This window comes from Bradyrhizobium sp. P5_C12, assembly GCF_054049735.1.
Window position 1 is genome coordinate 1 of record NZ_JBFULU010000036.1, and the last position, 57,671, is coordinate 57,671.

The 57,671-nt window shown below is 65.9% G+C and carries 48 protein-coding genes (1 of these 48 running past the window's edge); 15 read left to right on the forward strand and 33 right to left on the reverse strand.

Translation table 11 applies throughout. From position 1 onward, the window contains the following. The first annotated feature begins 171 nt into the window (after positions 1 to 171). The gene (locus ACXJMY_RS26890; RefSeq protein WP_456622370.1) at positions 172 to 849 is read left to right on the forward strand and encodes a TetR/AcrR family transcriptional regulator; all 678 of its coding nucleotides are present in this window, start codon (positions 172 to 174) and stop codon (positions 847 to 849) included. Positions 850 to 897: 48 nt separating this feature from the next. Here the strand turns inward: ACXJMY_RS26890 and ACXJMY_RS26895 are convergent, their stop codons facing one another. Further along, positions 898 to 1,515, reverse strand: coding sequence for a CGNR zinc finger domain-containing protein (locus tag ACXJMY_RS26895; RefSeq protein WP_456622371.1), 618 nt, complete (start codon positions 1,513 to 1,515; stop codon positions 898 to 900). 121 nt (positions 1,516 to 1,636) lie between these two features. Between ACXJMY_RS26895 and ACXJMY_RS26900 the strand changes: the two genes are divergently transcribed. After that, positions 1,637 to 2,338 (forward strand): alpha/beta fold hydrolase, encoded by a 702-nt coding sequence (locus ACXJMY_RS26900; protein ID WP_456622372.1) that lies wholly within the window; start codon positions 1,637 to 1,639, stop codon positions 2,336 to 2,338. A gap of 44 nt (positions 2,339 to 2,382) precedes the next feature. Continuing rightward, a complete protein-coding gene (locus tag ACXJMY_RS26905; protein WP_456622373.1) occupies positions 2,383 to 3,243 on the forward strand; it encodes an alpha/beta fold hydrolase in 861 nt (286 codons plus the stop codon). 33 nt (positions 3,244 to 3,276) lie between these two features. On the opposite strand, the gene ACXJMY_RS26910 is transcribed toward ACXJMY_RS26905, so the two are convergent. Beyond that, positions 3,277 to 3,729, reverse strand: a complete 453-nt coding sequence (locus ACXJMY_RS26910; protein WP_456622374.1) for a MarR family winged helix-turn-helix transcriptional regulator — start codon at positions 3,727 to 3,729, stop codon at positions 3,277 to 3,279. Between the two features lie 128 nt (positions 3,730 to 3,857). Here ACXJMY_RS26910 and ACXJMY_RS26915 point away from each other — a divergent pair, with 128 nt between their 5' ends. Continuing rightward, the gene (locus ACXJMY_RS26915) at positions 3,858 to 5,066 is read left to right on the forward strand and encodes an ABC transporter substrate-binding protein (protein WP_456622375.1); all 1,209 of its coding nucleotides are present in this window, start codon (positions 3,858 to 3,860) and stop codon (positions 5,064 to 5,066) included. A gap of 19 nt (positions 5,067 to 5,085) precedes the next feature. Beyond that, positions 5,086 to 6,264: a cytochrome P450 gene (locus tag ACXJMY_RS26920; protein ID WP_456622376.1), complete on the forward strand. Its 1,179-nt coding sequence runs from the start codon at positions 5,086 to 5,088 to the stop codon at positions 6,262 to 6,264. 87 nt (positions 6,265 to 6,351) lie between these two features. Here the strand turns inward: ACXJMY_RS26920 and ACXJMY_RS26925 are convergent, their stop codons facing one another. After that, positions 6,352 to 7,068, reverse strand: a complete 717-nt coding sequence (locus ACXJMY_RS26925) for a hypothetical protein (protein ID WP_456622377.1) — start codon at positions 7,066 to 7,068, stop codon at positions 6,352 to 6,354. Between the two features lie 289 nt (positions 7,069 to 7,357). Between ACXJMY_RS26925 and ACXJMY_RS26930 the strand changes: the two genes are divergently transcribed. Further along, positions 7,358 to 8,281, forward strand: a complete 924-nt coding sequence (locus ACXJMY_RS26930; protein ID WP_456622378.1) for an ABC transporter ATP-binding protein — start codon at positions 7,358 to 7,360, stop codon at positions 8,279 to 8,281. Then, a complete protein-coding gene (locus tag ACXJMY_RS26935) occupies positions 8,278 to 9,039 on the forward strand; it encodes an ABC transporter permease (RefSeq protein ID WP_456622379.1) in 762 nt (253 codons plus the stop codon). The genes ACXJMY_RS26930 and ACXJMY_RS26935 overlap by 4 nt, the downstream gene beginning before the upstream one ends. A 118-nt stretch (positions 9,040 to 9,157) precedes the next feature. On the opposite strand, the gene ACXJMY_RS26940 is transcribed toward ACXJMY_RS26935, so the two are convergent. Then, positions 9,158 to 9,481, reverse strand: a complete 324-nt coding sequence (locus ACXJMY_RS26940) for a hypothetical protein (RefSeq protein ID WP_456622433.1) — start codon at positions 9,479 to 9,481, stop codon at positions 9,158 to 9,160. A gap of 342 nt (positions 9,482 to 9,823) precedes the next feature. Between ACXJMY_RS26940 and ACXJMY_RS26945 the strand changes: the two genes are divergently transcribed. Beyond that, positions 9,824 to 10,609 (forward strand): L,D-transpeptidase, encoded by a 786-nt coding sequence (locus ACXJMY_RS26945; RefSeq protein WP_456622380.1) that lies wholly within the window; start codon positions 9,824 to 9,826, stop codon positions 10,607 to 10,609. Positions 10,610 to 10,668: 59 nt separating this feature from the next. Here ACXJMY_RS26945 and ACXJMY_RS26950 read toward each other — a convergent pair whose 3' ends face one another. Beyond that, the gene (locus ACXJMY_RS26950; protein WP_456622381.1) at positions 10,669 to 11,931 is read right to left on the reverse strand and encodes a hypothetical protein; all 1,263 of its coding nucleotides are present in this window, start codon (positions 11,929 to 11,931) and stop codon (positions 10,669 to 10,671) included. Between the two features lie 60 nt (positions 11,932 to 11,991). After that, a complete protein-coding gene (locus tag ACXJMY_RS26955; protein WP_456622382.1) occupies positions 11,992 to 15,180 on the reverse strand; it encodes a tetratricopeptide repeat protein in 3,189 nt (1,062 codons plus the stop codon). Between the two features lie 219 nt (positions 15,181 to 15,399). Between ACXJMY_RS26955 and ACXJMY_RS26960 the strand changes: the two genes are divergently transcribed. After that, positions 15,400 to 15,654 carry an acyl carrier protein gene (locus ACXJMY_RS26960; RefSeq protein ID WP_456622383.1) on the forward strand — a complete coding sequence of 85 codons (255 nt, stop codon included), beginning with the start codon at positions 15,400 to 15,402 and terminating at the stop codon, positions 15,652 to 15,654. 26 nt (positions 15,655 to 15,680) lie between these two features. Next, the gene (locus tag ACXJMY_RS26965) at positions 15,681 to 17,381 is read left to right on the forward strand and encodes a fatty acyl-AMP ligase (RefSeq protein ID WP_456622384.1); all 1,701 of its coding nucleotides are present in this window, start codon (positions 15,681 to 15,683) and stop codon (positions 17,379 to 17,381) included. A gap of 12 nt (positions 17,382 to 17,393) precedes the next feature. On the opposite strand, the gene ACXJMY_RS26970 is transcribed toward ACXJMY_RS26965, so the two are convergent. From ACXJMY_RS26970 to ACXJMY_RS26980, 3 genes are read right to left on the reverse strand one after another with little or no spacing between them, the layout of a single operon-like run. After that, entirely contained in the window at positions 17,394 to 18,404 is a 1,011-nt protein-coding gene (locus ACXJMY_RS26970) for a hypothetical protein (RefSeq protein WP_456622385.1), read from the reverse strand. Continuing rightward, positions 18,379 to 19,761: an MBOAT family O-acyltransferase gene (locus tag ACXJMY_RS26975; protein ID WP_456622386.1), complete on the reverse strand. Its 1,383-nt coding sequence runs from the start codon at positions 19,759 to 19,761 to the stop codon at positions 18,379 to 18,381. Before ACXJMY_RS26975 ends, ACXJMY_RS26970 begins: the two co-directional genes overlap by 26 nt. Before the next feature lie 47 nt (positions 19,762 to 19,808). Then, a complete protein-coding gene (locus ACXJMY_RS26980; RefSeq protein ID WP_456622387.1) occupies positions 19,809 to 20,768 on the reverse strand; it encodes an acyl-CoA desaturase in 960 nt (319 codons plus the stop codon). Positions 20,769 to 20,928: 160 nt separating this feature from the next. On the opposite strand from ACXJMY_RS26980, the gene ACXJMY_RS26985 reads away from it, so the two are divergent. Then, entirely contained in the window at positions 20,929 to 21,912 is a 984-nt protein-coding gene (locus ACXJMY_RS26985) for a glycerophosphodiester phosphodiesterase (protein ID WP_456622388.1), read from the forward strand. Between the two features lie 157 nt (positions 21,913 to 22,069). Here ACXJMY_RS26985 and ACXJMY_RS26990 read toward each other — a convergent pair whose 3' ends face one another. Then, positions 22,070 to 24,349, reverse strand: coding sequence for a spermidine synthase (locus tag ACXJMY_RS26990; protein ID WP_456622389.1), 2,280 nt, complete (start codon positions 24,347 to 24,349; stop codon positions 22,070 to 22,072). Between the two features lie 285 nt (positions 24,350 to 24,634). On the opposite strand from ACXJMY_RS26990, the gene ACXJMY_RS26995 reads away from it, so the two are divergent. Then, on the forward strand, positions 24,635 to 26,245 hold the full coding sequence (locus ACXJMY_RS26995) for a phytoene desaturase family protein (protein WP_456622390.1): 1,611 nt from the start codon (positions 24,635 to 24,637) through the stop codon (positions 26,243 to 26,245). A 276-nt stretch (positions 26,246 to 26,521) separates the two neighbouring features. Here the strand turns inward: ACXJMY_RS26995 and ACXJMY_RS27000 are convergent, their stop codons facing one another. Next, positions 26,522 to 26,677: a Flp family type IVb pilin gene (locus ACXJMY_RS27000; RefSeq protein ID WP_456622434.1), complete on the reverse strand. Its 156-nt coding sequence runs from the start codon at positions 26,675 to 26,677 to the stop codon at positions 26,522 to 26,524. Between the two features lie 164 nt (positions 26,678 to 26,841). Here ACXJMY_RS27000 and ACXJMY_RS27005 point away from each other — a divergent pair, with 164 nt between their 5' ends. After that, on the forward strand, positions 26,842 to 27,729 hold the full coding sequence (locus tag ACXJMY_RS27005; RefSeq protein ID WP_456622391.1) for a 50S ribosomal protein L11 methyltransferase: 888 nt from the start codon (positions 26,842 to 26,844) through the stop codon (positions 27,727 to 27,729). A gap of 168 nt (positions 27,730 to 27,897) precedes the next feature. On the opposite strand, the gene ACXJMY_RS27010 is transcribed toward ACXJMY_RS27005, so the two are convergent. After that, positions 27,898 to 28,077 (reverse strand): hypothetical protein, encoded by a 180-nt coding sequence (locus tag ACXJMY_RS27010; protein ID WP_456622392.1) that lies wholly within the window; start codon positions 28,075 to 28,077, stop codon positions 27,898 to 27,900. A gap of 188 nt (positions 28,078 to 28,265) precedes the next feature. On the opposite strand from ACXJMY_RS27010, the gene ACXJMY_RS27015 reads away from it, so the two are divergent. After that, the gene (locus ACXJMY_RS27015; RefSeq protein ID WP_456622393.1) at positions 28,266 to 30,095 is read left to right on the forward strand and encodes an aminopeptidase P family protein; all 1,830 of its coding nucleotides are present in this window, start codon (positions 28,266 to 28,268) and stop codon (positions 30,093 to 30,095) included. 318 nt (positions 30,096 to 30,413) lie between these two features. Next, entirely contained in the window at positions 30,414 to 31,694 is a 1,281-nt protein-coding gene (locus ACXJMY_RS27020; RefSeq protein WP_456622394.1) for a multidrug effflux MFS transporter, read from the forward strand. A 98-nt stretch (positions 31,695 to 31,792) separates the two neighbouring features. On the opposite strand, the gene ligA is transcribed toward ACXJMY_RS27020, so the two are convergent. The 21 genes from ligA to rsmH form a co-directional block, all read right to left on the reverse strand. Beyond that, positions 31,793 to 33,946, reverse strand: coding sequence for an NAD-dependent DNA ligase LigA (gene ligA / locus ACXJMY_RS27025; RefSeq protein WP_456622395.1), 2,154 nt, complete (start codon positions 33,944 to 33,946; stop codon positions 31,793 to 31,795). A gap of 158 nt (positions 33,947 to 34,104) precedes the next feature. Beyond that, on the reverse strand, positions 34,105 to 35,793 hold the full coding sequence (gene recN, locus ACXJMY_RS27030; RefSeq protein ID WP_456622396.1) for a DNA repair protein RecN: 1,689 nt from the start codon (positions 35,791 to 35,793) through the stop codon (positions 34,105 to 34,107). Between the two features lie 13 nt (positions 35,794 to 35,806). Beyond that, entirely contained in the window at positions 35,807 to 36,709 is a 903-nt protein-coding gene (locus ACXJMY_RS27035) for an outer membrane protein assembly factor BamD (protein ID WP_456622397.1), read from the reverse strand. 243 nt (positions 36,710 to 36,952) lie between these two features. Next, the gene (gene lpxC / locus ACXJMY_RS27040; protein ID WP_456622398.1) at positions 36,953 to 37,915 is read right to left on the reverse strand and encodes a UDP-3-O-acyl-N-acetylglucosamine deacetylase; all 963 of its coding nucleotides are present in this window, start codon (positions 37,913 to 37,915) and stop codon (positions 36,953 to 36,955) included. Between the two features lie 361 nt (positions 37,916 to 38,276). Further along, positions 38,277 to 40,058: a cell division protein FtsZ gene (gene ftsZ, locus ACXJMY_RS27045; RefSeq protein WP_456622399.1), complete on the reverse strand. Its 1,782-nt coding sequence runs from the start codon at positions 40,056 to 40,058 to the stop codon at positions 38,277 to 38,279. Between the two features lie 90 nt (positions 40,059 to 40,148). Continuing rightward, positions 40,149 to 41,471 carry a cell division protein FtsA gene (gene ftsA, locus ACXJMY_RS27050; RefSeq protein ID WP_456622400.1) on the reverse strand — a complete coding sequence of 441 codons (1,323 nt, stop codon included), beginning with the start codon at positions 41,469 to 41,471 and terminating at the stop codon, positions 40,149 to 40,151. Next, entirely contained in the window at positions 41,468 to 42,502 is a 1,035-nt protein-coding gene (locus tag ACXJMY_RS27055; protein ID WP_456622401.1) for a cell division protein FtsQ/DivIB, read from the reverse strand. The genes ftsA and ACXJMY_RS27055 overlap by 4 nt, the downstream gene beginning before the upstream one ends. Positions 42,503 to 42,851: 349 nt before the next feature. Beyond that, complete coding sequence (locus tag ACXJMY_RS27060; RefSeq protein WP_456622402.1) at positions 42,852 to 43,838, reverse strand: D-alanine--D-alanine ligase family protein; 987 nt, start codon at positions 43,836 to 43,838, stop codon at positions 42,852 to 42,854. A gap of 116 nt (positions 43,839 to 43,954) precedes the next feature. Beyond that, positions 43,955 to 44,875, reverse strand: coding sequence for a UDP-N-acetylmuramate dehydrogenase (gene murB, locus ACXJMY_RS27065; protein ID WP_456622435.1), 921 nt, complete (start codon positions 44,873 to 44,875; stop codon positions 43,955 to 43,957). Between the two features lie 4 nt (positions 44,876 to 44,879). After that, positions 44,880 to 46,283 (reverse strand): UDP-N-acetylmuramate--L-alanine ligase, encoded by a 1,404-nt coding sequence (gene murC, locus ACXJMY_RS27070; RefSeq protein ID WP_456622403.1) that lies wholly within the window; start codon positions 46,281 to 46,283, stop codon positions 44,880 to 44,882. Between the two features lie 138 nt (positions 46,284 to 46,421). Then, on the reverse strand, positions 46,422 to 47,522 hold the full coding sequence (gene murG / locus ACXJMY_RS27075) for an undecaprenyldiphospho-muramoylpentapeptide beta-N-acetylglucosaminyltransferase (protein WP_456622404.1): 1,101 nt from the start codon (positions 47,520 to 47,522) through the stop codon (positions 46,422 to 46,424). A gap of 187 nt (positions 47,523 to 47,709) precedes the next feature. Further along, positions 47,710 to 48,861, reverse strand: a complete 1,152-nt coding sequence (gene ftsW / locus ACXJMY_RS27080) for a putative lipid II flippase FtsW (protein WP_456622405.1) — start codon at positions 48,859 to 48,861, stop codon at positions 47,710 to 47,712. Positions 48,862 to 49,118: 257 nt separating this feature from the next. Beyond that, positions 49,119 to 49,328, reverse strand: a complete 210-nt coding sequence (locus ACXJMY_RS27085; RefSeq protein WP_456622406.1) for a hypothetical protein — start codon at positions 49,326 to 49,328, stop codon at positions 49,119 to 49,121. A gap of 18 nt (positions 49,329 to 49,346) precedes the next feature. Then, positions 49,347 to 49,523 carry a hypothetical protein gene (locus ACXJMY_RS27090; protein WP_456622407.1) on the reverse strand — a complete coding sequence of 59 codons (177 nt, stop codon included), beginning with the start codon at positions 49,521 to 49,523 and terminating at the stop codon, positions 49,347 to 49,349. A 2-nt stretch (positions 49,524 to 49,525) separates the two neighbouring features. Then, positions 49,526 to 50,926: a UDP-N-acetylmuramoyl-L-alanine--D-glutamate ligase gene (gene murD / locus ACXJMY_RS27095; RefSeq protein ID WP_456622408.1), complete on the reverse strand. Its 1,401-nt coding sequence runs from the start codon at positions 50,924 to 50,926 to the stop codon at positions 49,526 to 49,528. A gap of 132 nt (positions 50,927 to 51,058) precedes the next feature. Beyond that, positions 51,059 to 52,162: a phospho-N-acetylmuramoyl-pentapeptide-transferase gene (mraY, locus tag ACXJMY_RS27100; RefSeq protein ID WP_456622409.1), complete on the reverse strand. Its 1,104-nt coding sequence runs from the start codon at positions 52,160 to 52,162 to the stop codon at positions 51,059 to 51,061. A 182-nt stretch (positions 52,163 to 52,344) separates the two neighbouring features. Beyond that, positions 52,345 to 53,724: a UDP-N-acetylmuramoyl-tripeptide--D-alanyl-D-alanine ligase gene (locus ACXJMY_RS27105; RefSeq protein ID WP_456622410.1), complete on the reverse strand. Its 1,380-nt coding sequence runs from the start codon at positions 53,722 to 53,724 to the stop codon at positions 52,345 to 52,347. After that, entirely contained in the window at positions 53,721 to 55,178 is a 1,458-nt protein-coding gene (locus ACXJMY_RS27110; RefSeq protein WP_456622411.1) for a UDP-N-acetylmuramoyl-L-alanyl-D-glutamate--2,6-diaminopimelate ligase, read from the reverse strand. The genes ACXJMY_RS27105 and ACXJMY_RS27110 overlap by 4 nt, the downstream gene beginning before the upstream one ends. Positions 55,179 to 55,261: 83 nt before the next feature. After that, positions 55,262 to 57,004 (reverse strand): peptidoglycan D,D-transpeptidase FtsI family protein, encoded by a 1,743-nt coding sequence (locus ACXJMY_RS27115; protein WP_456622412.1) that lies wholly within the window; start codon positions 57,002 to 57,004, stop codon positions 55,262 to 55,264. Then, positions 57,001 to 57,393 (reverse strand): cell division protein FtsL, encoded by a 393-nt coding sequence (gene ftsL, locus ACXJMY_RS27120; protein ID WP_456622413.1) that lies wholly within the window; start codon positions 57,391 to 57,393, stop codon positions 57,001 to 57,003. Before ftsL ends, ACXJMY_RS27115 begins: the two co-directional genes overlap by 4 nt. A gap of 3 nt (positions 57,394 to 57,396) precedes the next feature. Then, positions 57,397 to 57,671: the 3' portion of a 16S rRNA (cytosine(1402)-N(4))-methyltransferase RsmH gene (gene rsmH, locus ACXJMY_RS27125; RefSeq protein WP_456622414.1), read on the reverse strand. It continues 715 nt past the right edge of the window; only the last 275 of its 990 coding nucleotides appear in the window; its start codon lies off the right edge, out of view; it ends in the stop codon at positions 57,397 to 57,399.

Genomic DNA, 57,671 nt, shown 5'->3' on the forward strand with positions numbered 1-57,671 from the left:
CATCAGGGCCGCCCATCTGACGCGCATGGTCCCGCTCGCCGCCGCACGATTTATTAGAGAACCCACTCTAATTACCACTCCCACGCCCCCTGCCGCCCGTCAAGATAATAGATGGAACTCTCTAATTTTGATTTTCTCGTGACGAAACGTTGCTAGAATGTTGCTGGGAGGATGGGAGAGAGCACATTGAGGAAAGTCGACCCCGTCAAGCATGAGCAGAAGCGCGGCGAGATCCTCGGCGCGGCAATCCGCTGCTTCATCAAGGACGGCTTCCGTGGCGCCAGCACGACGGACATCTGCACCGAAGCCGGGATCAGTCCGGGGCACCTCTATCACTACTTTCCGAGCAAGATGGCGATCGTCGAGGCGATGATCGACCTCGGCCTCGCGCATGCGGCGGAGCGGTTTGAAAAGATTCTGGCCGCCCCCGACGTGATCGAGGCGCTGCTCGCCGACATCGAGGCAACCAGCCTGCGGTTTCGTCCCGCCCAGATCCTCAGCCTGGATGGCCTCGCGGAGGCCGCACGGAATCCGGAATTCGCCAAGATCATCGAACGGCACACCCGAGCGGTGCGCCGCATGTGGGTCGATTTCCTGCGCCACGCGCAGAGCCAGGGACGGGTCGATCCGGGACTGGACTCAGATGCCACGGCGAACATCCTGATCGCGATCATCGACGGATCGCGCGCGATGCCGATCCGCAATCCCAAGCTCGATATCAAGCAGAGCACGGCGCATCTGAAGACGATGCTCGTGCGTTTCCTGGGTCCGCCCGAAACGCAGGGCGCCGCGATCAAGCCGCGCAATCAGGCCACCGCCCGCCCTCTCAAGCTGGTCAAGAAGCGATAGGACGGCCCGCGGATCAACGCCCGCCGCCACCGCACCGAGCGGATCCCTTCATTGCCTGCTCTTGAGCCTGCTGCGATGCGCCGCTTGCTTGGCGCGGTTGCCGCAGACCGCCATGATGCACCACCGCCGCGCACGCCGGCGGGTGTGGTCGGCGAACAGCATCGTGCAGCTATGGCCCTCGCATGCCTTCACGTGCGAAAAGTCCTCTTCGCAGACGAATTGCGCCAGCGCTTCGCCGACCGGCAGCAGCAGCGATTCAGGCGACCGCCAGCGCCGCGTCATTCGCAGCGCGAGGCCGCCATCCTCATGCCGGGGTTCGATCCGGCTGAATGCCTCGTCGCGCTCCAGCAGGCTGTTCAACGGACCGAGCTCGCGCAACGCATCCGCCGTGAGTGGCCGGCCCGCATGCTTGCGAACGAAACTCCTGAACCACTCGCGCAACGCGCGGGCCTGATCGGCGACCTTGTCCAGCTCGCCCGGCAGCGCGCGCGCCTTCAGCGCATCCAGCTCCGCCGCCGGCACGAGCTTCGCCTGGGCCAGCCAGTCGACCAAGCCATCGCCGTCGTCGATCCAGTCGACCGGCGCATCGACCGGCGTCGCGATCGAATTCAGGAAATCGAGACCGATCGAGTCGGCAATGAACATGGCAGGCGGTCGATTTGTCATGCGCGGCTCCCCAGCCAGACGGAACGTCCCTCGACATAACCTGTTAAATAGCTATTGACAAGTTACCAGCGGCGAGCATAACCTGATTGAAGAGATTTAACAGGTTATGCGGGAGGCGAGCATGGCCAAAGGCGATGCGACTGTGGTTCTGGCCCATGGCGCCTGGGCGGATGGGTCGAGCTGGGCCCGTGTCATCGCGGCGCTCGAGGCCGAGGGGATCAAGACGCAGGCAGCGCCGCTGCCGCTAACTTCGCTGGCCGACGATGTCGCCGCCCTCAACCGCAGCCTGGATCGCACCGAAGGCCCGATCGTGCTTGCCGGGCACGCCTATGCCGGCGCGGTCATTGCGCTTGCGCGCCCTGCGCGCGTGAGGGCGCTGGTCTATGTGGCGGCGCTTGCGCCCGACGAAGGCGAGAAGGTCGCGGACGTGTTCTACCGTCTTCCGCCGCATCCGCAGGCGCCAAAACTCGCTCCCGACGACAATGGTCTGATCTGGCTGCCGGAAGACGCGTTTGCTGCGGCCTTCGCGCAGAACGCCACGGCGGAGGACCACGCGGTCCTCGCGGCCGTGCAGCGGCCGATCTCGCTGAACTGCATCACCGTCCCGGCCGGGCACCCGCTCTGGAAGGACGTCCCGAGCTGGTTCCTGGTCGCCGAGCAGGACCGCATGATCGTGCCGGACACGCAGCGCTTCATGGCGGAACGCATGAAGGCGAACATCCGCACCCTCGCCGTCGATCACACGCCCAGCGTCACCGCGCCCGCGGCCGTCGCCGGCATCATTCGCGACGCGATCCGCGCCGTGAGCGGCAACCCGATCTAACCTTCTTCAGGAAACCACATCACTTGCCAATGACGGAGAATGTCATGACCCCGACCAGATATCGCACGGCCGACGTCGACGGCTTCAAGGTGTTCTATCGCGAGGCCGGCCCCGCCAACGCGCCAAAGCTTCTGCTGCTGCACGGCTTTCCAAGCGCCGGCCACATGTTCCGCGATCTCATCCCATTGCTCGCCGACAAGTATCACATCGTGGCACCGGACCTTCCCGGCTTCGGCCAGTCCGACATGCCCTCGCGCGACAGCTTCCGCTACACCTTCGACAACGTCGCGCGCGTCATCGAGCGCTTCACCGAATTGATCGGCTTCGATCGTTTCGCGGTCTACATCTTCGACTATGGCGCGCCGACCGGCTTCCGGCTCGCACTGCGCCATCCCGAGCGGATCACGGCCATCATCTCGCAGAACGGCAACGCCTATGAGGATGGCCTCAGCGACGGCTGGACGCCGATCAAGGCCTATTGGCAGGACCCGTCACCGGCCAACCGCGACGCGCTGCGCGCCTTCCTCACGCCGGAGGCGACGCGCTGGCAGTACACGCATGGCGTTGGCGATGCGACCATGGTGTCGCCGGACGGACAGAACCTCGACAATTTCTACCTGGCGCGTCCGGGCTCGGACGACGTGCAGCTCGATCTGTTCGGCGACTACAAGAGCAACGTCGCGCTCTATCCGTCATTCCAGAACTACTTCCGTACGCACAAGCCGCCGTTCCTGGCGGTCTGGGGCAAGAACGATCCGTTCTTCATCCCGCCCGGCGCCGAGGCGTTCAAGCGCGACAATCCCAACGCGGTGGTGCAGTTCTTCGATACCGGCCATTTCGCACTGGAAACGCATGCAAACGAGATCGCAGAGAGCATTCGCGATTTCCTGGGCCGGCTGCGGTAAAGCGAAGAGATCGCCAGGGGCGGGCTACGCAGCCTAGAATGGCAGAATCCGGTTCAGCAGTTCGAGCAAGGTGCGCTGCTCGGGCCCGCTGAGCGGCGCGAGCATCTTTTCATTGTAGGGCTCCGTCAGCCTGGCCGCCTCGTGAATGAGCTTTGCACCCTTTGGCGTCAGCATGAGCTCGACGGCCCGGCGATCCGCCTTCGAGCGACTGCGCTTGATGAAGCCCGATGACTCGAGCTCATTCAGGATCTTGATCAGGTTGGGCAGGCGCAACCGGAGCAGGCTTGCGAGGCTGCTCGGGGGAACGCCGGGATTGTCGCGAATGACGACGAAGATCGCATAGGTCGCAGGCGTCACCCCCAACGCGGCGAATTCTTCGTAAAAGCCCTCGAAGAATTTGAGCTGCGCCAGCCGCAGCATGAAGCCCGGCGTCCGCTGGAGCGCCTGCAAATTCAACGATTTCTCCGGCTGCTGACTGGACTTCACTGGGGGTCTCACGTGCTCGGGATCCTCAAGCGGGGCGGCCAAACGTCCACCGAATTGACTCCGTCCAAAATAGATATAAAATATAACTATAATTGAGCGGCACCAAGACCGCGTACCGGAGGGAGACAATGAACAGCAAATTCCTGCATAAATTGTGCATTTCGGCCTTGATGCTGGCTGCGGCCCCGGCATTCGCCCAGGACGCGGTGAAGATCGGCATCCTGAACGACCAGTCGGGCCCGTTCGCGAGCTATCAAGGCATCGGTTCGGTCGTCGCCGCCAAGATGGCGGTCGAGGATTTTGGCGGAAAGGCCGGCGGCAAGCCGGTCGAGGTCGTCGCGGCCGATCACCAGAACAAGACCGACATCGGGATCGGCATCGCAAGGCGCTGGTACGAGAACGAGGGCATCGATGCGATCTTCGACATCCCAAACTCGTCGATCGCACTCGCCGTCGCCGGCATGAGCGCCGAGAAGAACAAGGTCTTCGTCGGATCGGGCGCAGGAACAGTGCTGCTGACCGGCGAAAAGTGCACGCCGAACACCGTGCACTGGACCTACGACACCTATGCCTACGGGCGCGGCCTCGGCAAGGCGATCGTCCAGCAGGGCGGCAAGAAGTGGTTCTTCATCACCGCCGACTATGCCTTCGGTCAGGATCTGGAGAAACAGGCGGCGGAGGCCGTGAAAGCCTCCGGCGGCGAGGTGCTCGGCAGCGTGCGGCATCCGCTGGGAACGGCCGATTACGCTTCATTCCTGCTCCAGGCCCAGGCTTCGGGCGCGAACGTCGTCGGCTTCGCCAATGCCGGTGACGACACCATCACGTCGATGAAGCAGGCCGCCGAGTTCGGGCTGACCAAGGACCACAAGCTCGTCGGATTGATCCTGGGCATGAACGGCCTTCCCGCGCTCGGGCTGAAGTTCGCGCAGGGCGCCCAGATCATGAACCCGTTCTACTGGGATCTGAACGACGGCACGCGTGCGTTCGCCAAGCGCTTCGCCGAGCGCATTCCGTCGAAGGCTTATCCCAACGACATGCAGGCCGGCGTCTATGCATCGGTCATTCATTATCTCAAGGCGGTGGACAAGGTCGGCGGCGCCAAGGACGGCAAGGCGGTCGTGGCGGCGATGAAGGAGATGCCGACAGACGATCCGCTGTTCGGCAAGGGCTACATCCGCAAGGACGGGCGCAAGATCCATCCGCTCTACCTGCTCCAGGTCAAGGCGCCGGAGGAATCGAAATCGGCCTGGGATCTGCTGAAGGTCGAAGGCACGATCAAGGGCGAGGATGCGTTCCGGCCGGAGAGTGAAGGCAAGTGCCCGCTCTCCAGTCAGTAAGCAGCTCCGGGAGGTCACGATGACCGGCATCGCGTGCAGCCAGGCCGACCCGTTTGCGCCTGACTTCCTGACAAATCCCTATCCCGCCTATGAAGCGCTGCGCGCGCTCGGGCCGGTGTTCAAGCTCGAGCGTTACGACGTGTGGGCCATGGCGGGCCATGCCGAGGTCGAGGCGGCGCTGAAAGACTGGAAGACCTTTATCAGCGGCGAGGGTGTCGGCCTCAACGGGATGAACCCCGCCCTGCCGCGACCGCTGACGCTTCAGATCGATCCACCCGACCACGACAAGGGTCGCCGAGTCCTCGGCCGCACCCTGTCGCCGGGCGTCGCAAGGCGGCTGCGCGAAACGTTTCAGCAGGAGGCGGAGAGGAAGGTCTCGGAGCTGATCGACAAAGGCACATTCGATGCCGTGACCGATCTCGCCGAAGCCTATCCGATGAAGGTGTTTCCGGATGCGATCGGCATCCGGCCGGATGGCCGCGACAAGCTGCTGGCCTGGAGCACATTCGTGTTCGACAGCTTTGGCCCCGAGAACGATCTGCTGGCGGCGTCACGACAAGAGGGTCTCGCGGCGCAGAGCTGGATCATGGAATGCTGCGCGCGAGATGCATTGCGGCCCGACGGGCTCGGCATGATGATCTACCAGGCGGCCGACGAAGGCGAGATCACCGAACACGAAGCAACCCATCTGGTGCGGCCGTTTCTGACCGCCGGGATCGACACCACCGTCAACGGCATCGGCAACACCGTTCTGGCGCTCGCAACGCATCCGGATGAATATCGCAAGCTCCATCACAGGCCGGAGCTGGCGCGCAACGCTTTCGAGGAAGGCCTGCGCTACGATTCACCGGTGCAGACGTTCTTTCGAACCACTTCGCGCGACGTCGAGACCGCCAGCGGCGTGATCCCGGCGCACCGCAAGGTATTGCTGTTCATGGCCTCGGCCAACCGGGACCCGGCTCGCTGGGACAATCCGGACCGTTTCGAGGTCGAACGCGTCGCGACCGGACATGTCGGCTTCGGCGCCGGCATTCACGCCTGCGTCGGCCAGATGATCGCACGTCTGGAAGGCGAGTTGATCTTTGGCGAGCTCGCCAGGCGCGTGAAGACCATCGAGCTCACCGCGGAGCCGAGGCGCAGGCTCAACAATTCCCTGCGCGGGCTGGAGAGCATGCCGGTCCGCGTGACGGCTGCCTAGGCGGGCGATGAGTAAAGTCCCGACGGGCGCCAGGTTCACCTCTCCCCAGCGGGGAGAGGTGAACTGAGGATGCGTCGAGCGCGCCCCTCAGTTCCGCGGAGCCGTTGCCGCCGCCGAGCGCGCCTGCCGCGGCGCGGCGGGTTCGGCGATCGGTGCCGCCGGCGCGCGCGAGCGCATGATGGCGGCGTCGATCTCGCCGATGACGCGGCGCTGGATCGCCTCGTTCTTGTCGATCGAGATGTGGCCGACACCGGTGCCGCGGACGTCGACATTGTCGAGCTTGCCGCGCAGGCCCGCTGCGGCTCGCACCGGCTCTCCGGGGCCATCGCCGATATAGATGTTGATGTAGCGCTCGGCGCCGGTCGAGAGCCTGGTCTTGAACACGGAATCGAGGCCGATCGCGAGCTTCACGGGAACGCCGAGCTGGTTGAGCTTGGCGATCATGTCCGGCAGCGCGGTCGCGCCCGAGGAATGGCCGACCAGGATGATGGTCTTGACGCGGCCGGCCCGGTAGTCGGCGGCGGCCTCATCGGCGAGCGAGGACCAGGACACGAAGTTGGCGACGGTCACCGGGATGCCCTGCGCCTGGAGGCGGTAGCCGATGGTGTCGAGTCCGAGCGAGAAGATGTTGAGCACACCGCGCAGCAGGTAGACATGCGTGGTCGCGGCCGCCGACTGGCTCGGCGCCGCCTTGGCGGTGGTCGGGCTCATGGCAACAGCTGACAGCAGGAGCAGGCCCATCGCCCAGACGCGGATAGTGGACAACTGGCTGGCGCCGGCGGTGTGACGGCCGTTCGGTCTCATCGGTCTTTTCCCTGGGGACAATACGCTTCGCGATTGGCCGGAATCGTAGCCACGGCCTGCCCGCAGACGCAACAAAGAGCCGCGTGAGCGGCAATCTTAGCAGCAAGCCGTGACCATCGCGCAACACTTGCTCGAAACCAGCCACCTAACGGCCTGTTTTGAGACCATTTTTCTCTCCCCAATTGCGGCCGGGCAAGGCCATTCCTATCTCAGGGCTCCGCTGACCCGCCCGCCCGGGCGAGTTCCAGCCCCCCTTCCCCAGCCATTGCTCCTCAGACTTGCGGCCATCATGTCCTCCATCATTTCCGTCGCCAATTTGTCGAAGACCTATGGGTCCGGCTTCAAGGCGCTCAAGAACGTCAATCTCGATATCAAGCGCGGCGAGATCTTTGCGCTGCTCGGCCCCAACGGCGCCGGCAAGACCACGCTGATCTCGATCATCTGCGGCATCGCCAATCCGAGCGAGGGCAAGGTCCTGGTCGGCGGCGAGAACATCCAGACCTCCTACCGCAAGGCGCGCTCGCTGATCGGGCTGGTGCCGCAGGAACTGCACACCGACGCCTTCGAGAGCGTGTGGGCGACCGTGAGCTTCTCCCGCGGCCTGTTCGGCAAGCCGAAGAACCCTGCCCATATCGAGAAGGTGCTGAAGGACCTCTCGCTGTGGGACAAGAAGGACAACAAGATCATCACGCTCTCGGGCGGCATGAAGCGCCGCGTGATGATCGCCAAGGCGCTGTCGCACGAGCCGCAGGTCCTGTTCCTGGACGAGCCCACCGCCGGCGTCGACGTCGAGCTGCGCAAGGGCATGTGGGAGGTGGTCCGCACGCTCCAGCAGTCCGGCGTCACCATCATCCTGACCACGCATTACATCGAGGAAGCCGAGGAGATGGCCGACCGCATCGGCGTCATCAACAAGGGCGAGATCGTGCTGATCGAGGACAAGGCGACCCTGATGCAGAAGCTCGGCAAGAAGCGGCTGACGCTGCATCTGCAGGGCAAGCTCGGCGCCCTGCCGGACAGCCTCAGCCAGTACAAGCTCGACCTCTGCGACAACGGCGCGACGCTGATCTACGACTACGACACCAAGGGCGAGCGCACCGGCATCACCAGCCTGCTCAGCGATTTGCGCAACGCCGGCATCCGCTTCAACGATCTCGACACGACGCAATCGTCGCTCGAGGACATCTTCGTCGACCTCGTGAGGACGTCATGAACCACCGCGCCATCCGCGCCATCTATCTGTTCGAAATGGCACGCACTTGGCGCACGCTGCTGCAAAGCATCGTCTCGCCGGTGGTGTCGACCTCGCTCTATTTCGTGGTGTTCGGCGCCGCGATCGGCTCGCGCATCAGCGAGGTCGAGGGCGTGAGCTACGGCACCTTCATCGTGCCGGGCCTGATCATGCTGTCGGTGCTGACGCAGAGCATCGCCAACGCCTCGTTCGGCATCTACTTCCCGAAATTCACCGGCACGGTCTACGAGATCCTGTCGGCGCCGATTTCCTATTTCGAGATCGTGCTCGGCTATGTCGGCGCGGCCGCGACCAAGTCGATCATTTTGGGCCTCATCATCCTGGCAACAGCCGGGCTTTTCGTTCCATTGCATATCCACCATCCGGTCTGGATGTTGACCTTCCTGGTGCTGACGGCGGTGACCTTCAGCCTGTTCGGTTTCATCATCGGGATCTGGGCCGACGGCTTCGAAAAGCTGCAGATGATCCCGATGCTGGTGGTGACGCCGCTGACCTTTCTCGGCGGCAGCTTCTATTCCATCGACATGCTGCCGCCCACCTGGCGCACGGTGGCGCTGCTCAACCCGGTCGTCTATCTGATCTCGGGCTTCCGCTGGAGCTTCTACGAGATTGCGGACGTGAGCGTATCCGTCAGCATCGGCATGACGACGGCGTTCCTGGTGATCTGCCTGGTCGTGATCTGGTGGATTTTCCGGACGGGGTACCGGCTGAAGAACTGACCCTCGCCGTCATTCCGGGGCGCGACGAAGTCGCGAGCCCGGAATCCATTCATCCACTTGCTCTGCCGTTCGATGGATTCCGGGCTCGCGCTACGCGCGCCCCGGAATGACCAGCAGCTCACCGATAGCAGTGGAAGCGGTGATAGCCGTCATAATAGCCGCGGCAGCGGTAATGGCGGTGATGTGGAATGCCGAACACGCCCTCCACCGCGCCCACGGCGCCGCCGACCCCGGCGCCGACCGCGCCTCCGACCACGCCGCCCACTGGGCCGGCAATGCGGTTGCCTTCATAAGAGCCTTCCTGGGCACCGCGCACGATGCCCTGGGCGTGGCTGGCTTGCGGGAGCGATAGCAGCGCGAGGAGGATGGCGACGGCGGCGAAAAGCAGGCGGACAGGTAAACCGGCCGGCAATTGAGCGGCAGCGATGCGAGCTTTGTTCATCTTCGATCCCAAGGAAAGTTTACGGGGTAAATGGCGGCGAAAGCCGCGCGTCAGGCAGGCCATGATCAACGCCAGGCGCGGCCAAATGGTTGCGTCTTTGTGACGAATTGTCGGCGTCGTGAACGCCCGGGATGCTCGCGAAAATGTCAGCACCGCCGCAGGCAGCGCGGCACAAAGCGGCCTTGCTTACGCCCGGCGTCGCGTTAACGATGGACGGGCGGGCCGCTGGAACGAAAGCCGGATTGCAGGCATAGTGCACACCGGGGGACGGAGAGCCGCGGCGCCTGCGTGAACAGGCCGGAGGCCAGGACTAAAATGGGTTTCCCTCAAATGCGTTTCGAGATGCGTTCGTTTTTCATTGCTTGTACTTCCCTGCTGCTTTTGAGCGCGGGCACAGCGCAGGCCAAGGTCGAGATCACCGTCGACAAGGACAATCAGCAGATGACCGTCGCCGTCGACGGCGTCGCGCGCTATCACTGGCCGGTGTCGACCGGCATCCCGTCGCGCGAGACGCCGAGCGGCGGGTTCCGGGCCTTCCGCATGGAAGAGGATCACTACTCCAAGGAATTCGACGACGCGCCGATGCCGCACGCGATCTTCTTCACCAAGGTCGGGCACGCCATCCACGGCACCGACTCGGTCGGCCGCCTCGGCTCGCCCGCCTCGCACGGCTGCGTGCGGCTGTCGCGCCAGAATGCATCGACGCTCTACGCGCTGGTGCAGCAGCAGGGCGTGCTCAACACCACGGTGACGCTGACCGGCTCGGCGCAGGTGGCGCTGGCGCGCAATCCGCGCGGCCGCAACCCCGCAGCGGTGGCCCGCGCCCCGCAGCCGGCCGAAGAGCAGTACGCCACATCAGGCGATCCCGTGAATCTGACGCCGCCGGCGCAGCCCGCCCGCCGCTACATGCCGCAGGACGACAACTACATCTATCCGGCCGACGGCAGCGACACCGGCGCGCGCTACCCGGCGCCGCGTCCGGCCAGCCGCCCGCTCTATGACGCGCAGGTCTATCAGCAGCAGCCGCAGCAATATTACAATCAGGGCTACGGCCAGCAGGGCTACTATCAGCCGCAGCCCCGCCAGTATTATCAGCCGCGCGGCGGCTACAATTACTACCAGAACTGACGCTATTGTTTGAGCATGATCCTTTCGGAAAACCGCTCCACACTTTTCCGGATCATGCTCTATCTGAACGCGGCGCTGCCGCGTTCGACGATTTTTCGCGCGGCGTCGACGAAGGCGCGCGCGACCGGCTCGAGGATCTCGGGCCCGGTGGCGCCGAGATCATCCGACGGCGTGTGGAAGCTGCGATGGCGGCCGGCCATGCCGAGGAAATTGGCGTAGCCCGCCGCATGCACGTCGCGCAGCTCGCCGACCGCCTGCTTCTCCGTCACCAGACGTTTGGCCGCGACATGGGCGAAAGCCTCGTCGGTGAGCGCAACAGCGGATTTGCTCAGCACGAGATAACGTTCTTGCTCGGGTCGCTCGATACGGCCCCCTTCCGCAAAGGCGTAGCACGCGTTCGAGGAGCCGAAATGAATCCAGGCCAGCGTATCCTTCGGCGCGGGCGCGCCCTGCTTCAGAAACAGCTCCATGCCGCCATGGCCGATCTCGTGGCCGGCGGTGGCGATGAAGACGAAATGCGCCGGCCATTTTTCCGCCGCGACGGTGCGCGCCAGCGCGAGGAAATTGGCGATGCCGGGGCCGCGCTCGCAGACGCAACTGTACCAGCCGGTCATCGGCGTGGAGACGACGATGGTCGGGTCGCGGCCAACGCCGGTCTCGGCGACGACATTGCGGCCCGCAACATCGCGCTGGTAGTGACCCTTGACGTCGAACGTCACCGATGCGCCTGACGCCAGCGCACGCTCGAATGTCGGCCGCGACCTGGCGCCGACCACGATCACCGGCACCGGCCAGGGCGCATCCTCCTGCGTGACGTTGTAGGCGAAGCGGTCGTCGGCGGGATTGCCGATCGTCAGCAGGATAGCCGCGGGCTTCTTCGCCGCGGCCTCGGTGATCGCGGCGCGATGGGCCGGACCAAGGTAAGCACCGCGGTCGAAGGGCAGGTCGAGCAAAAGGATCTTTCCGGCGACATCGCCGTCGCGCGCGAGCGACGCGGTGAGATGGAAGCTCGCCCTGTCCTGCGGAGGCCACCAGAACGGCGTCGCCTCGACAGACATGCCGGCCGTCTCGGCGCTGGCCTGCTCGACGACGTATTGCCGGCTGAGCACGACGGGCTGGAAGCTGACGTCGAACCCGGCCTGCTTCATCTCGCCGGCGATCCAGTCGGCGGTGGCGCGGTCGCCGGGCGAGCCGAAGCGATGCAGGCCGAAGGAGGCGTAGCGCTCGACGTCGGCATAGAGACTAGCGCCTGACAACACATCCCTGGCTGCTGCCTGCCCGATCATGAGAACGCCCATCGTCGCGATGAAGATAAGCCGCATGTGAACCACTCCCGGAACCGGTCCTTTTTGAGCACCAGTTTCGGCCTTCCGCGGCCGCCGTCAACCGCCCTCGCCGACCAGCACGAAGGGCGCCCACACGGCCGGATCGGCATTGCGCGGCGACGACCGGTCGGCGATCAGGGCCTTCATCGACCGGCGCAGCGCCTCGGCGCGACCGATGCCGGGATGCGCGGTAAGCTCGGAAAAGGCGCCCGTGGTCAGGCGCACGGCCGCATCGGAATCGACCGGCCAGTGCGACACCAGCAGGGCTCGCGCGCCGGCATAGAAGAACGCGCGCGCAAGACCCGACAGCCCCTCGGCGCCTGGCCTGTCACCGGCCGCCGTGTTGCAGGCCGAGAGCACCGCCCAATCGGCGTCGAGCTTGAGCTTGGCGATGCGGCTTGCGGTGAGCAGGCCGTCATCGTCGCTGGTCGGCCGGTCCGGCAGCGAGAGCACCAGCGCCGGCTCGCTGAGGCCGTTGACCTCGCCGGCGACGAGCCCGTGGGTGGCGAAATCGACGACGCGATATTGATCGAGCGGCAATGCGCTGACGCTGGTCACGGTCGCGGCCGGGCCGAGCTTGACGTCATCCTGCGGCGAGGCGCCGAGCGCGCGGGCCACGGCCTGGAGCTCGCTTGCGGTCTCCGGCAGCGCGGGAAGTCCTGTGCGCAGGCGGTCGAGATCGACGGTCGTGCCATCATAATAGCTCTGGTACGGCTGCACGCTGCGCCCTGCGCGCTTCTCCGCAGGCGTCCGCTGCAACACGGGATCGCCGAACCCGATGAACGGCTTTTGCGCGCGCGAGTCCTTGGCAAAGCTGCGCAGCGCGCGCAGGCTCGGCACCGACGGCAGCACCGTGATGGCGCGCTCGCCCAGCAGCCACGCCGCCTGCCGGTAGCGATCGGCGGACGCGGTGTCGGGCTTCCTGGTCACCAGCACATGAAACGGCAGGCTTGTGAGCGCACCGGCCGGGACGATCAGCAGTTTCGGCTTGCCACTGATGTCGACCGATATCGGCTCGAACAGCGCGGTGTAGAGTTCGAAGGATGCATCGAGATCGAATGACGATCGGGCGGCTTCTGGATCGGCGAGTCCAAGCCGCAGATGCGCGACGCGATCGCTGATCTCGCGGCTGCCGAGTGCGACCTGGCGCAACGCGCTCGCCTCGCGCGTCACGGCGAAAGCATAGGTCTTGTCGCCTGACGCGATGAACGCCACCAGCGCTTCATCCGGCTTCAACAAGCCCTGGGTCTGCGCAATCGACAGCGGCTGCGGATTGGACAATTCAGCATAGGCCGGAAAACTGCGATCGAGCTGGGCCGAGACGTCATCGAGCGATTTTTGCGTTTGCGCCGTCTGCGCACGCAGGCTGGCAATCAATGCGTCGTTACGCTTACCGTCCGCCTGGCCGAGCTCGGATGTCACGCGCTTGTCGAGCGTTTCGAGGCTCGCCTTGAGGTCCTGCTGGCGCCGGACCAGGCCGGCGATCGCGTCATTGCCGGCACCGAAGCGCGCCGCCATCTGCGCCAGCGCCGCACCGGCGCTGGTCTCGTGCGCGCGCTGCGCGGCGCCGAAGGCTTCGTCCTTCGCGGCGTTGTCGGGCTTGCCGTCCGCGACACGCCAGATCGCATCGATCAGCCAGGGATCGAGCGCGGTGAAACGGGTGAATTGCGCGTTGCGCTGTGCGTTGAGAACGGAGGCGGCAAGCCGCAGCCGCGCCAGCGCATCCGGCCATCTGCCCTCGCGCCGGTCGATGTCGGCGAGGTCGATCAGGGTGGCGATGGTGTCCTGATGACGCGGCCCGAGCCTGTCCTGCGCGATCGCGAGCGCACGGTCGAGCCGGCCGCGCGCGTCGGCCATGTTGCCGGTCTTGAGGTCGAGCAGCGCGACACTGCGCAGGTCCTTGATGAGTTGCGGATGCTTGCCGCCGAGCACGCGCTCGTCGATCTCGAGGCATCGGACAAGATAGGACCGGGCTTCGTCCGTGCGGCCCATCTCCATCAGGGCCTGTCCGAGCGAGCCTGCCGCCAGCGCGCTCGGGCCACTGCCCTCGCCGAACTTGCGCTCCATCACGGCCAGCGAGCGGCGGTAGAGGCCGAGCGCCCGATCGTTGCGCCCCAGATTTGCATAGCTGTTGGCAAGATTGTTCAGGGCGCGTCCGACATCGGGGCTCTCGGCGCCAAAGGCTTTTTCGTAAATCGCAAGCACGCGCTCCTGGAGGCCGGCGGCTGCCTCGTTCCTCCCCTGCGCCGTATAGGCATTGGCGAGATTGTTCAGGCCGATCGCGGTGGTCGGATGGTTCGAACCGTAGATCCGCTCATAGGCCTGAAGCGTCTGCTGATAGAGTTTTTCAGCCTCGGCGTAGCGCGCCTCATGTTCGAGCACGGTTGCGAGATTACCGGTAGCGGCCGCGACGTTCGGATGTGCATCACCGCTGCGCGCCCGGGCGATCGCGAGCGAGCGCCGCATCACCGCCTCGGCCTCGGCGAGACGGCCCGCATCCATGTAGAGGTTGCCGAGATCGTTGAGCATCTTGTCGTAGTTCGGCGCGGCCTCGGCGTTCTGGCCAAAGCCGCGGTCGAGCAGACTGAGCCCCTGCCTCAACAGGCGCTCGCCATCGTCGAAACGCCCGAGCAGGCCATAGACATCGCCGAGACTGTCCATCGCGGAGGCGACATCGACGGGCGGCGCGTTTGCGGCCTGCAAGCCGGCGAGCACACGCTCGAAATAGTCACCCGCTTCCTTGTAGTTTTCCTTGTCGCGCGCGAGCCCGCCAAGCGCCGACAGTGTGTCGGAGAGACGAACATCGTTGGCGCCGAACGCGCCGGTGCCGAGCACCAGCGCCCGCTCGGCGACGGTGGTCGCCTCCGCCCGGCGGTCGAGCATGCCGAGCGATCCGACCAGGAGGTTGGCGGTGCGCAGCGTGGAGGCGACGTCGTTGTTGCGCTGCTTGATGGCGAGCGCCCCATTGAGCTTGTCGACAGCCTCCGGGTAGCGGCCGAGGTTGTGCAGGAACATGCCTTCGTTGTGCAGCACGCCGGCATAGTTCATGTTGTCGGCGCCCTGACGGCGGCGCACCAGGTTTTCCAGCTTTTGCGCGGCGGCCAGCCCGTCGGCCCAGCGCCCGGTCTGCGTCGCCGCGTTCATCTGCGCGAGCAGCGAATCAAAATCATTGCCGCGCTGGGCGAAAGCAGGTCCGGACAGGAGAACCACGAGGAAAAATGCGGCAAACAGGCGGGCGCGGTTCATGCGAAAATCCCGTCACGCGCGTCGAATGGCAATTTCGGGAGGATACGGCCAGCCATTGCCGCTGTCGACCGCGGGAAATCGCGCCAGTCTGTGCATGAATTGAGCAGCTGGCGACGCAGGAAAGCAACAGTCCCCAACCTTCAACGCCGCGGCGTTCCGGCCAAATTGACAACCTGGGGGTCGCCCGTATTGTCGTTTCAATTGTTTCTGGGAAATGACATGACACGCGAGCAGATTTCGGATTTCTGCGTTACTGCCCTGGCCAACATCCTGCGAATTTCGACAGATCGGGTCGACACCGGCACGAAATTCAACCGCCTCGGCCTCGATTCGGCGATGCTCGTCTACCTCATGATGGAACTCGAGGAGAAGCTCGACCTCGAACTGTCGACGGACGATTTCTACGACCACCCTACCGTTGAGACGCTGTCGCGATTTCTCGCCGACAAGCGCGCGCTCCGCACCGCCGCCTGAGGGCGGCTGAAGCCGGCGCAGCCCAGATGGACACTTTCCGCTCGCTCGTGGCACTTCTGGCCCGGCGCGCGGCGGACCAGGGCGACGATCGCGCCTATGTCTTCGTCTCCGATCGCGGGACGGAGGAAGCCACCCTCACCTTCCGCCAGCTGCATGACGCAGCAACCGCGCTCGCAGCGCGCCTGGCCGCGACCGCGCAATCCGGCGACCGCGCGATCCTGGTGTTTCCCCCCGGCATCGAGTTCATGGTGGCGTTCTTCGGCTGCCTGATGGCTGATATCATCGCGGTGCCGATGATGATGCCGCGGCGAAACAGCGCCCGCGACGCCAGCGCCGCGATCCTCGCCAATTGCGCGCCTTCGGTGGCGCTGACCGCCTCGGCCTTCGCTTTGCGCGGCGATTTGCAGGCGCGCTTCCAGCAGGAAAGCATCCGCTGGATCGAGGTCGATCTCGCCGCGGGCTCCGGTGCGACGGTCGACCTGCCCGAGCCGGCGCCGGAGGACATCGCCTTCCTGCAATACACCTCCGGCTCCACGTCCGAGCCCAAGGGCGTGATGGTGAGCCATGCCAATCTGCTCGCCAATCTCGAGATGATCCGGCTCGCGCTCGGCAACACCAGGCAATCGACCTACGTTAACTGGGTGCCGCTCTATCACGACATGGGGCTGATCCTGAGCGCGCTGCAGGCGCTCTATGTCGGGGCGACGTGCGTGCTGATGGCGCCGAACGCGTTCATGCAGCGGCCGCTCGGCTGGCTGCGCGCGATCTCGCATTATCGCGCGGAAGTCGCGTGCAGCCCGAATTTCGGCTTCGACCTCTGCGTCGGCCGCTATCGCGCCGACCAGATGGAGGGCATCGATCTGTCCTCGCTCAGGATCGCGCTCAATGGCGCCGAGCCGGTGCATGCGGACACCATTGCGCGGTTCATCGAGACCTTTGCGCCGCACGGGTTCGATCCGCACGCGATGTACCCCGCCTATGGCATGGCGGAAGCGACGCTGCTGATCGCCGGCGGAAGGCGCGGCGATGGTCACGTCACGCGCAGCGTCAGCCGCGCGGCGCTTCAAGCGCATGCGGCGGAGGCACCGGCCGATCCCGACGATGCGCAGATCGTGGCCGGCTGCGGCCGCGCGCTCGCCGGCGAGCGGATCGCCATCGTCGAGCCGGAGCACCGCCGGCGGTTGCCGGCCGACCGGGTCGGCGAGATCTGGGTCAGCGGCGCCAATGTCGCCCGCGCCTATTGGCGCAACGATGCGGCGACGCGCGAGGGGCTCAATGCGGAGATCGCCGGCGAGGACGGGCCCTGGCTGCGCACCGCCGATCTCGGCTTCCTCGACGAAAGCGGCGAGCTGTTCGTCACCGGGCGGATCAAGGACCTCATCATCATCCGCGGCATCAATCACTATCCGCAGGACATCGAGCGTACCGTGCAATCGCTTGACGGCGGCTTGCGCGAAAACTGCGGCGCGGCGTTCTCAGTGCCGGACGAGCGCGGTGAAGAGAGCCTCGTCATCGTCCAGGAGGTCGAGCGCACCGCGCGCCACACGATCGACACCTCCGAGATCAAGGACCAGATCCGCGAGGCCGTTGCCGACAGCCACGAGCTCTCCGCACGCCATATCGCGCTGATCCGTCCCGGCGCGCTGCCGAAGACCACGAGCGGCAAGATCCAGCGCAAGCTGGCCCGCAGGCTCTGGCTCGACGGCAGTTTCGCGGAGATCGGCTGAGCCAACGACAGCTCAGAAATCGATCTTGGCCTTCTCTCCATCGCGCAGGCTCGCGACAATGCCCTGCTCAATTGGGCGCGCGAGTTTGGAGCGGTAGTGGATGAAGTCGGCGAAATTGTCGGGGTCGCGGGTGAGCTCGTTGTCGACCCGATAGCTGATGAAATTGCTGCGGGCCCGTCCTGCGACAACATTCTTCAGTGCGGCGTCGCAGGCGCCGCGCTCCAGCGCCGTTTCCGTGCCGGGCTTCGGCACGGTGGCTGCAAAGGTCGGCGGCACGAAGATGACGACGGGCACATTGGCCGGCAGCTTCCTGACGATATCGTCCAGCGCGGCGATCTCGGGGAACGTCGCCCGCATCCCGGAAGACGCAGCCGGCGCGGGATCCCTGGGCCAGCCGACCTCGTTGAATTGCCCGGGCGGCCAGATGTCCTCGTAGCTGACGAAGCCATCCGGATTCATCCGCTGCCGCCGGCCAAGCCCGATGCTCAAGCGCTGAAAGGCCTGCTCGATGGCCTGCCAGGAGATCAGCCGCACCGCGTAGGTGACGACGCTGTTGTCGTAGAGCCAATAGGGAAACGGAACCCCCTCCTCCTTCGGCCGCGCATGCACGCACCAGCCGGGATCGGCCGCGATCACCAGCGCGCCGACCTCCTTGTGATGTCGCAGGAAGAAGTCGAGCACCGCGAGCTGTTGGCGCGGAATTGCGCCGGTCATGTAGAGCTGCACGAAGCGCAGGCCGGTTGCGCGTGACAATTCCGCCGGTTCGATCATCTGCGCCGTGGAGTTGCCCAGAATGGCGGCGTTGAAATTCGGGTCTCTCGCACGGCTCGCGGCCGTGATCTGGGTGAGGCGATTGTCGACGCCGTCGATACCGAGCAGCCCAAGCTTGCCGCTGTCATAGGGGTCGACCAGCACCATCAGCGCGAGCACCAGCAGGCCAGCGCCGACCAGCGTGCCCAGGCACGCCTTGAGGCTGCGGCCCCAGCCGGGGTCGGCATCAGAACCTGAAGTAGACGAACTCATGGAGATCCCGACCACCCATGTGGAGCAACAATGCGAACAGGCCAATGCCGAGCACACCAGCGAGCGCCGGATTCGGCCGGCGGGTGAACACGGCGACGATGTCCTGGCTCGCCGGCAACAGGAAGGCAAACAGCGGCGCCACAATCAGCGGCCACAGATGCTGTCCGCGATCAAGCGGCAGCGCCGAAGCGAGCCCGGAAAAGACTTGCCAGGCGGCCTCGACCGATCCCGCGCGAAAAATCACGCCGGTTGCCAGCACGAACAGCACGGTGAGCGCCCATCCGAGCCATGACGGAAACTCCGGCCCGTAGCGGCGCCACAGCGCGCAGGCGACCAGCGCGAGGCCGTGCAGCACGCCCCACAGCACAAAGGCCCAGCTCGCGCCGTGCCACAGGCCGCACAGCGCCATCGTGATCAGCATCGCGCCGAAGAACTGCACCGGAAGCCAGCGCCGAGGCAGGAGGCGCAGATTGACCAGCGGATAGAACACATAGTCGCGCAGGAACAGCATCAAGGTGATGTGCCAGCGCTGCCAGAAATCCTGGATGCTGGTCGAGCGCAGCGGCGCATTGAAATTATACGGCAGCTGCACGCCGAACAGGAGGCCGAGGCCGATCGCGATGTCGGAATAGCCGGAGAAGTCGAACAGGATCTGGAACGAGAAGCAGAAGGCGAGCCAGGCATCGCCGCTCGCAAGCGGTCCGCTCGCGGCCTTCGCGTAGATGGGATCGAGCAGATGCGCGGTGCTGTCGGCGATCACGACCTTCTCGAACAGGCCGAGTGCGATGAAGCAGGTCGCGATGCAGAATCGGCGCTGCCAGCCCGGCGCGTAGACCTCGCGGCCGAACTGATGCATCACCTCCGACCAGCGGGCCAGCGGCCCCGCGATCGCCTGCGGGAAGAAGGCGATGTAAAGCGCGTAGCGGTCGAGCGCATAGAGCGGCGCCTTGCCGCGCTTCAGATCGACCAGATACATGATGTGGTGGAAGGTGAAGAAGGAGATGCCGAGCGGCAACCCGATGTCGAGCTGCGGCATCGTCGTGCCGAACACGAGGCCGAGATTGGCCAGCACAAAGTTAGCGTATTTGAACAGCGCCAGCACGGCGAGATCGAGCACGATCACCAGCGTGAGGACCCCGGACCATTTCATCCGGCCATAGGCGATCGACGCGAGCCAGTTGATTGAAACCGAGGCGACCAGGAGCAGGATGAAGGACGGGCTGCCCCAGGCATAGAAGGCGAGTGAAAGCGCGACCTGCACGCCGATCCGCAACGGCGGAAAGGGATCGGCCAGGCGGTAGATCAGCAGCGCCGCCGGCAGGAAGACCAGGAGAAAGGGGTAGTCGTTGAACAGCATCGGGTCAAAGCCGCGCCATCACCGGCTCTCGCGCCGGTTGATGATGCTCAGCCCGTTTCGAGGTCGGGCGCAGCGTCGCCCGGCTGCCGCAGCATGCGCCGCGCGATCTTCTCCTCGCTCGGCACCTTGACGTCCCAGGCCAGTCCCAGCGCTTCCAGCGCCCGGATGAAGATGAAGCCGGGATCGAACTCGAACCAGCGCAGCCCGAAGGCGGCGGAATAGGGGAAAGCGTGATGATTGTTGTGCCAGCCCTCGCCCCAGGCGAGCCAGGCCATCACGCCGAGATTGCGGCTGTTGTCGTCGCGGGTGACGAAGGGCTGCGCGCCGAACGTATGCATGATCGAGTTGATGGCGGACATCGTCTGCTCGACCACGAACATGCGCACCACGCCGCCCCAGAGCAAACCGCTCAGCGCGCCCCACAGGCTCATGGTGGCAAGGCCGCCGATCGCGGCCGGCAGCAACAGGCCGAGCGCGGCCCAGCTGTAATAGTAGCTGTTGACCGCAACCAGCGCGCGGTTCGCCATCAGATCGGGCACGTAATGCGCGACGTTGGGATAATCGTGCTCGATCATCCAGGTCAGGTGCGCATGCAGGAAGCCGCGCAGGCGACCGAGCAGGCCGTCGCCGTGCAGACGCGGCGAATGCAGATCGCCGTCATGATCGGACAATTCGTGATGGCGCCGGTGCATCGCCGCCCAGGACAGCATCGGTCCGCGCCCAGCCATCGACCCCATGATGATCAGGATCGCGCTCATCGCGGTGGACGTCGCAAACGCGCGGTGGGTGAACAGGCGGTGATAGCCGACGGTGAGGCCGAGCCCGGTGATCAGCCAGAAGCCGAAGAACAGGCTGAGCTCCATCACCCCGATCGGGCGGTAGAACAAGAGGCCCAGTGCCACCAGCGTGCCGACGAACGGCAGCAGGTCGAAGATGATGAAATGCCGCCGCTGCATCCTGTGAAAATGCCGGCTGCGGATGATGCGGTGATCGCGTTTCTGTTGCACGTTCGGAATTCCAGGGCGGCTTCCATGAGTACATACAAGCCTGGCGAGCGCAACCCAAGCCGCCGCCCAAGGTTTCAACAGCCACGAAAGCCTGTAGGATGGGCAGGACGCGCCAAAGTGCACTCAAATGCTGCCCTTTTCGCTTGCCCTCCGAGCCGCCATGCCATCACGTGCTGCGATAGTTTTGACTGTGATCTCGATCCTGATCGCGGGAAAGGCCATGGGATTCGATCTCGAGGCGCATCGCGGCGGGCGGGCGCTGTTGCCGGAAAACACGCTGCCGGCCTTCGCCAACGCGCTGTCCATGGGCGTTGACACGCTGGAGCTCGACGTCGGCGTCACCGCCGACGGCGAGGTCGTCGTGTCGCACGAGCGCGGGCTCAACCCCGACCTTGCCCGGGATGCGTCCGGCGCCTATGTCGCCCTGCCCGGTACGCCGTTCGTGAAATTGCAGTTCGCCGACGTCAGGAGATATGACGTCGGCCAGATCCGGCCGGACAGCGCTTATGCAAGACAATTCCCCGACCAGCGCGCCGTGCCGGGGACGCGCATTCCCACCCTGCGCGAGCTGTTTGCGCTGGTGCGCAAGTCCGGCAACAGAAGCGTGCGCCTCAACATCGAGACCAAGATCGATCCGAACCATCCGGACGAGTCGCTCGATCCGCAAGGCTTCGTCGCCAGGCTGCTCGGGGTGATCGAGGCCGAGAACTTTTCCGAGCGCGTCATGATCCAGTCATTCGACTGGCGAACCCTGCTGCTCGTGCAGCAGCGGGCACCGACGATTCCGACCGTTTACCTGACGCTCCAGCGCGGCCCGGCACCGACCGTCGTGCTCGACAAGGCCAGCAACTGGACGGCGGGCTTCAATCCCGCCGATCACGGCGGCTCGCTGCCGCGGACGATCAAGGCCGCGGGCGGCGCGGTGTGGTCGCCCTATTTCGGCGATGTGACGGCAGCGCTTGTCGCCGAGGCCCATGAGCTCGGCCTGCGCGTCGTGGTCTGGACCGTCAACAAGCCCGACGACATGGCGCGCATGATCGAGCTTGGCGTCGACGGCATCATCTCCGACCGCCCGGACCTGTTGCGACAGGTCGTGGGCGGGAATGGAATTGCGCTGCCGGCGGGGACGCCGGTCGAGCCGTAGGATCTATCTCGGCGATACCGTAGCCCGGATGGAGCGAAGCGCAATCCGGGACCAGCGTCGCCCAGGGTGGGAGTGATCCCGGATTACGCGGAGCCTGTCATCGGGCGGCGCTTCGCGCCGACCCGTTGGCTCCATCCGGGCTACGAACCACGAACCATCACTCCCCATCCTTCAGACGGCGGTACAGCGCGCCGAGGATGTTGGAATAGTCGTCGGTCCAGACCCGCACCCTGTCATCGGCCTCGGTCTCCTCCCACTGCTTGGAGGACGCGAGCTTGCCGACATCGGCCGCCTCGCGCGCGGAGATGACGACGTCGGTGGAGAAGATGTAGTCGGAGTCGCGACCGGAATCCTCGTTGTAGACCCAGCTCTTGAGATCGTTGGCATCGGCGATGCCGACCACGACCGGCTCGAGATCGAGATGCCGGTTGGAGACATGCATCACCACGGCGCCGTGCGGCGCGAGCTTGTCCTTGTAGATCTTCATCGCCTCCTCGGTCGCCAGATGGATCGGGATCGCATCCGACGAATAGGCATCGACGATGATGAGATCGTAGGCGCCGTCCGGCTCCTTCGCGAAGGTGAGGCGTGCGTCCCCGATCACCGGCTTCAGGTCTGGCGCGCAGCTCGAGATGTAACGGAAATTCTTCGGATCGCGCGCGGCGTCGACCATGGACTGGTCGATCTCGAAGAACTTCCAGCTCTCGCCTTGCTCGGCGGCGCAGGCAAGCGTGCCCGATCCGACGCCGATCGCGGCGACCTTCAGCGGCGCGCCCTTGCGCTCGCGGAGCGCGGTGATGGCCTGACCGATGCCGCCGTCCTTGTGATAGTAGGTGATCGGCTCGGGCCGGCCGGTGACCGGCGTGCCGTCATTGTTGCGGAAGCGCTCGGCGCCGTGAATGGTGGTGCCGTGCATCAGCACGTGGAAATAACCGCCGGGCGTCACCACGATCTTGTGCACGCCGAAGAAGCTGCGCACGGTGATGACGCGGCCCTCGTCCGCCGGATAGATCCGGATCAGGGCCAGCGCGAGCACGACGGTGGCAAAGATCTTCCAGCGGCCGGCATTGAGCGCGAGCGCCAGAAGTGCCGCCAGCAGGCCGACGGCGCCGGCGACCCAGACGCGGTGATCCTCGAACCAGGTCGAGAGATTGCCCGTGGTGTATGACGGCACAACGAGTGCCACCGCCAGCGCGGCAAGGGCCAGCCAGTACCATTTGACGAGACCAGCAAAACGCTCGTTCGCCGACTGCCGGCACAGCGCGGCGAGCGCGACCAGGATCGGATATTCCGCGATCCAGGAGAAGGTGAACGGTGCCAGAAGTCCTGCGAACAGGCCACCGACCATGCCGCCGAACGACAACGCGACATAGAAGCCGGTGAGATATTTCGCGGCCGGCCGTGTCCGCGCCAATTCGCCGTGGCAGGCCATGGCGATGACGAAGAAGCACAATTGATGACCGCCGAGCGTCAGCAGCAGATTCTGCTCGCCGCCGAAGGCGAGCAGCAGGATGACGCCCGCGATCGCGACCGGCTGGAGCATCAGCATCCATTTGTGCGGCAGCAGCGGCCGCGACTGGAACACCACCACCCAGGTGAGCAAATACAGCGACAGCGGCAACACCCACAGCAGCGGCGCCGCCGCGACGTCGGTCGAGATGTGCGCGGTGACGGCGATGAGCAGGCCGGACGGCACCGCGGCGAGGAAGATCCAGCGCAGCCGCGTCACGAGGCCGGGTGCCGGCGCATTGATCTCCTCGGTTCGTGCATCGACCACCGCCAGCTTCGGCGAGCGCAACAACAGCACGCCGCAGGCGGCGATCAGGACGATCAGGAGGCCATAGCCGCCGGTCCAGAACCGGTTCTGCGTATGCAGCGTGAACATCGGCTCCAGCAGGAACGGATAGGACAACAGCGCCAGAAAGCTGCCGATATTGGAGGAGGCATAGAGGAAATAGGGATCGTTCCCGGCGGGATGACCGGTGCGGACGAACCAGGCTTGCAGCAGCGGATTGTTGGCGGCGAGCGCGAAGAACGGCAGCCCGATCGAGACCACGAACAGGCCGAGCAACCAGAACGCATAGCCGGAAGCGGGCGGCTCGCCATAGGCGCTGGCGACACCGAGCGGCAGCGTGGCGAAGGCCGCGATCAGCAGAACCAGATGCACCACGACCGGAACGATGCGGCTCTTGATCTGCATCAGCAGATGCGCATAGGCATAGCCCGCGAGCAGCAGCGACTGGAAAAACACCATCGCCACCGACCACACCGCCGGCGACCCGCCGAGCCGCGGCAGCACCATTTTCGTGAACAGCGGCTGCACCGAGAACAGCAGCAGCGCGCTGACGAAGATCGCGGCCGTATAGACCGTCAGCACCAGCCGGTTGCGCGACGAGGACGGCTGCTCCGTGGCGGCGGGTTGCACGATCGAATCCATGGAAGCTCCAGCAAAAGCGTTTTCCAGCGAAGTGGGCACCGGTTCGCGCGAGAAAACGCGTCGGGATAGATCCCCGGCGGGCGCCGGATCGCGCGCAATGGAGCACAAGGCGCCTGAACGGGCAATAAATGGTCTCGTGATGTTGCGGGAGGAAATGCTTGATATAGAACGTCATTCTGGGATGGTCCGAAGGACCAGACCCGGAACCTCGAGATTCCGGGTTCGATGCTCCAGGCCGCGCTACGCGGTCCCGTCGCCTCGCCCCGGAATGACGCCAGGGACATCATGACCGAAACCGACGTCGTCATCATCGGCGCTGGCCATAACGGCCTCACCTGCGCGGCCTATCTCGCGATGGCAGGCCTGCGCGTGCGTGTCGTCGAGCGCCGCAAGGTGGTCGGCGGGGCCGCAGTCACCGAGGAGTTTCACCCCGGCTTCAAGAATTCGGTCGCAGCCTACACCGTGAGCCTGCTCAATCCACAGGTGATCCGCGACCTCGGGCTTGCCGAACAGGGCCTGCGAATCGTCGAGCGGCGCGCGCAGAATTTCCTGCCCGCGCCGGACGGCAGCTATCTCCTCACTGGCGAGGGGCGGACGAAAGCGTCCGTCGCGCGGCTCAGTGCCCGTGATGCGGATGCACTCGACGGTTTTTCGCGCGAACTTGAAGACATCGCCGACGTACTGCGGCAATTCGTGCTGCGCGCGCCGCCGAACCTGCTCGACGGTTTTGGCCCGAACACGATCCGCGAGGCCGTGAACGCATTGCAGAGCGCAAACATCCTGCGCGGGCTAACGCTGGAGCAAAGCCGCAGCCTGCTCGATCTCTTCACCCGTTCGGCCGGCGAGATGCTCGACGAGCGTTTCGAGCACGATCTGGTCAAGGCGCTGTTCGGCTTCGACGCCATCGTCGGTAACTACGCCAGCCCCTACGCCGCGGGCTCGGCCTATGTGATGCTGCATCACGCCTTCGGCGAGGTGAACGGCAAGAAGGGCGTCTGGGGCCACGCCATCGGCGGCATGGGCGCGATCACGCAGGCGATGGCGCGCGCCGCTCGCGACCGTGGCGTGATGATCGACACGGATGCAGGCGTGCGCGAGGTCCTCGTCGAGCGCGACCGCGCCGTCGGCGTGGTGCTGGAGAACGGCACCACCATTCGCGCAAAATATGTCGCGGCCAACGTCAATCCGAAGCTGCTCTATACGCGGCTGATCGCGGCGGACGCCCTGCCCGCGGATTTCCTCGCCCGCATCCGCCATTGGAAGAACGGCTCCGGCACCTTCCGCATGAACGTGGCGCTGGACCGCCTGCCCTCCTTCATGGCGCTGCCGGGCAATGGCGATCATCTCTCCTCCGGCATCATTTTGGCGCCGAGCCTCGGCTACATGGACCGCGCCTATCTCGATGCGCGCGCGCAAGGCTGGAGCCGCTCGCCTGTCGTCGAGTTGCTGATCCCCTCGACGCTCGACGACACGCTCGCGCCGGAAGGCAAGCACGTCGCGAGCCTGTTCTGCCAGCACGTCGCGCCCGAGCTGCCCGACGGCAAATCCTGGGACGACCATCGCGACGAGGTCGCCGATCTCATGATCGCGACGGTGGACAGCTACGCGCCGGGCTTTGCGGCGAGCGTGCTCGGCCGCCAGATTCTGTCGCCGCTCGATCTCGAACGGCAGTTCGGCCTGCTCGGCGGCGACATCTTTCACGGCGCACTGACGCTGAACCAGCTGTTCTCGGCGCGGCCGATGCTGGGCCATGCCGACTATCGCGGGCCCGTGAGGGGCCTCTACCATTGCGGCTCCGGCGCCCATCCCGGCGGCGGCGTCACCGGCGCCCCCGGCCACAACGCGGCACGGGCGATTTTAAGGGATCACCGGTCGCTGTTTGTAAGCCGTGGATAAGCTTGTGGACGAGCTGTGGAAAGGCTGTCGAGAGGCCTGTGTCCGGGCGGTGGACGTCTGCACGACGCCGGTCGGGCGCTGCACAGGACATGCGGTGGAAAACCGCGGGATAAGGCGGTGGACAGCATCGCACCAGCGGGTGGACAGCCTGTGGACGCCTCGCGAACCGCCCCCATCCAAAAACGACTTCGCCCGCCAGGGGGCAATTCCCCCAACGGGCGTGGTCGAAAACAACCTATGAAGAAACAGCCCCCGCTGGGAAATGGGAGGCAGAAATTACTTCAAGGAACTGCTAATCGAACCGAACTTGTCGTTCAGGGTGGTGCCCAGGCTGTTCACCACGGTAATGATCGCCAGCGCGATACCCGCTGCGATCAGGCCGTATTCGATCGCAGTTGCACCGGATTCATCGGACCAGAACTTCAAAACCATGCGTTTCAAGACTCGCCTCCGTTTCCATTTCAAGCTGTGTTGGCAGGCTCCAACATCCGGAAAAGTACGGTGCGCAACCTACGGTCAGGTTAATCCGGGAACCGCAAGTTATACGGAAAATTGGGAACAAAAGTTCCCAAAATTGAATTCACCGGAACCCTGAGATGCAGCCTTCACCCACCCATCGCGCCAGCTTTTCGATCGGCAATGAGGCCGCCGCCAGGCGCGTCGTCGACGTGCTCACCGAGGTCTTTTTCGATGGCGATGCGGCGGTGGCCGCATTCGAGCGGCCGGATGGCGAATGGGACGTCACGCTGCATTTCGCCGACGCGCCGGATCAGGCATGGCTGCGCGAACTCGTTGTAACCACAGCAGGAAATGAGATCGCCGCAACCCTTGCCTTCGACACGATCGAGGCCAAGGACTGGGTCAAGGCGAGCCTGCAAGATCTCGTCCCGGTGCCGGCCGGCCGCTTCGTCGTGCACGGCAGCCACGACCGCGATCGCGTGGCGCCGAACAAGCTCAAGATCGAGATCGAGGCGGCGCTCGCCTTCGGCACCGGCCATCACGGCACGACGCGTGGCTGTTTACTGCTGCTTGACCATGTCCTGAAAAGCGCGCGGCCGCGGCGCGTGCTCGACCTCGGCACCGGGACCGGCGTGCTGGCGATTGCCGCGGCGAAGGCGCTGCATCAGGCGGTGCTCGCCTCCGACATCGACCCGCCCTCGGTGCGCGTGGCGGCCGAGAACGCAGCGCTGAACGAAACCGGCAACCATGTGCGGGTGATCCGCGCCACCGGCTTCGCCGCGCCGGATTTTGCCACATGCGGCCCGTTCGACCTGGTGCTGGCCAACATCCTTGCCAATCCGTTACGGCAACTGGCGGGGCCAATGACGCGGCACCTCGCGCCGGGCGGGCGCGTCATCCTCTCCGGCCTGTTGACGCACCAGGCGCCCGCCGTGATCGCCGCCTACCGCGCGCGCGGCCTGGTGCCGCTGCGGCACCTGCGGATCGAGGGGTGGAGCAGCCTGCTGCTGCGGAAGATGGGATGAACTGCGCCCGCGACGGTGGTGCGCTCCCTCGCCCCGTTCTTGCGGGGAGAGGGTTGGGGTGAGGGGCTGCTTCTGCAGGAACAGTGAGAGTTGAACTTGCGGAGAGTCCCCCTCACCCGGATTGCTTCGCAATCCGACCTCTCCCCGCAAGCGGGGCGAGGTGAACATCTACTCCGTCGGCTTGTCGTCCCGGCGCACCACGTGCTCGCCTCGCAAGGCGCGCCGGGCGCGGCGCTCGGCGAAACGGTCGATCATCTGGCTGATGAGGCCGCGGGGCTTCTTCGGTGTCGTTGCGGCCGGTGCGCGGCGGACCGGCGGCGAAATCTTCTCAAACGTGAACGCAGGCATCGTGTATCCCCTCGCCGTTGAGTAGAAACACTTGCTCGAATTTCCCTGTTATCCGGACGAAGCTCAGAGGCCGCATCCCTTTACTCCACTCGACCCAAGCGGACCTTTTTCAAGCACAGTCCATGCCAGATGCGCCGCGATTGCGTCCAGATTGCGGACTGATCCTCATGATCCTAAAGTGATCCACCATGTTCGAAGCACACTTCCAGACATTCGAGGAGCCGGAAGCCGGCGTCGCATTGACGGCGCGGCTTGCCGCACTTCGTGAAGAACTCGCCCGCCGCAAGCTGACCGGCTTCGTCGTTCCGCGCGCCGATCAGCAGCAGAATGAATATGTGGCGCCGTCGGAAGAGCGGCTCGCCTGGCTGACCGGTTTTACCGGCTCGGCGGGACTTGCGGTGGTTCTGACCCACGAGGCCGCGGTGTTCGTCGATGGCCGCTACACGCTCCAGGCGGCCAAGCAGGTCGACGCGAAGGCCTGGGCGGTGGAATCGCTGATCGATCCGCCGCCGGAAAGCTGGGTATCCGCGCATCTCAAATCCGGCGATCGCCTAGGATTTGATCCGTGGCTGCACACTTTTGCGGCAGCCGAGCGTCTATCCGCCGCCTGCGCCAGGGCCGGCGCCGAGCTCGTCGCGGTCGACAGCAATCCGGTCGACGCGATCTGGCAGGACCGGCCGCAGCCGCCGCTCGCCCCGGTCGCCGTGCACGGCGTGCAGCATGCCGGCCTCGGCGAGGCCGAGAAGGTCGCACAGATCCAGGGCGAGATCGCCAAGCTCGGCACCGAGGCGCTGGTGCTCTCCGACAGCCACGCGGTGGCCTGGACCTTCAACATCCGCGGCGCCGACGTCGCCCACACGCCGCTGCCCTTGTCCTATGCGCTGGTGCCGAAGGACGGCCGGCCGACCGTGTTCATCGACCACCGCAAGCTCTCCAACCTCACCCGCGACCATCTCGAGCAGTCTGCCGACGTCCGCGAGCCCGATGCGCTGGCGCCGACGCTGATGGCGCTGGCCACGAGCGGCGCGGCCATCGCGCTCGACGGCGCCACCGCGGCCGACGCGCTCAGCCGGCTGATCGCGGGCGCCGGCGGCAAGCCGGTGCGCGGCAGCGATCCGGTCGCGCTGTTGAAAGCGGTCAAGAACACCACCGAGATCGCGRGCACGAAAACGGCCCATCGGCGCGACGCGGTGGCGCTGGCGCGCTTCCTCGCCTTCATCGATCGCGAGGCGGCAAGCGGCAAGCTCACCGAGATCGACGCGGTGGAGGCGCTGGAAACCTTCCGCCGCGACACCGGCGCCTTGAAGGACGTGTCGTTCCCGACCATCTCCGGCACCGGCCCGAACGGCGCCATCGTGCACTACCGCGTCACCCGCAAGAGCAACCGGCGGATCGCACCCGGCGACCTGCTGCTGATCGATTCCGGCGCGCAATATCAGGACGGCACCACCGACGTCACCCGCACCATGGCGGTGGGCGAGCCGACGGCCGAGATGCGCGACCGCTTCACCCGCGTGCTGCGCGGCCACATCGCGATCGCGCGCGCGGTCTTCCCCGACGGCACCAATGGCGCACAGCTCGACACGCTGGCGCGGCAATATCTCTGGGCCGCCGGAATCGATTTCGAGCACGGCACCGGCCATGGCGTCGGCAGTTATCTCAGCGTGCATGAGGGGCCGGCGCGCATTTCAAAACTCGGCACCACGCCGCTGAAGCGCGGCATGATCCTCTCCAACGAGCCCGGCTACTACAAGACCGACGGCTTCGGCATCCGCATCGAGAACCTCGAGCTGGTGGTTGCGGCCGACATCACGGGCGCCGAGAAGCCGATGAACGCGTTCGAGACGCTGACCCTGGCGCCGATCGACCGGCGGCTGATCGATGTGGCGATGTTGAGCAAGGATGAGCTCGACTGGCTCAATGCCTACCACGCGCGGGTCAGGGCCGAGGTGCGGCCGGCGCTGGATGAGGCCACGCAGGCGTGGCTCGATCAGGCGACCGCGGAGCTGACGCGGTAAGCTCGCCATGCCGGCGCGCGCATGGCACTACGCGATTTGCGCAAGGCTCCCTCGCCACCATCGCTGTCATACCCCGCGCAGGCGGGGCATCCAGTACTCCAGAGACGGCAAACGTATGCTGAGAAGCCGCGGCGTACTGGATTCCCCGCTTTCGCGGGGAATGACAGCGGAGATGTTGCGCGAGCAACACGCCCAATCGGTCGCCATCGCGCTGCTATTATAACCGTCCCGGAATCCGTATAGCCGCATTCCGAAACGCCGATATCCGTCTTGTGCGAGCACGCTACAGTCCGATTCGAATTCGAGAAACGGACGCGCATGCACGGAATGATCAGCGGGCCGCCGGGAGCGGCAGCGAACAGCAATATTGCGACCTCGCGCGTGGTGTTGCTGCTGCTGGTCGTCATGACCGGCATTGCGCCGGTCTCGCTCTATATGCTGGTTCCGGCGCTGCCGCTGCTGGCGGCGAATTTCGGCAGCGACATCTCGATCGCGCAGATGACGGTGTCGCTCTTCATGGTCGGCATCGCCTGCTCGCAGCTCATCATGGGACCGCTGTCGGACAAGTTCGGGCGCCGTCCGGTCCTGCTCGCGGGCCTCGCGCTGATGGTCGCCGCGAGCCTCGCCTGCATCGTCGCGCAGAACCTGCCGCAACTGATCGCAGCGCGTTTCTTCCAGGCGCTCGGCGGCGCCACCGGCATGGTGGTGAGCCGCGCCATCATCCGCGATATCTATCCGCGCGAACGCGTCGCCTCCATGATCAGCCTCGTGATCGCGGCCCTGATGATCGGGCAGATGCTCTCGCCGCTCACCGGCGGCCTGATCGAGACCGCGTTCGGATGGCGCGCGATCTTCTATGCCATCACGGCCGGCGCGCTCGCGGTCGCCGTCGGCATTGCGCTGGCGCTGCCCGAGACGCGCCGCAGCCGCGCCGCCGGCAGCGGCTTTCGCGGCGACGTCGGCATGCTGATCAGGAATCGCGCCTTCATCGGCTACGTGCTGTGCCAGGTGCTGGCGTCCCAGATCATCTTCACCTTCGCCGGTGGCGGGCCCTACATCGTGGTGACGCAGATGGGCCGCAGCAGCGCCGAATACGGCGCGTGGTTCGCGACCTCCGGCTTTGCCTATCTGGTCGGCAACCTCCTGTGCGTGCGCTTCGCGCCGCGGCACGCGCTGGAGCGGCTGATCTGGTTCGGACTGGCGCTGCAACTGAGCGGCAGCCTCTTGAACCTGGTCTGGAGCTTCGCCGGCTGGAACGAGGCCCCGGCGTGGCTGTTCGGCACCCAGATGATCGTGATGGCCGGCAATGCCTTCGTGATGGCGAACTCCGCCGCCGGCGCGATCAGCATCCGCCCCGAGGCCGCCGGCACCGCCTCCGGCGCAATGGGCTTTCTCCAGCAGGGCATCGGCGCGCTGATGTCGCAATTCGGCGCCTATCTCGGCGGCCACTCCACCACGACGCTGCCGCTGACCTCCGCGGTCCTCGCGATCTCGCTGCTCTGCGCCGGCGTGATGATCTTCATCGTGCCCCGCCGCGAGATCGTGGTGGACGAGAAGCTGATCGAGCAGGCGGAGGAGGAAGAGAGCGGGATGATGTGAGGGGCTAGCGGGTCATTCCGGGGCGCACGAAGTGCGAACCCGGAATCTCGAGATTCCGGGTTCGATGCTTCGCATCGCCCCGGAATGACGGTGAGAGGTCACTCCCCGATCAGCTTCAGCCACTCGTCTTCGGTCAGCACCTTGACGCCGTGCTTGTTGGCCTCGGCGAGCTTGGAGCCCGCACCGGGACCGGCCACCACGAGGTCGGTCTTCTTCGACACCGAGCCCGACACTTTGGCGCCGAGGCGCTCGGCGGTCGCCTTGGCTTCGTCCCGCGTCATCTTCTCCAGCGACCCCGTGAACACCACGGTCTTGCCGGCGACGGCCGAGTTGCTCTTCGGCTTCTCGGCGTCGACGATCTCGACCTCCTTGGTCAGGCGCTCGACGATGCCGCGGTTGTGGCTCTCGCCAAAATAATCCGCGATGCTCTTGATCACGGTGTCGCCGATCTGGTCGAGCGCGTCCATCTCGGCCATCGCCTCCTCGTCGCCCTTGGCGACCTTGAGGCAGGCGTCGTGGAAGGCGTCCCACGAGCCGTAGCCGCGCGCCAGCGCCAGCGCGGTGGTCTCGCCGACATGGCGCATGCCGAGCGCGTAGATGAAGCGCTCCAGCGCGATTCTGCGCCGGCTCTCGATGGCGCCGAACAGATTGCGCACCGAGGTTGCGCCATAGCCCTCGATCTCTTCCAGCTTGAGCTTCGAATTGCGCTTTTCCAGCGTGAAGATGTCGGCCGGCTCTTTCACAAAACCTTCGTCGAAGAAGTACTGGAGCTGCTTCTCGCCTAACCCGTCGATGTCGAAAGCGCGGCGCGACACGAACAGTTTCAAGTGCTCGATCTTCTGATAGGGGCAGGCGAATTCGCCGGTGCAGCGCGCGCGTGAGCCCTCTTCACCGGCCGCGGTCTCCTCGCGCGTGACGTCGGTGTGGAGCGGGCACGGGCACGTCTTCGGGAAGTGGAATTCTTTTGCGTTCTTCGGCCGCTTGTCGAGGACGACGTCGACGACCTGCGGGATGACGTCGCCGGCGCGCTGGATCACCACGGTGTCGCCGATCCGGATGTCGCGGCCCTCGCGCAGCACCTCGCCCTTGTTGCCGATGCCCTTGATGTAATCCTCGTTGTGCAGCGTGACGTTCTGCACGATCACGCCTCCGACGCCGACCGGCTCGAGCTTGCCGACCGGGGTGAACGAGCCGGTGCGGCCGACCTGGATCTCGATGTCGCGCAGCACAGTCATGGCCTGCTCGGCCGGGAATTTATGCGCGATGCCCCAGCGCGGCGTGCGCGAGACGAAGCCGAGCCGCTCCTGCCAGTCGAGGCGATCGACCTTGTAGACGACGCCGTCGATGTCGTAGTCGAGTTTTGCGCGCTGCTCCTCGATTTTCTGGTGGAAGGCGAGCAGCTCCTCGACGGAGTGACACAGCTTCGTCAGCGGATTGGTCTTGAAGCCGCAGCGCTCGAACCAGTGGATCATGCCGCTCTGCGTACCCTCGGGCATCGCGCTCATCTCGCCCCAGGCATAGGCGAAGAAGCCGAGCGGGCGCGACGCGGTGATGGTCGGGTCTTTCTGCCGCAGCGAGCCGGCGGCCGAGTTGCGCGGATTGGCGAAGATGGTGCTGCCTTCGGCCTTCTGTCGCTCGTTGAGCGCCAGGAAGGCTTTCTTGGTCATATAGACCTCGCCGCGCACCTCGCAGATGTCGGGGACGTTGCGGCCCTTGAGCTTGTGCGGCACGTCTTCGAGCGTACGGATATTGGCGGTGACATCCTCGCCCTCCGCGCCGTCGCCACGCGTCGCCGCCGTGACAAGCTCGCCGCCCTCGTAGCGCAGCGACATCGAGAGCCCGTCGATCTTCGGCTCGGCGGAAAAATCGACCGCGTCGTCGGCGAGCTTGAGGAAGCGGACGATGCGGCCGACGAAATCGCGCACGTCTTCTTCGGCAAAGGCATTGTCGAGCGACAGCATGGGAACGGCATGCCGCACCTTCTTGAAGCGCCCGGAGGGCGCTGCGCCGACCTTTTGCGAGGGCGAGTCCGCGCTGACGAATTCCGGAAAACGCTTCTCGATCGCGTTGAAACGCTGGCGCAGCGCATCATATTCGGCGTCGGTGACCGATGGCGCGTCGTCCTGATAATAGCGCTTGTCGTGCCCTTCCAGTTCAAGGGCCAGCCGCATGTGCTCGACCTTGGCCTGTGCCTTGGTGAGGCCGGCGACGTCGGGAAGCGGCCTTGCTTTGGATTTTGCTGCTCTTGCCATGGTGGTTGAATACGACGGAGCGGGTAGGACGGTAAAGGCGTGTGGAAATCTCGTGCCCCGGACGCTGCGCAGCGCGAAACGGTGCGCTGCTGATCCGGGGCCCATGGGGCCGGCAGTCTGGATCCCGGCTCGCGCTACGCGCGTCCGGGACACGAAACCTAGGCCGTCGCCGCCTTGAGCAGCCGGTCCGCCGCCGCCCTCGCTTCCGCCGTGATCTCGGCGCCCGCGAGCATCCGCGCGATCTCCTCGCGGCGGTGGTCGGCGGCGAGTGCGTTGACGCGGGTGGCGACGCGCTTGCCCTTGTCGAGCGCATCCTTGGATATGAGCAGATGCTGGTCGGCGCGCGCAGCGACCTGTGGGGCGTGGGTGACGGCCATCACCTGCACCTTGCCGGCGAGCCGCGCCAGCCGCGCGCCGATGGCGTCGGCGACCGCGCCGCCCACACCGGTGTCGATTTCGTCGAACACCAGCGTCGGCGCCGAGCCGCGGTCGGACAGCACGACCTTGAGCGCCAGCAGGAAACGCGACAGCTCGCCGCCGGAGGCGACCTTCATCATCGGCCCCGGCTTGGTGCCCGGATTGGTCTGCACCCAGAACTCGACGCGGTCGAAGCCTTGCGGCCCCGGCGAACGCTCGTCGGTCTCGACCTGCGTCATGAACTTGGCGCGTTCGAGCTTGAGCGGCGCGAGCTCGGCATTGACCGCCTTGTTGAGCTTGTCCGCCGATTTCTGCCGCGCCATCGACAGCTTCTTGGCGGCCGCGGCATAGCGGGCATCGGCCTCGATCGCGGCCTGCTCCAGCTTCTTCAATCGCGAGGCGCCGGCATCGATCAGCACGACGTCGGCGGCGTATTTGGCGGCCAGCGCGGCAAGCCCGTCGACCGGCGTCGAATATTTGCGCGAGGCCGCACGCAAGCTGAACAGCCGCTCCTCGATGCGTTCGAGTTCGGCGGGATCGAAGTCGGTTGCGGCGAGCGCGGCCAGCAGATGCTGGTCGGCCTCCTCCAGCGCGTTGATCGCGACATCGATCGCCTTCACCGCGGGCTCGACCAGCGCCGGCGAATTGACACCGCGGCGCTCCAGCCGGCGCACCGCGGCCGAGAGCGCCGCGACCGGCGAATTATGGCCGCCGACCACCTCCTGCGCCTCGCGCAGGTCGGAGGCGATCTTCTCACCCTGCATCATGGTGGTGCGGCGGGAGGCGAGCGAGGTTTCCTCGCCGTCCTTGGGCGCGAGCTGCTTCAGCTCGTCGGAGGCGTGGCGCAGATAGTCGGCCTCGCGTGCGGCGCGCTCCATGCCGGTGCGATGCTCCTCCAGCGCGGTGTTCGCGGTGCGGCGCGCGTCCCAGAGCGCCTCGACAGCTGCCACATCCTTCTCGAGGCCGGCAAAGGCGTCGAGCAGGCGGCGGTGGGTGGCGGCATCGACCAGCGCGCGCTCGTCATGCTGGCCGTGGATCTCGACCAGCGCGGTGCCGACCGCCTTCAGCGTCTGCACGCTGATCGACTGGTCGTTGATGAAGGCGCGGGTGCGGCCGTCGGCGAGCTGGACCCGGCGCAGGATCATCTCGCCGGAATCCGCAGCCCCCATGTCCTCCAGGCCGTTCTCGGCCAGGATCTTCGTTGCAGGGTGATTCGTCGGGACATCGAACACGGCGGTAACCTGCCCCTGCTCCGCGCCATGGCGCACGAGGCCGGCGTCGCCGCGGCCGCCGAGCGCCAACGCAAAGGCATCGAGCAGGATGGATTTTCCCGCACCTGTCTCGCCGGTCAAAACCGCGAGCCCGGTGGCGAATTCGATATCGAGCCGTTCGATCAGGACGATGTCACGGATCGACAGACGCGCCAGCATGGAACCAAATTTCCTAGCCGAGACCCATTTTCTTGAAGGTCCTGCTGATCCAGGACCCCTGATTCTCGCTCGGTTCGAGACCGCCGGATTTTACAAGATTATACGCGTCCTTGTACCAGCGGCTGTCAGGAAAATTGTGCCCAAGCACGGCGGCCGCGGTCTGCGCCTCGCCGACGATGCCGATCGCCATATAGGCCTCGGTGAGGCGGAACAGCGCCTCCTCGACATGGCGGGTGGTCTGATACTGCGTCACCACGGCCTTGAAGCGGTTGATCGCGGCCGTGTAGTCGCGCTTCTGCATGTAGTAGCGGCCGACGTTCATTTCCTTGCCGGCGAGCTGGTCGCGCGCGCCCTCGATCTTGGCCTTGGCGGAGGTCGCGTATTCCGAGTTCGGATATTTGCGGTTCACCTCTTCCAGCGCGGCGATCGCCTTTTCGGTCCGGGCCTGGTCGCGGCTGATGTCGGGGATCTGGTCGTAATGGGACGCTGCAATCAGGTATTGCGCGTAGGCCGCGTCCGGGCTGCCGGGATGCAGGGTGACGTAGCGGGTGGCGGCGCCGATGCAGCCGTCATAGTCGCCGCCCTGGTAGGACGCATAGGCCGACATCAGCAGCGATTTGCGCGCCCAGTCGGAATAGGGATGCTGGCGGTCGACCTCTTCGAACTTCTTGTTCGCCGCCTTCATGTCCTTCTTTTCGTTCATGAGGTACAAGCCCTCATTGTAGATCTTGTCGGCGGGCTCTTCGACGAAGGTGTCGTCCTTGGCGGTGAACTTGTCCCAGAGCGCGCCGGTGCCGCAGCCGGCAAGCGGCAGCGCGAGCACCAGGAAGGTGGCGGCCCGGAGCAATCCACGGGCCCCGATCGAAGCCGCTGGCGAAACCGAGAGATATCCGCGCGCCATACGCTGTGCCGACATGAGTTTAAGCCCTGACGCCCTGTGATGCGGTGCCCGCCAGCCCATGAACTCCGTCATGGGCGCGAAATGTGAACGTGATGCCCGCCATGCGACCACGCCGGTGTAACCGAAAAACGATAGTTAACCAACCGGATAGGCAGGCATTCCGCCCGCATTAAGGCGAACGTGCCGCAATGCTAGCCGATCATGGTTACCAGCAGTTTCCCGGGGGAAGCAGCGGCCAACGCCTGCGATAACGGTCGGTCAGGACACATCCGGCCCGTAGGCGGCGGCGATCCGGCCGCCGACGATACCCCGGCCAACCTCGGCAACGGGACGCGAGGTGCGGCGGGCCGCCTCACCCTCGACCACCCGCCAGGCGGTCCGGTCGGCGAGCAGCGCGGTCAGAACGGCATGGTTGAGCTTGTGGCCGCCACGAACCGAGCGATAGGCGCCGAGCAGCGGCAGGCCGGCCAGCGCGAGGTCGCCGATGACGTCCAGAACCTTGTGGCGGGCGCATTCGTCGGCGTAGCGCAGGCCCTCGGTGTTGAGCAGCCGCTCGTCGTCGAACACGACGGTGTTGTCGAAGGAGGCGCCGAGCGCGTAGCCGGCGCTCCAGAGCCGGGCGACATCGCCCATCAGACCGAAGGTCCGGGCACGGCCGACTTCGCGGCGGAAGCGCTCGGCGCTCAGGTCGAAGGCGTAGCTCTGCTGGCCGATGACGGGATTGGTGAAGTCGATCTCGACCTCGACGCGGAACCCGTTGGCATGGGGCCGGATCTCGCCGAAGGAGTCGCCGACCTTGGCCGAGACCGGCTTCAAGACCTGGATGAAGCGGCGCTGCGCCGATTGGGTGACGATGCCGGCCTGATCGATCGCCGCAATGAAGGCCGCGGCGCTGCCGTCCATGATCGGCACTTCCGGACCATCGATCTCGATGGTGGCGTTGTCGACGCCCATGCCCCGCAGTGCAGCGAGCACATGCTCGGCGGTGGAGACCAGCGGGCCGGTGCGATCACCAAGGACGGTCGCGAACTCGGTTGCGATCACCTGATCGGCGGTCGCCTGCACTTCGCGGTCACATCCCTCGAGGCCGGTGCGGACAAAAACAAAACCGGCATCGATCGGCGCAGGGCCGAGGGTGACGGTCACGGGAAGACCGGAGTGAACGCCGACGCCTGCCACCGAGGCTTGCGCACGAAGCGTTGTTTGCCGGCTAAATTTCATCAGGAACCCGCCCCACTACGACCCATTGCGACTTATACAAGACCCGACTGAGTGGCCATGGCCGACTGTCCGAATCCGTATCCCCAAGTCACGGCAAACCATAGTCACTGCCTCAAACAGCGCCAACTCACGCTTTTTTACCGATTGTTACCCCAAACCCGCCGTATTCGCGCCAAGGCTTAACCAAATTACGCCGGGGTTTGGGGCTGCTATCGGCAGCCTTACTGAATCATCCAATACATAATTAACTATTTAGAATCAGTTGCTTGGCGGCTGCACCCGGGTATTCACGGGATCAAAGGAAAGGTCCCGGCAAGCTTCCCGCCGGGACCTTTTTGCATCTGCCTTGTTGTAACAATCCTTACGTCGCCTGRCGCCGCAGGAAGGCGGGGATATCAAGATGGTCGTCTCCCTGTGGCGCCGGCGCAACAGGCGCCGGGCGGCCATGGGCGTCGAGACCCTGCGGCGCGGACCGGCGAGCATATTCCGATACCGGCTCGTTGGATGCGATCTGCTGCGCGACGGACCGCTGCGGCTTGCGATCGGGCAGCGGCGGCATCGCCGGGCCGGCGGTGCGGGCTGCGATCGGCGGCTCGCTCTCCTCGTCGCGACGGCCGAGGCCGACATTGGCGAGGCGCTGGAGCAGCGACAGGCGGGTCTTCTGCGGCGTCTCCTCCTCGACCTCGCCGCGGGCCTGGCGAAGCTCGGCCTGGGCCGGCATCGGCAGTTCGTCGATGCGCGGCATCCGCGGGGCGCGGGCCGGCCCACGCTCGGCCTGCGGGGGGATGAAGGTTTCCGGCGTCATCGGCTCCTGCATGGCGAGCGGGGTCTGCTCGGGCTCCGGGAACAGGGTCGGCTTCTGCGCGATCGGGCGCACGGTGACGTCGCCATAGGTCTGCATCGGCGCGGGCGCCTGCGGGACGTCCGCAACGGCGGCGGCGATGGCCGCGAGGGCGGCACGCTCGACATTGGGACGCGGTGCGGCGGGCGCGGCGGCCGGGATCTGCGATTCCAGCTTCTGGGCACGCTCGGCCATGCGCTGATTGTCGGCGCGCAGCCGTGCGGTCAGGTCGGCGAGCCGGCTCTCGGCAACAGCGGCCGGAGCCGGCGCCTGCTGAGCCTGGGGGGCCGGGTTCGCAACCGGAGCGCTGGTGGCCTGGGTGTTGCGGGCGATCGCGGCCTGCTCGATGCCGGTGGCAACGACCGAGACGCGGATCAGGCCGTCGAGCGCTTCGTCGAAGGTCGCGCCGACGATGATGTTGGCGTCCTGGTCGACCTCCTCGCGGATGCGGGTCGCGGCTTCGTCGACCTCGAACAAGGTGAGGTCCTTGCCGCCGGTGATCGAGATCAGCAGGCCCTTGGCGCCCTTCATCGAGCTGTCGTCGATCAGCGGGTTGGCGATCGCGGCTTCGGCGGCGGTCAGCGCGCGCTTGTCGCCGGAGGCCTCGCCCGTGCCCATCATCGCCTTGCCCATCTCCTTCATCACCGCTCTCACGTCGGCGAAGTCGAGGTTGATCAGGCCTTCCTTGACCATCAGGTCGGTGATGCAGGCAACGCCCGAGTAGAGCACCTGGTCGGCCATCGCGAAGGCGTCTGCGAAGGTGGTCTTCTCGTTGGCGACCCGGAACAGGTTCTGGTTCGGGATGATCAGCAGGGTATCGACGACCTTGTGCAGCTCGTTGATGCCGGCTTCGGCGGTGCGCATGCGGCGGCCGCCCTCGAAGTGGAACGGCTTGGTCACGACGCCGACGGTGAGGATGCCCATGTCGCGCGCGGTCCTGGCGATGACGGGAGCAGCACCCGTGCCGGTGCCGCCGCCCATGCCGGCGGTGACGAACACCATGTTGGCGCCCGAGAGATGGTCGCGCAGCTCGTCGATCACCTCTTCCGCGGCGGCTGCGCCGACGTTCGGCTGCGAGCCTGCGCCCAGGCCTTGCGTGACCGCCGTGCCCATCTGCACGATGCGCTGTGCCTTCGACATCGTCAGCGCCTGCGCGTCGGTGTTGGCGACCACGAAGTCGACGCCCTGGAGGCCGGCCGTGATCATGTTGTTGACGGCATTGCCGCCGGCGCCGCCGACGCCGAACACGGTGATCCGCGGCTTCAATTCGTGAATATCAGGAACGTTGATGCTGATGGTCATGGTTGCTGCCTCTCGATCACGCGCGCGTGGGTTCGCCCCGGCCGGCGGCCGCGGGAGTTGGTGAAAGTCGGGAATTGCGGAAAAGATTCATCAGAAGCCCTCGCGTAGCCATCGTCCGACCTTTCCGAAATAACCGCCGGTCCCTGTCTTGACCTGCTGCCGCGTATGCCGCGGTTCGACATGTTCGTGGTGAACATATTGCGGGTAGACCAGGAGCCCTGCGGGCACCGCGAACGCGGCGTTCTTCGCCTCGTTGGGCAGCCGGCCAAAACCGAGCGGACGTCCGACCCGGACCGGCCGGCCGAGAATTTGCGTTCCGAGCTCGACGAGACCGGTGAGCTGCGAGGCGCCGCCCGAGAGCACGACGCGCCCATTGGGCTCTGCCGCAAAGGGCGAATCCTTCAGCCTGTCGCGGACCATTTCGAAGATTTCCTCGGCACGGTGCTTGACGATGTTGGCGATGGTGGCGCGGGAGACGATCTGCGGCAGATCCTGCTCGTCACCGGCCGTCGGTACAGACATCAGCTCACGCGAGTCCGATCCGCCGGTGAGGACGGTCCCATATAACGTCTTGATTCGCTCGGCATCGGCAATGGTCGCGGAGAGTCCGCGTGCGAGATCCATCGTGATGTGTTGCCCGCCGACCGCAAAGCCGCCCGCATGGACGAAGTGGCCGCCGGCATAGACCGCGATCGTGGTGGTCCCCGCGCCCATCTCGACGACGGCGGCGCCCAGATCGGCCTCATCGTCGGTCAGCACCGACAGGCCGGCCACATAGGGGCTCGCCGCCATGGCTTCGACGTTGAGGTGGCAGCGTTCCACCGCCAGCATCAGGTTCCGCGCCACCGTGGCGTCGCAGGTGACGACATTCATGTCGATGCCGAACTGGTGCGCGACCATGCCACGGGGATCGCGGATGCCCTTGACGCCGTCGAGCGTGTAGCCGACCGGCAGCGCGTGCAGCACGGTGCGGCCCTCGCCGGTGGCGTGGCGCATGCCGGTCGAGGTGACGCGGCTGACATCGGCGGGGGTCACTGCCCCGCCGCGGATATCGGCGGCGGCTTCGACCAGCTGGCCGGAGAGCCGGCCGCCGGAGACCGACAGCAGCACGGAATCGACCCGCACCTTGGCCATTTTCTCCGCAAGCCCGACGGCCTGGCGCACCGCCTGCTCGCATTCGGCGAGATCGACCACCGCGCCGGCCTTCATGCCGCGCGACTGGATCTGGCTGTAACCGATCAGTTCCACCGCATGGGTGCGGCCGCGCAGGGCCTCGCTCGGCGCCGACGGCCGCAGCCGCGCGATCATGCAGGCGATCTTGCTGGTGCCGATGTCGAGGCAGGCGACGAGGCCGCCGCGCTTGTGCGGCATCGGGCGCGTCTTCGGCGTCTGGGTGCGATCAAGACCGGTCATGCGGAATCCCCGGCCTTCTTTTTCTTCTTGTCCTTGAACTGGTCCTCGCGCGCCTTGGCGGCGTCGTCCGACAATTGCACCACCAGGCGATCGGGCAGCCGCATGTCGACCGCGATGATGTCGCGGGAGAACAGCTTGTCGTCCTTGTCGAGCCTGGACAGCATCGCCAGCGCGTTGCCGACGTCCTGCTCGGGCAGGCGGATGTCGAGACCGTCCTTCAGCCTCAGGTTCCAGCGCCGCTCGCCGACGAGGATCGCGGCCTTCGTCACCGCGTTCACCTGCGGATAGCGCGCGAGCAGAGCGAGGAAGTCGCGGGCCTGCGTCTCGGCGCCCTTGCCGACCACGAGCGGCAGCGACAGGAAGCGGCGGGACACGTAGGGCTCGAGCACGGCGCCGTCATCGGCGATCACGGAGAGCCGGCCGGCCTGCTGCCACAGCGCGAACGCCTTGCGCTCGGTGATCTCGATCATGAGCTGGCCCGGATAGAGCTTCAGCACGGTCGCATCCGCGATCCAGGGATTGGCCTTGAGCTTGTCGCGGACGCCGTCGGCGTCGAGGAACAGCAGCGAGGAGCGGCCGCTGACGCCGCCGATCGCCAGGATCTCGTCCTGGCTGAGCTGCTTGCGGCCGTTGATCACGACGGAGGTGATGCGGAAGCCGGCGGAATTGGCCAGCRCATTGCGGGCGTCGCCGACCGCGGTGACGAAATCCTGGAGATGGCCGCCCTTGACGATGCCCAGGCCGCAGCTTCCGACCAGCAGCAGCACGGTCATGCTGATCCCGACCCGGCGCGGCAGATAGCGCTCGACCATCGCCACCACACGCGACGGCGGCTCGCGTTCGATGACGGCTTTGGCCTTCGCTTTGATCTTGTCCTTGGCGGCAGCGCGCGCGGCGTGAAGTCTTTCCTGGCGCTTGTCCTGCACCCACTCGCGCAGAAGCACGACCGCTCCAACAGCGGCCGCCTTCAGGTCAGCTTGGGGCCTCAGCGATCTGAAAAGCGACCGGGTGAGGCTTCCTGCACCATCCATTGCACGAGCTCGTCAACAGTTTGCCCGCAACATCGCGCGGGCCCTGGCGAACATGACGTCTCGGACGTGCCGGGCCGGGTGCTGGTCTTCAGCAGAAGAAGCCTTTCCCCATCAAAGCGTTCGCTGGAGGTGAGATCACCCGCAACAGCTCACGCGCCGGCAGCCAAAGCGCCATATGCGCCGCCAGCGTTAACCTTCGGCCTTCCTGGTAAACAAAAGGTAAACTTCGTTAACGCGGAAAGCTTTTTGCCTCGCGCTGTGAGGCATTTATGCCGCGATGTCCGGCATTTTACCGGTTTTGGCCACCAAATCGGGCGGTTTCGGCCGTTTCGCCGTTAACCAGTCCTAACTATTTCCGCACCTGCCGCTCGGCGAGCTCGATCAGGCCGCGCAGGAAGTCGACGAACGCGATGCCTTCGGCCTTCAGCGCCTTGGGGTAGAGCGAGGACTTGGTCAGCCCGGGCAGCGTGTTGGTTTCGAGATAGACCAGGCCCTTGTCCGAGGCGATGAAGTCGGAGCGGGAATAGCCGGTGCAGGACATCGCGCGATGCGCCAGCATCGCCTGCTGCTTCAGCGCGGCGGTGACCTCCGGTGTGAAGCGGCCCGGGCAGATCTCCTGCGTCGTACTCAGCAGATATTTTGCGGCGTAGTCGAAATTGCCCTCGCCCGGAATGATCTCGATCGGCGGCAGCGCGATGATCGAGCCGTCGGTGCGCTCCAGCACGCCGCAGGTCGCCTCCACGCCGGCAATGTAGGGCTCGATGACGTACTCCTCATGCTTCGCCGCGTTGCGGACGGCGACGAGGTCCTGACGGGCATTGACGAAGATCAGTCCGTAGCTCGATCCGTCCCGCGCCGGCTTCGCAATCAGCCGGCCGTATTCGGCAAAGGCATCGTCGATGTTGTCCAGCGCAATATTTGCCGGCGGCGTCACGCCGCCGAGCGCGGCAAAATGCTTGGCGGCGATCTTGTCGAAGGCGAGATGGGAAGAGGCCGAGCCCGATCCGGTGAAGGCCACGCCGCGCGCCTCGCACATCACCTGCAATTCGCCGTTCTCGGCGCGCCCGCCATGCAGGCCGAGCACCAGCACGCGGTCCTCGGCCCTGGCCTGGTCGAGCGCCTGCTCCAGCGGAATGCCGCGCGTGTCGGGCTTGAACTCGTCCTCGAAGGGACGGGCATGTTCGAGCAGCTGCATCGACTGGACGGTGTGCACCTTGTCCTGGACGTCCCAGAACCAGAGATCGGCCTCGGGCAGCGCCTGATGCAGCGCCTGGGCCGAGGCGACGGAAACCAGACGCTCCCGGTTGGAGCCGCCGAACAGAATGGTGATGCGCATTCGCTTCCTCGCAATTTGTCATTCCGGGGCGATACGAAAGCATCGAACCCGGAATCTCGAGATTCTCAGGTGCGCATTGCGCACCATAGTTGCGCTTCGCGCCCCCGGAATGACTGTCAGTTGGAAACCCCGATCCGCTTGATTTCCCAGTGTAGCTCAATTCCGGAATTTGCCTTCACTCGTTCGCGCACGGTCTCGCCCAGCGTCTCGATGTCGTGCGCGGTGGCATCGCCGGTGTTGATCAGGAAATTGCAGTGCATCTCCGAGACCTGCGCGCCGCCGACGCGCAAGCCGCGGCAGCCGGCGGCGTCGACCAGCTTCCAGGCGGAATGGCCGGGCGGGTTCTTGAAGGTCGAGCCGCCGGTCTTTTCACGGATCGGCTGCGCGGTCTCGCGATGGCTCTGCACCTCGGCCATGCGGGCGCGGATCGCGTCCGCGTCCCTGATCTCGCCGCGAAAACGCGCAGACGTGAAGATGACGGAGGGATCGACGCCGCTGTTGCGGTAGACGAACTTCATGTCGGCATTGGAGAAGACGCGCTTCGTGCCGTCGCGCGCGACCCCTCGCGCCTCGACCAGCATGTCCTTGGTCTCGCCGCCATTGGCCCCCGCATTCATCCGCAGCGCGCCGCCGATGGTGCCGGGAATGCCGAAGTAGAATTCCAGCCCGCCGATATTGGCGCCGGCCGCGACTTCCGCGACGCGCTTGTCGAGCGCGGCGGCACCTGCCGTCACGGTGTCGCCGCTCGCGGCTGCCTCGCCGAAGGCGCGCGGCGCCAGCCGGATCACGACGCCCGCAATGCCGCCGTCGCGCACGATCAGATTGGAGCCGACGCCGACGACATGGACAGGAATGTCGCCGGCGAGATGCGCGAGGAAGTAGGCGAGATCGTCCTCATCCGCCGGCGTGAACAGCACCTGCGCGGGACCCCCGACGCGAAACCAGGTGAGCTCGGCGAGCGACTGGTTGGCGAGCAGCCGGCCGCGCAGCTTGGGCATCGTGGCTTTGAGCTCGGGCGTGATGTCGGGGAATCCCACCATTCTACCCCAGCGCCTTCAATTCGCCGGGCAGCGCATACGCCCATTGCGTAATGTTGCCGGCTCCGAGACACACGACGAGATCGCCCGATCCCGCGAGTCCCTTGACGATGCCCGCAAGCTCCGTCGCCGCCGGCAGCGGGATCACCTCGCGGTGCCCGTGCGCGCGCAGGCCTGAGACGAAATGGTCGCGGTCGATGCCTTCGATCGGCGTTTCGCCGGCGGCATAGACGTCGGCGACGATCACCGCATCGGCATCGTTGAAGCAGGTGCAAAATTCCTCGAACAGCGATTGCAGGCGGGTGTAGCGATGCGGCTGCACCACGGCGACGATCTTGCCGTTGGTGGATTCCCGCGCCGCCTTCAGCACGGCCGATATCTCCACGGGGTGATGGCCGTAATCGTCGATCACGGTGACGCCGTTCCACTCGCCGGTCTTGGTGAAGCGGCGCTTGACGCCGCCGAAGCCGGCGATCGCCTTGCGGATCGCCTCGTCCGACACGCCGAGCTCGCGCGCCACCGCGATCGCGGCGGTCGCGTTGGAGGCGTTGTGACGCCCCGGCATCGGCAGCATGAGATCTTCGATCTCATGCACAGCGCCGGTCTTGCGATCGCGGAACGCGACCTTGAACTTCGATCCGCCACCCATCGGGGTGAGATCGACGAACCGCGCGTCGGCCTGCGGGTTCTCGCCGTAGGTGATGATGCGGCGATCCTCGATCTTGCCGACCAGGCTTTGCACGACGGGATGATCGATGCACATCACGGCAAAGCCGTAGAACGGCAGGTTCTCGACGAAGCTTCGGAAAGCGTCCTGCACGGCCTCGAACGTCTTGAAGTGATCGAGATGCTCGGGATCGACATTGGTGACGATCGCGACATCGGTCGGCAGCTTCAGGAACGTGCCGTCGCTCTCGTCGGCTTCCACCACCATCCAGTCGCCGGCGCCGAGACGCGCGTTGGAGCCGTAGGCGTTGATGATGCCGCCATTGATGACGGTGGGATCGAGACCGCCGGCATCGAGCAGCGTCGCGACCATCGTGGTCGTGGTGGTCTTGCCATGGGTGCCGGCGATGGCAACGCAGCTCTTGAGCCGCATCAGCTCGGCCAGCATCTCGGCGCGGCGCACCACGGGAATGCGCTGCGCGCGCGCCGCCATCAATTCCGGATTGTCGCGCTTGATCGCGGAGGACACCACGACGACCTCGGCGCCGTCGACATTCTCCGCCTTGTGGCCGACCGAGACCTTTGCGCCCTTCTTGCGCAGTCGGTCGAGATTGTAATTGTCGGAGGCGTCCGAGCCCTGCACGGCGTAGCCGAGATTGACCAGCACCTCGGCGATGCCGCTCATGCCGATTCCGCCGATCCCGACGAAGTGGATGGGTCCAATCTCGCGCGGCAGTCTCATGCTCTATCCCGTCGTTCCGTCGTCATGGCCGGGCTCGTCCCGGGCATCCACGAATCCCAAGCTACTTCATGCAAGACGTGGATGGCCGGGACAAGCCCGGCCATGACGGCAAAAATACGAAAATCGGCCCGTTTAGGCTCAGATTCCCGCGACTTTGACCACCAGATCGGCCAGGCGCTCGGCGGCGTCGAGCCGCCCCGCTCCCCTCGCCGCCGCAGCCATCGTGGCCAGTCGTGCCGGTTCGGCCGCAAAACCCGAGATCTCGGACGCCAGCCGGTCCGAGGTGAACTCGGTCTGCGGGATGCGGATCGCGCCGTCGACCTTGGACAGCACGCCGGCATTGGCGAACTGGTCCTGGTCGATCGCGCCGGGCAGCGGCACCAGGATCGAGGGCCGCCCGATCGCGGCGAGCTCGGCCACGGTGCCGGCACCGGAGCGCGACACCACGAGGTGGTTGGAGGCAAGCCGCGCCGGCAGATCGGTGAAGAACGGCGCGAGCTCGGCCTTGATCTTCAGCTTGTCGTAGACCGCGCGCACACGCGCCATGTCCTCGTCGCGCACCTGCTGGGTGAGGATGAGCCGGCCCCACAGCGCGGGCTCGAGCCGCTCGATCGCGCCCGGCACGATGTCGGCCATGATGCGCGCGCCCTGGCTGCCGCCGACGACAAGCAGGCGCAGCGGGCCGTTCACCTCGGGCGCGGCATATGGCACCGCGGCTGCGGCAAGGACTGCCGGGCGCATCGGTGTGCCGACTGTCGTGGTCTTGCCCGATAGCGCCGGATCGCGGTCGAGCACGCCGGGCAGCGAGGTCGCGATGGCGCGAACCCGGCTCGACAGAAAGCGGTTGGCGCGGCCGAGCACGGCATTGGCGTCGTGGATGATGCCGGGCACGCCGGCGAATTTCGCCGCGACCAGCGGCGGCAGCGTCGGATAGCCGCCGAAGCCGACGACGGCGACCGGCTTCAATCGCTTGATCAGGCGATACGCAGAGAGCGTGCCGGCGGCGAGCGTGAGGCCGGCATAGGCGAGCTGCAACGGATTGCGGCCGCGCGCGGTCTCGCTCGAGACGACGTCGATCATGTCCTTGCTGAACAGCCCGCTATAGCGCAGCGCGCGCTCGTCGGTGACGAGGCGGACGCGAAAGCCGCGCCGGATCAATTCGACGCCGAGCGCCTCGGCCGGAAACAGATGGCCGCCGGTGCCGCCCGCGGCGAGAAGAATCAAGGGGGAAGTGTCCATGGCGGCCGTATTTACAGGGAAAGCGCCGCCATTGCGAGCCAGCTACACAGTGCTCGTGCCCCGGGCGCAGCGCAGCGCGCCGCCCTTCGCGGCGTGGTGCGCTGCTGAACCGGGGCCCATGGTTGCGACATTCTGGGTCCCGGCTCTGCGCTCCGCTTCGCTGCGCTTGTCCGGGACACGAGAGCGGTCACGCGTAGCTGCGCATCGCCTCGGCGTGGCCGATCGATTCCACCTCGGTGCGCGGGCGCAGCCGCGTCAGCGCCAGCATCATGCCGACGCCATAGGCCAGCGACACGATCGAGGAGCCGCCATAGGAGATGAACGGCAGCGTCATGCCCTTGGCGGGGATGAGCTGCAGGTTGACCGACATGTTGATCGCCGCCTGCACGCCGAACAGGATCGCTAGCCCAGAGGCCGCGAAGCGCGAGAACATGTCCTCATTGGCGTAGGCGCGCGACAGCGTGCGGATCACGACGAAGGCAAACAGCGCCAGCATGGCGAGGCACAGGATGATGCCGAACTCTTCGGCCGCGACAGCGAACACGAAGTCGGTATGGCTGTCCGGCAGGCTGCGCTTGGCGATGCCCTCGCCCGGCCCGAGCCCGAACCAACCACCGTTGTAGAAGGCCTCCATGGCGGTATCGACCTGGAAGGTGTCGCCGGAGGCCGGGTTCATGAAGCGCTTGATGCGGCCCGCCACATGCGGAACAAACAGATAGGCGCTGAACAATCCGGCGGCGCCGATGCCGGCGAGGCCGAACACCCAGATCATGCGCATGCCCGCGATGAAGAACAGCGAGCCCCACACCAACAGGATCAGCATGGTCTGGCCGAAATCCGGCTCCATCACCAGCAGCGAGACCAGCATCAAGAGCAGCACCAGCGCCATCGAGGTCGCCGGCATCTCAGGCCGCCTGGTCGATTCCGCAAACAGCCAGGCCGCGATCACGACAAACGAAGGTTTGGCCACTTCGGAGGCCTGGATGTTGACGCCGAGCAGCGTGATCCAGCGCCGCGAGCCCTTCACCTCGGGGCCGATGGCCAGCGTCAGCACGATCAGGACGATGCTGGCCGCGAAGATGATCAGCGCCGAGCGCCGGATGGCCCGCGGCGACAGGAAGGAGACGCCGACCAGCACCATGAAGGACGGCGCCAGGAACATCACGTGGCGGCTGAAGAAATGGAAGGGATCGAGCCCGATGCGGGTCGCAACCGGCGGGCTCGCCGCCAGCGACAGGATGACCCCGCAAAGCATCAGCGCCAGGATCGCGCCCATCAGCGGCTTGTCGACGGTCCACCACCACTCGGAAAAGGGGGTGCGTTCTTCACGGGAGAGCATGGGCGGCCGCTTTCGGACAGAGGTCGGTCCATTGGTCGCCGAGGTTGGTTACCGGGGGGTTAAGGGGATCGATGAACTTGTAGAGAGTCTCTTGCCCCGGACGCAGCGCAGCGCCATAAGCGCGTTTACGCGCGTCTTCGACACGCTATGGCGGTGCGCTGCAGAGCCGGGGCCCATTGCCGCTCCTGGGTCCCGGCTCTGCGGAGCGTCACTTCGTGCCGCACCGCGTCCGGGACACGAGACCTTGCGGATCTGCCCTATTCGTAATTGATCGTGACATCCCCAACGCGCTGGTCGCGTTTGTAAATTTGGACTGTCCCGGAAATGGACCCGATCCTGACGGCATGCTCGCTAATCCAGGCAACGCTGACATCCTGATGCTCGCGCACGCTGAGAAAGGTCGGCGTGCTCTCGGGCGAGAATGTCCGGCCGCGCGCCACGATACTGGCTTGCGTGCTGTCGGGCACCGTCGCGCCGCACGACTTCTAGACCACGACGACCAACTGGCTACCGCTTGGCGAGGCGAATGCGCGCTGGCGAACGACGCGGCATGCGCCGAATCCGCTCATGAGATTGTCGATGACGACAACGAAGACAAAGCCCGCGACGACCGGGACGGCAAGAGCAGCGACGGCAATTCCGATCCAGCGTTGCCGCGCCATCCTCACACCACCGGCTTCACACCCGGCAGCGCCTGCACCAGCTCGCGGAACTTGGTGCCGCGGATCTCGAAGTTGCGGTACTGGTCGAAGGAGGCGCAGGCAGGCGACAACAGCACGACGGCGTCCTGCAAGCCCGACGCCTCCGCATCGCGCGCGGCGTGCTCGACGGCAACGTCGAGCGTCTGGCTGATCTCGTGGGCGACCTCGCTGCCGAGCGTGCCGGAAAACTCCTGCGCGGCCTCGCCGATCAGATAGGCTTTGCGGATGCGCGGGAAGAAACCCGTGAGGCTGGTGATGCCGCCCGCCTTCGGCTTGCCGCCGGCGATCCAGAAGATGTCGGCAAAGGACGACAGCGCATACGCGGTGGCATCCGCGTTGGTCCCCTTGGAGTCGTTGACGAACAGCACGTTGCCGCGGCGGCCGACCTGCTCCATGCGGTGTGCCAGTCCCGGAAAGCTGCGCAGGCCGTCCTGCAACACGTCCTGGCTGATGCCCATCGCGAGCGCGGCGGCAGCCGCACAGGCCGCGTTCTGCGCGTTGTGCAGGCCGCGCAGCGAGCCGATGCCGCCGAGCTTTGCGACCTCGCTGCGCGCGCCACCCGCGGTGCGCACGATGGTGCCGTGCTCGACATGGATGCCGCTCGCCAGCGGATTCCTGACCGAGATGCGCACAACGTTCCTGCCTGCACGCTCGAGCCGGTCGGCGATGTCGCGGCAAAAGCCGTCGTCGACGCCGACGATCGAGGTGCCGCCTGGCTGCACGCTCGCGACGAGACGCTCCTTCACCGCGGCGTAGTGTTCGACCGTGCCGTGACGGTCGATATGGTCCTCGCTGACATTGAGCAAAATGCCGACGGAGGGATCGAGCGAGGGCGTGAGGTCGATCTGGTAGGACGACATCTCGACGACATGGACGCGGCCGGTGCGCGGCGGCTCCAGCGACAGGATCGCGGTGCCGATATTGCCGCCCATCTGGGTGTCGTAGCCGGCGACCTTGGTGAGATGCGCGATCAGCGCCGTCGTGGTCGACTTGCCGTTGGTGCCGGTGATGGCGACGAACGGCGCATCCGGCGCGTGGCGGCGCCGCTCGCGGCAGAACAGCTCGATGTCGCCGATCACCTCGACGCCGGCCTCGCGTGCCTTCAGCGCGCTCCAATGCGGCACGGGATGGGTGAGCGGCACGCCGGGCGCGAGCACCAGCGCCGAAAAATTCGCCCAGGAGACGTTGCGCAAATCCGCGGTGATGAATCCGGCCTGCGCGGCCTTGGCGACGTTCTCGGCATTGTCGTCGGCGGCGACCACTTCGGCGCCGCCCGCTTTCAACGCGTGACAGGACGCGAGCCCCGAGCCGCCGAGGCCGAACACCGCGACGGTCTTGCCGGCGAAGGACGTGACCGAGATCATGGCCCAACACCCGTCATTCCGGACGACGCGAAGCGGCGATCCGGAATCTCGAGATTCTCAGGTGCGCAATTGCGCACCATAGTTCTCGCTTCGCGAGCCCCGGAATGACAGCAAACAACGGCCACCATCAGATCACCGCAGCTTCAGCGTGGACAGGCCGGCGAGTGCCAGCATCACCGAGATGATCCAGAACCGGATCACGATCTGCGGCTCGGTCCAGCCGAGCTGCTCGAAATGGTGATGGATCGGCGCCATGCGAAAGATCCGTTTTCCGGTGAACTTGAACGACACCACCTGCACGATGACGGAGACCGCCTCCAGCACGAACAGGCCGCCGATCACCGCGAGCACGATCTCGTGCTTCACCGCGACCGCGATCGCACCCAGCATGCCGCCGAGCGCGAGCGAGCCGGTGTCACCCATGAAGATCGAGGCCGGCGGCGCGTTGAACCAGAGGAAGCCGAGGCCGGCCCCTAACAGCGCGCCGCAGAGCACTGCGAGCTCGCCGGTGCCGGCGACATATTTGATCTGGAGATAGTCGGCGAACACCGCGTTGCCGGCGAGATAGGCGATCATCGCGAAGCTCGCGGTCGCGATCATCACAGGCACGATGGCGAGGCCGTCGAGACCGTCGGTGAGGTTCACCGCATTGCCCGCGCCGACGATGACGAAGGCGCCGAAGACGACGAAGAACCAGCCGAAATGCAGCACGGTATCCTTGAGGAAGGGTATCGTCAGCGCGGTCGATGCGGGATCGCGATTGAGCCGCACCAGCGCATAGCAGGCGGCCAGCGCGATGACCGCCTCGATCAGCAGCCGAAGCTTGCCGCCGAACCCGGTCGTGGTCTGCTTGGTCACCTTGAGGTAATCGTCATAGAAGCCGACGAAGCCGAAGCCGAGCGTGACCGCCAGCACGATCCAGACGTAGGGATTGAGCGGATTGGCCCACAGCACCGTGCCGACCGTGAGGCCGGACAGGATCATCAGCCCACCCATGGTGGGCGTGCCCTTCTTGCTGAGATGCGATTGCGGGCCATCGGTCCGAATCGGCTGGCCCTTGCCCTGGCGGATGCGCAGATGATCGATGATCCAGGGACCGAACAGGAACACGAACAGCGCGCCGGTGACGACGGCGCCGCCGGTGCGGAAGGTGATGTAGCGGAAGACGTTGAGGAAGGTGCGAACGGCACCGAAGCCCGGAAATGTGTTGGAGAGTTCGATCAGCCAGTAAAACATTCAGACGGTCCTATGGCGCCTTTGCAGGCGGCCTTCTTCGCAAGTAGCCCTGGCCTTCACCCCGGCCTCGACGTGCCTCACGCGCATGCGCTGGTCTTCATCATGGGTCGGGCGACCTCTAAGAAACCTGCCGGCTTCGCGCCGCAAAACGGTGGGAACGGGAACAGCGCCTTCCAAGCAGTTTACGCCTTTGCCTGCAAGGCGGCCACTAGGGCCGGCACAAACTTGTTGACCCAGAACATCTTCTTGCTGCCCTTGACAACCACGACATCGCCTGCCTTCAGCAGGCCCGCGACCTCGCCCGGCTTCAGCGTGACGGGATCGTCGTGCCAGCCGAGGCCCTTGCCGGCCGGCAGCACGTCGTAGAGATGCCGCATCAGCGGCCCGACGCAGTAGACGCCGTCGATGCCGTCGAGATGCCCGGCGAGACCGGTGTGATAGCCTGGTGCGTCGTCGCCCAGCTCCAGCATGTCGCCGAGCACCGCAATGCGGCGGCCGCCGCCCATGTGGCGGGCCTGGAGGCTTTGCAGCGCAGCAGCCACGCTGGCCGGGTTGCCGTTAAAGCTGTCGTCGATCACGGTGACGCCGCCGACCAATTGCTCGACGCCGCGGCCGGTCATGATCCCGACCCGGTCGAGCTTGATCGCAAGCGTCGCAGCATCGAGGTTCGCCGCACGGATCGCGGCGAGCGCTGCCAGCGCATTCTGAACGCGGTGCGGCGCGCCCGGCGTCAGACTGAACGCGATCTCCTTCTTGCCGATCCCGGCTACAACCTGCCAGCTCTCGCCATGCGGGGCGTGCGTGATCTCGTGCACCTCGGCATTCTCGCCGAAGCGCACCACCTTGCCCTTCCAGTCGGGCGCCTTGATCCCGGTCGGCAGCACCAGCACGCCGTCCTCGGGCAGGCCGAGCGCGATCGACACCTTCTCGCGGCGGATCGCTTCAAGCGAGCCGAGCTTTTCCAGATGCACCGGCTGGACGTTGACGACGAGCGCCACGGTCGGCCGCGTCAATTCGCTGAGCCGCGCGATCTCACCTCGCTGGTTCATGCCCATCTCGACGACCCAGAGGCTCGCATCGGACCTAGCATTGCACAGCGTCAGCGGCACACCCCAGAAATTGTTGAAGCTCGACGGGCTCGCATAGGCGTTCGGATAGGCCGCGAGATATTCCTTGGTGCTGGTCTTGCCCGCGCTACCGGTGAGCCCGATCACCGGACCGTTGAAGCGCGCGCGGGCGGCGCGCGCGAGGCCCCAGAGGCCGTCGATCAGCGTGTCCTTGACGACGATCTGCGGAATGCGGATGCCGGCAATCTCGTGCGGCACGATCATCGCGACGGCGCCGGAGGCTTCCGCCTTGTCCGCGAACTCCCAGCCGTCGCGCGCGCTGGCGAAGGCGGAAATGAAACCGCCGCTCGGCGTGCCGCTCAGCGCGACGAACAGGCTGCCCGGCTTCACCAGCCGGCTGTCCTGGGTGACGAAGTCGATCGGCGTATCCGGGAATGATCCGGCAGCGCCCAGCGCGCGCGCCACCTCAGACACCGTCCAAATTGGCGCGCTCATGCCACCCTCGTCGCTAATGCGGCGGCAACCGCCTCGTGATCACTGAAGGGCAGCACCTCGCCGCCGACGATCTGCCCGGTCTCGTGTCCCTTGCCGGCGACGAGCAACGCATCGCCCTCCTGCAATTCCTCGATCGCGGCGCGGATCGCCGCGGCACGGTCGCCGATCTCGCGGGCGCCCTTGGCGGTGGCGAGGATCGCGGCGCGGATGGCCTCGGGCTTCTCGCTGCGCGGATTGTCGTCGGTGACGATGACGCCGTCGGCATTCTCCGCCGCGATCTCGCCCATGATCGGACGCTTGCCGGCATCGCGATCGCCGCCGGCGCCGAACACGACGACCAGCCTGCGCTTCGCGTAAGGCCGCAGCGCCTGCAACGCCTTCGCCAGCGCGTCGGGCTTGTGCGCGTAGTCGACGAAGATCGGCGCGCCGTTGCGCTCGCCGACGCGCTCCAGCCGGCCCTTGGCGCCTTCGAGATGCTCGAGGCTCGCAAACACATTGGCGGCGTCGCTGCCGGTGCCGATCGCAAGGCCGGCCGATACCAGCGCGTTCTCGATCTGGAATTCGCCAACCAGCGGCAGCCGGATCGCGTATCGCTTGCCGCGATGCTCGACCGCGAGGACTTGCGAAAAGCCCTCGACCTCGGCACCGATCAGAGCAATGCCCTCGCCTGCCCCGTCGCCATTGCGGCCGACCGCCATCACGCGCAGGCCGCGCGCCTTCGCCGCGTCGATCACTTCAGCCGAGCAATCATGATCCGCGGAGATCGCGGCCGCACCGTCCGGCGGGACCAGTTCGCGGAACAGCCTGAGCTTTGCCGCCAGATAATGCGCGACGGTCGGATGATAATCCATGTGGTCGCGCGAGAGATTGGTGAAGCCGCCGGCGGAGACGCGCACGCCGTCGAGGCGGTACTGGTCGAGCCCGTGCGAGGACGCCTCGAAGGCAAGATGCGTGACGCCATCGCGCGCGATCTCATCGAGCTGCCGGTGCAGCGCGATCGGATCCGGCGTCGTCAGCGAGCCGTAGACCGTGCGCTTGGGCGAGACGAGGCCGATGGTGCCGATGCTGGCGGAGACATGCCCCAGCCGCTCCCAGATCTGCCGTGTGAACGCGGCGACCGAGGTCTTGCCGCTGGTGCCGGTCACCGCCGCGATGGTCGCGGGCTGCGCGGGGAAGAATCTTGCCGCCGCGAGCGCCAGTGCGCGGCGCGGATTGGTCACGGCGATGAACGGCACCTTGGAGCTGGCCGGCGCATGGTCGCCGACGACCGCCGCCGCCCCTGCGGCAACCGCAGCGTCGATGAAGCGCGCGCCGTCGGTCTTGCTGCCGGCCAGTGCGAAGAAGAGATCGCCGGGTTTGACCACACGGCTGTCGAGCGCAACGCCGGTTACGTCGAGCGCCGCGACAGCGGGCTCGGTCTCGGCATCATTGCCTAAGAGGTCGCGCAGTTTCATGGTCGTCCAGTCGACATGCCGTGCCGGAAAGCCGAACCGCCGGAAAACACCGACTCAGCGGCGGCCACGGCCACCCCGGTTGATTACTGGGTTGCCCTGGATGCTGCAAGAATAAGGCGGTCGGACGGCGGCAGATCGAACCGGGGTTCGACCCCCAAAAGCGGCGCGATCCGCTCGATCACCTTGCCGCCCGTGGGCACCGCGTTGAAGCCCGAGGTGATGAAACCATGCGTCTCGGGCAACGCCTGCGGCTCGTCCAGCATGACGAGAATCTGATATTTCGGATCGTCGGACGGCATGATCGCGGTGAAGGAGTTGAGCACCCGCTTCTTGGCATAGCGGCCGTTGATGACCTTCTCGGACGTACCGGTCTTGCCGCCGACATAATAGCCCTTCACGTCGGCGGATTTGGCAGTACCGATTTCGGCATTGAGCCGCATCAGATACCGCATCTTGTCGCTGGTCTCCTGCTTGATCACGCGCTTGGCCATCGCCCGCGCTTCGTCTTCGCTGCGTTTCATGAAGGTCGGCGGAATCAAATAGCCGCCGTTCATCAGGGCGTTGATGCCCATCACCGCCTGGAGCGGCGCGACCGACAGGCCCTGACCGAACGCGATGGTGACCGTGTTCAGCTCACCCCAGCGGCGCGGCACCAGCGGAGCCGCGCTCTCCGGCAGTTCGGTACGCAGCCGCGTCAACTGGCCCATCTTGGTGAGGAACGCCTTGTGCGCCTCGACGCCCTGGCTAAGTGCGATCCGGGCGGCGCCGATGTTGGACGAATAGGTGAACACTTCCTTGGTGTTGATGAAGCGCCCGAGCGAGTGGCTGTCGTGAATGGTAAACTTGCCGTAGTGCAGGTTTCCGCGTGCATCCCACGACGAGTTCAAATTGATCTTTCCGGAGTCGAGCGCCATCGCCAGCGTGAACGCCTTGAAGGTCGAGCCCATCTCGTAGACGCCTGTGGTCAGGCGGTTGATGCGGTCGGGATCGTGCGCTTCCTTCGGATTGTTGGGATCGAAGTCCGGCAACGAGACCATCGCCACGATCTCGCCGGTCTTGACGTTGGAGACGATGCCGGAGGCTGCCTTGGCGTGGAACTTGTCCTTGGCCTTGAGCAGCTCGTCGCGGAGCGCGTGCTCGACGCGCAAATCGATCGACAGCTCGATCGGCTTTTGCAGCCGGTCGGTGGCAAAGCCGGCGCGGTGGAGATCCGCGAGGCCCTGATTGTCGAGCCACTTCTCCATGCCGGCGATGCCCTGATTGTCGATGTTGACGAGACCGATGAGGTGGGCGACCTCGTTGCCGGTCGGATAGACGCGCTTGTTCTCGCGCAGGAAGCCGATGCCGGGAATGCCGAGCTTGTGGATGTCCTGCTGCTGCTTCGGTGTGACCTCGCGCTTCAGCCAGACGAAGCCCTTGCGTGTCTTCAGGCGCTCGCGCACCTCGGCCTCGTCGAGGTCGGGCACGGTGGCGGTGAGCAACTCGATCGCCTCGTCCTTGTCGATGATGCGGCGCGGCTCGCCGAACAGGCTCGACGCCTTGACGTCGGTCGCGAGGATCGCGCCGTTGCGGTCGACGATGTCGGGCCGCGCGGTCGCGACCACCTCCTGCGCCGCGGCGCGCCGCGCGCTGTGGGCGTCGGCGCCGATCGCGAACATCACGAGCCGGCCGCCGATCAGCGCATAGACCCCGGCGAAGGCGAGGATCGCGAGCCCGACGCGCGCCCGCGCCTTCGCGGCGCGATCGACGTTGCGCCCGTAGAGCAGACTGCGGATCAGCCGCTGCCGCCACGGTTCCACAGGTTTGGCCGGAGTCGCAGCGCTCATGGCTTGTCCTCGGGCCGAGGCACGGAGCCCGTCACCGTATCGGGATCGCTCGCGGCTTCGATGGTGTTGAGCATGGCCCCGATCGGGTCGGGCTCGCCCGGCCGGAACATCCGCGGCGGACGCTCCGGCAGGTTCTTCAGTGAATCATATTGCGTGCCGTTGACCGGCTTCAGCGGCAGGTGCCGCTCGGCGAGGCCCTGCAGGCGCAGGGGCGCATCGAGCTTGGCCCATTCCGACCGCAGCGCCGCGATCGCATCGCGCTGCTCGCGGATTTCCGCGTGCAGCCGCAGCACCTTCTCGGTGCGCGCCGTGGAGTCCATCTTGATCCGGTAGACATAGGCCGCCGCGAAGATCAGCGCGCCGATGACGAAGAGGTGGATGATGCGCATGCGCTAGCCCCCCCTCATCACGTCGGAGAGTCTTGGCCAGGACGACGGCTCGCCGTCGTCATGCGCGGGTGCGGCGGTCCGCTCGGCGGCGCGCAGTTTTGCGGAACGGGCGCGCGGGTTATGCGCAACTTCGGCTTCGCCCGCGATCACGGGCCGCCGCGTCAGAAGCTCGAAGCTCGGCGCGGTTTGCGCCACTTCCGGCAGGTGCCGCGAGCCACCACCGGTTTTGGACCGCTCGGCGAGAAAATTCTTGACGATGCGGTCTTCCAGCGAGTGGA

Excerpts from the sequence above, each read along its gene's own strand:
- mraY (WP_456622409.1), bottom strand. The coding sequence starts at position 52,162 with ATGTTTTACTGGCTGATCGAACTCTCCAACACATTTCCGGGCTTCGGT.
- ACXJMY_RS27110 (WP_456622411.1), bottom strand. The coding sequence starts at position 55,178 with ATGAAACTGCGCGACCTCTTAGGCAATGATGCCGAGACCGAGCCCGCT.
- ACXJMY_RS26960 (WP_456622383.1), top strand. The coding sequence starts at position 15,400 with ATGACACGCGAGCAGATTTCGGATTTCTGCGTTACTGCCCTGGCCAAC.
- ACXJMY_RS26955 (WP_456622382.1), bottom strand. The coding sequence starts at position 15,180 with ATGAACCGCGCCCGCCTGTTTGCCGCATTTTTCCTCGTGGTTCTCCTG.
- ACXJMY_RS26900 (WP_456622372.1), top strand. The coding sequence starts at position 1,637 with ATGGCCAAAGGCGATGCGACTGTGGTTCTGGCCCATGGCGCCTGGGCG.
- ACXJMY_RS26985 (WP_456622388.1), top strand. The coding sequence starts at position 20,929 with ATGCCATCACGTGCTGCGATAGTTTTGACTGTGATCTCGATCCTGATC.
- ACXJMY_RS27060 (WP_456622402.1), bottom strand. The coding sequence starts at position 43,838 with ATGCGCATCACCATTCTGTTCGGCGGCTCCAACCGGGAGCGTCTGGTT.
- murC (WP_456622403.1), bottom strand. The coding sequence starts at position 46,283 with ATGAGACTGCCGCGCGAGATTGGACCCATCCACTTCGTCGGGATCGGC.
- ACXJMY_RS26890 (WP_456622370.1), top strand. The coding sequence starts at position 172 with ATGGGAGAGAGCACATTGAGGAAAGTCGACCCCGTCAAGCATGAGCAG.
- ACXJMY_RS27090 (WP_456622407.1), bottom strand. The coding sequence starts at position 49,523 with ATGGCGCGGCAACGCTGGATCGGAATTGCCGTCGCTGCTCTTGCCGTC.
- ligA (WP_456622395.1), bottom strand. The coding sequence starts at position 33,946 with ATGGCAAGAGCAGCAAAATCCAAAGCAAGGCCGCTTCCCGACGTCGCC.
- ACXJMY_RS26990 (WP_456622389.1), bottom strand. The coding sequence starts at position 24,349 with ATGGATTCGATCGTGCAACCCGCCGCCACGGAGCAGCCGTCCTCGTCG.
- ACXJMY_RS26950 (WP_456622381.1), bottom strand. The coding sequence starts at position 11,931 with ATGCGGCTTATCTTCATCGCGACGATGGGCGTTCTCATGATCGGGCAG.
- murD (WP_456622408.1), bottom strand. The coding sequence starts at position 50,926 with ATGATCTCGGTCACGTCCTTCGCCGGCAAGACCGTCGCGGTGTTCGGC.
- murG (WP_456622404.1), bottom strand. The coding sequence starts at position 47,522 with ATGGACACTTCCCCCTTGATTCTTCTCGCCGCGGGCGGCACCGGCGGC.
- ACXJMY_RS27115 (WP_456622412.1), bottom strand. The coding sequence starts at position 57,004 with ATGAGCGCTGCGACTCCGGCCAAACCTGTGGAACCGTGGCGGCAGCGG.
- ACXJMY_RS26925 (WP_456622377.1), bottom strand. The coding sequence starts at position 7,068 with ATGAGACCGAACGGCCGTCACACCGCCGGCGCCAGCCAGTTGTCCACT.
- ACXJMY_RS26915 (WP_456622375.1), top strand. The coding sequence starts at position 3,858 with ATGAACAGCAAATTCCTGCATAAATTGTGCATTTCGGCCTTGATGCTG.
- ACXJMY_RS26895 (WP_456622371.1), bottom strand. The coding sequence starts at position 1,515 with ATGACAAATCGACCGCCTGCCATGTTCATTGCCGACTCGATCGGTCTC.
- ACXJMY_RS26940 (WP_456622433.1), bottom strand. The coding sequence starts at position 9,481 with ATGAACAAAGCTCGCATCGCTGCCGCTCAATTGCCGGCCGGTTTACCT.
- ACXJMY_RS26995 (WP_456622390.1), top strand. The coding sequence starts at position 24,635 with ATGACCGAAACCGACGTCGTCATCATCGGCGCTGGCCATAACGGCCTC.
- ACXJMY_RS27020 (WP_456622394.1), top strand. The coding sequence starts at position 30,414 with ATGCACGGAATGATCAGCGGGCCGCCGGGAGCGGCAGCGAACAGCAAT.
- ftsA (WP_456622400.1), bottom strand. The coding sequence starts at position 41,471 with ATGACCGGTCTTGATCGCACCCAGACGCCGAAGACGCGCCCGATGCCG.
- ACXJMY_RS26965 (WP_456622384.1), top strand. The coding sequence starts at position 15,681 with ATGGACACTTTCCGCTCGCTCGTGGCACTTCTGGCCCGGCGCGCGGCG.
- ACXJMY_RS27035 (WP_456622397.1), bottom strand. The coding sequence starts at position 36,709 with ATGTCGGCACAGCGTATGGCGCGCGGATATCTCTCGGTTTCGCCAGCG.
- recN (WP_456622396.1), bottom strand. The coding sequence starts at position 35,793 with ATGCTGGCGCGTCTGTCGATCCGTGACATCGTCCTGATCGAACGGCTC.
- ACXJMY_RS27005 (WP_456622391.1), top strand. The coding sequence starts at position 26,842 with ATGCAGCCTTCACCCACCCATCGCGCCAGCTTTTCGATCGGCAATGAG.
- ACXJMY_RS26930 (WP_456622378.1), top strand. The coding sequence starts at position 7,358 with ATGTCCTCCATCATTTCCGTCGCCAATTTGTCGAAGACCTATGGGTCC.
- lpxC (WP_456622398.1), bottom strand. The coding sequence starts at position 37,915 with ATGAAATTTAGCCGGCAAACAACGCTTCGTGCGCAAGCCTCGGTGGCA.
- ACXJMY_RS26975 (WP_456622386.1), bottom strand. The coding sequence starts at position 19,761 with ATGCTGTTCAACGACTACCCCTTTCTCCTGGTCTTCCTGCCGGCGGCG.
- ACXJMY_RS26905 (WP_456622373.1), top strand. The coding sequence starts at position 2,383 with ATGACCCCGACCAGATATCGCACGGCCGACGTCGACGGCTTCAAGGTG.
- ACXJMY_RS26935 (WP_456622379.1), top strand. The coding sequence starts at position 8,278 with ATGAACCACCGCGCCATCCGCGCCATCTATCTGTTCGAAATGGCACGC.
- ftsW (WP_456622405.1), bottom strand. The coding sequence starts at position 48,861 with ATGCTCTCCCGTGAAGAACGCACCCCCTTTTCCGAGTGGTGGTGGACC.
- ACXJMY_RS26920 (WP_456622376.1), top strand. The coding sequence starts at position 5,086 with ATGACCGGCATCGCGTGCAGCCAGGCCGACCCGTTTGCGCCTGACTTC.
- ACXJMY_RS26970 (WP_456622385.1), bottom strand. The coding sequence starts at position 18,404 with ATGAGTTCGTCTACTTCAGGTTCTGATGCCGACCCCGGCTGGGGCCGC.
- ACXJMY_RS26945 (WP_456622380.1), top strand. The coding sequence starts at position 9,824 with ATGCGTTCGTTTTTCATTGCTTGTACTTCCCTGCTGCTTTTGAGCGCG.
- ACXJMY_RS27000 (WP_456622434.1), bottom strand. The coding sequence starts at position 26,677 with ATGGTTTTGAAGTTCTGGTCCGATGAATCCGGTGCAACTGCGATCGAA.
- ACXJMY_RS27010 (WP_456622392.1), bottom strand. The coding sequence starts at position 28,077 with ATGCCTGCGTTCACGTTTGAGAAGATTTCGCCGCCGGTCCGCCGCGCA.
- ftsL (WP_456622413.1), bottom strand. The coding sequence starts at position 57,393 with ATGCGCATCATCCACCTCTTCGTCATCGGCGCGCTGATCTTCGCGGCG.
- ACXJMY_RS27105 (WP_456622410.1), bottom strand. The coding sequence starts at position 53,724 with ATGAGCGCGCCAATTTGGACGGTGTCTGAGGTGGCGCGCGCGCTGGGC.